Origin of the sequence: Myxococcus sp. AB036A, from assembly GCF_006547355.1 — a bacterium.
Classification (GTDB): Bacteria; Myxococcota; Myxococcia; order Myxococcales; family Myxococcaceae; genus Myxococcus; species Myxococcus virescens.
In genome coordinates, this window is record NZ_VHLC01000072.1 from 1 (window position 1) to 44,917 (window position 44,917).

At 69.9% G+C, this 44,917-nt stretch carries 37 protein-coding genes and 1 pseudogene; 24 read left to right on the plus strand and 14 right to left on the minus strand.

All coding sequences use genetic code 11. The features are described 5' to 3' along the window. Positions 1–200 precede the first annotated feature (200 nt). The 4 genes from FL344_RS25795 to FL344_RS25810 are packed head-to-tail and all read left to right on the plus strand — an operon-like array spanning position 201 to position 4,250. A complete protein-coding gene (locus FL344_RS25795; protein WP_141620394.1) occupies positions 201–2,039 on the plus strand; it encodes a patatin-like phospholipase family protein in 1,839 nt (612 codons plus the stop codon). A gap of 28 nt (positions 2,040–2,067) precedes the next feature. Beyond that, positions 2,068–2,721, plus strand: a complete 654-nt coding sequence (locus FL344_RS25800) for an AgmX/PglI C-terminal domain-containing protein (RefSeq protein ID WP_141620395.1) — start codon at positions 2,068–2,070, stop codon at positions 2,719–2,721. A 40-nt stretch (positions 2,722–2,761) separates the two neighbouring features. After that, positions 2,762–3,598, plus strand: a complete 837-nt coding sequence (locus FL344_RS25805; protein ID WP_194858485.1) for a GNAT family N-acetyltransferase — start codon at positions 2,762–2,764, stop codon at positions 3,596–3,598. A gap of 28 nt (positions 3,599–3,626) precedes the next feature. Next, positions 3,627–4,250 carry a tRNA-(ms[2]io[6]A)-hydroxylase gene (locus FL344_RS25810; protein WP_141620396.1) on the plus strand — a complete coding sequence of 208 codons (624 nt, stop codon included), beginning with the start codon at positions 3,627–3,629 and terminating at the stop codon, positions 4,248–4,250. A gap of 4 nt (positions 4,251–4,254) precedes the next feature. Here the strand turns inward: FL344_RS25810 and FL344_RS25815 are convergent, their stop codons facing one another. Further along, a complete protein-coding gene (locus FL344_RS25815) occupies positions 4,255–6,117 on the minus strand; it encodes an SLC13 family permease (protein ID WP_141620397.1) in 1,863 nt (620 codons plus the stop codon). 210 nt (positions 6,118–6,327) lie between these two features. On the opposite strand from FL344_RS25815, the gene FL344_RS25820 reads away from it, so the two are divergent. The 3 genes from FL344_RS25820 to FL344_RS25830 all read left to right on the plus strand — a co-directional run bounded on the left by FL344_RS25820 (position 6,328) and on the right by FL344_RS25830 (position 10,511). After that, the gene (locus tag FL344_RS25820; protein ID WP_090486929.1) at positions 6,328–8,121 is read left to right on the plus strand and encodes a phosphoenolpyruvate carboxykinase (GTP); all 1,794 of its coding nucleotides are present in this window, start codon (positions 6,328–6,330) and stop codon (positions 8,119–8,121) included. A 141-nt stretch (positions 8,122–8,262) separates the two neighbouring features. Further along, positions 8,263–9,081, plus strand: coding sequence for a hypothetical protein (locus tag FL344_RS25825; RefSeq protein ID WP_141620398.1), 819 nt, complete (start codon positions 8,263–8,265; stop codon positions 9,079–9,081). Then, positions 9,081–10,511 carry an ABC transporter substrate-binding protein gene (locus FL344_RS25830; protein WP_141591944.1) on the plus strand — a complete coding sequence of 477 codons (1,431 nt, stop codon included), beginning with the start codon at positions 9,081–9,083 and terminating at the stop codon, positions 10,509–10,511. Before FL344_RS25825 ends, FL344_RS25830 begins: the two co-directional genes overlap by 1 nt. A gap of 12 nt (positions 10,512–10,523) precedes the next feature. On the opposite strand, the gene FL344_RS25835 is transcribed toward FL344_RS25830, so the two are convergent. The 6 genes from FL344_RS25835 to FL344_RS25860 all read right to left on the minus strand — a co-directional run bounded on the left by FL344_RS25835 (position 10,524) and on the right by FL344_RS25860 (position 15,407). After that, positions 10,524–11,690 carry a pyridoxal phosphate-dependent aminotransferase gene (locus FL344_RS25835; protein WP_141620399.1) on the minus strand — a complete coding sequence of 389 codons (1,167 nt, stop codon included), beginning with the start codon at positions 11,688–11,690 and terminating at the stop codon, positions 10,524–10,526. Next, a complete protein-coding gene (locus tag FL344_RS25840; protein WP_141620400.1) occupies positions 11,687–11,965 on the minus strand; it encodes a hypothetical protein in 279 nt (92 codons plus the stop codon). The genes FL344_RS25835 and FL344_RS25840 overlap by 4 nt, the downstream gene beginning before the upstream one ends. Positions 11,966–12,097: 132 nt before the next feature. Then, a complete protein-coding gene (gene bioD, locus FL344_RS25845; protein ID WP_141620401.1) occupies positions 12,098–12,781 on the minus strand; it encodes a dethiobiotin synthase in 684 nt (227 codons plus the stop codon). Beyond that, entirely contained in the window at positions 12,774–13,949 is a 1,176-nt protein-coding gene (gene bioF, locus FL344_RS25850; RefSeq protein WP_141620402.1) for an 8-amino-7-oxononanoate synthase, read from the minus strand. The genes bioD and bioF overlap by 8 nt, the downstream gene beginning before the upstream one ends. A 7-nt stretch (positions 13,950–13,956) precedes the next feature. After that, a complete protein-coding gene (gene bioB / locus FL344_RS25855) occupies positions 13,957–14,997 on the minus strand; it encodes a biotin synthase BioB (protein ID WP_011551374.1) in 1,041 nt (346 codons plus the stop codon). A gap of 140 nt (positions 14,998–15,137) precedes the next feature. Then, positions 15,138–15,407 carry a GlsB/YeaQ/YmgE family stress response membrane protein gene (locus FL344_RS25860; protein ID WP_020478235.1) on the minus strand — a complete coding sequence of 90 codons (270 nt, stop codon included), beginning with the start codon at positions 15,405–15,407 and terminating at the stop codon, positions 15,138–15,140. A gap of 183 nt (positions 15,408–15,590) precedes the next feature. Here FL344_RS25860 and radA point away from each other — a divergent pair, with 183 nt between their 5' ends. The 4 genes from radA to FL344_RS25880 all read left to right on the plus strand — a co-directional run bounded on the left by radA (position 15,591) and on the right by FL344_RS25880 (position 21,519). Next, positions 15,591–16,958 (plus strand): DNA repair protein RadA, encoded by a 1,368-nt coding sequence (gene radA / locus FL344_RS25865; protein ID WP_141591938.1) that lies wholly within the window; start codon positions 15,591–15,593, stop codon positions 16,956–16,958. An 86-nt stretch (positions 16,959–17,044) separates the two neighbouring features. Beyond that, positions 17,045–18,385, plus strand: a complete 1,341-nt coding sequence (locus FL344_RS25870; RefSeq protein WP_194863254.1) for an AHH domain-containing protein — start codon at positions 17,045–17,047, stop codon at positions 18,383–18,385. Positions 18,386–18,400: 15 nt separating this feature from the next. After that, positions 18,401–18,970, plus strand: a complete 570-nt coding sequence (locus FL344_RS25875; protein ID WP_141620404.1) for a DUF1629 domain-containing protein — start codon at positions 18,401–18,403, stop codon at positions 18,968–18,970. Positions 18,971–19,341: 371 nt separating this feature from the next. After that, positions 19,342–21,519: a glycosyl hydrolase family 18 protein gene (locus tag FL344_RS25880; protein ID WP_141620405.1), complete on the plus strand. Its 2,178-nt coding sequence runs from the start codon at positions 19,342–19,344 to the stop codon at positions 21,517–21,519. A 60-nt stretch (positions 21,520–21,579) separates the two neighbouring features. On the opposite strand, the gene FL344_RS25885 is transcribed toward FL344_RS25880, so the two are convergent. Next, a complete protein-coding gene (locus tag FL344_RS25885; protein WP_141620406.1) occupies positions 21,580–22,131 on the minus strand; it encodes a dihydrofolate reductase family protein in 552 nt (183 codons plus the stop codon). 298 nt (positions 22,132–22,429) lie between these two features. On the opposite strand from FL344_RS25885, the gene FL344_RS25890 reads away from it, so the two are divergent. After that, positions 22,430–23,923: an ATP-binding protein gene (locus tag FL344_RS25890; RefSeq protein WP_141620407.1), complete on the plus strand. Its 1,494-nt coding sequence runs from the start codon at positions 22,430–22,432 to the stop codon at positions 23,921–23,923. Here FL344_RS25890 and FL344_RS25895 read toward each other — a convergent pair. The 3 genes from FL344_RS25895 to FL344_RS25905 form a co-directional block, all read right to left on the minus strand. Further along, positions 23,907–25,697 (minus strand): methyl-accepting chemotaxis protein, encoded by a 1,791-nt coding sequence (locus FL344_RS25895; protein ID WP_228565374.1) that lies wholly within the window; start codon positions 25,695–25,697, stop codon positions 23,907–23,909. The two genes, FL344_RS25890 and FL344_RS25895, sit on opposite strands and share 17 nt — an antisense overlap. A gap of 219 nt (positions 25,698–25,916) precedes the next feature. Beyond that, positions 25,917–26,660, minus strand: a complete 744-nt coding sequence (locus FL344_RS25900) for a TenA family transcriptional regulator (RefSeq protein ID WP_141620409.1) — start codon at positions 26,658–26,660, stop codon at positions 25,917–25,919. Between the two features lie 230 nt (positions 26,661–26,890). Continuing rightward, on the minus strand, positions 26,891–27,472 hold the full coding sequence (locus FL344_RS25905) for an NUDIX hydrolase (protein WP_141620410.1): 582 nt from the start codon (positions 27,470–27,472) through the stop codon (positions 26,891–26,893). A 162-nt stretch (positions 27,473–27,634) separates the two neighbouring features. On the opposite strand from FL344_RS25905, the gene FL344_RS25910 reads away from it, so the two are divergent. Next, positions 27,635–29,044, plus strand: coding sequence for a sigma-54 dependent transcriptional regulator (locus FL344_RS25910; protein ID WP_141591932.1), 1,410 nt, complete (start codon positions 27,635–27,637; stop codon positions 29,042–29,044). Positions 29,045–29,217: 173 nt separating this feature from the next. Next, the gene (locus tag FL344_RS25915) at positions 29,218–30,264 is read left to right on the plus strand and encodes a TetR family transcriptional regulator (RefSeq protein WP_228558152.1); all 1,047 of its coding nucleotides are present in this window, start codon (positions 29,218–29,220) and stop codon (positions 30,262–30,264) included. Positions 30,265–30,287: 23 nt separating this feature from the next. Here the strand turns inward: FL344_RS25915 and FL344_RS25920 are convergent, their stop codons facing one another. Next, positions 30,288–30,824 (minus strand): hypothetical protein, encoded by a 537-nt coding sequence (locus tag FL344_RS25920; RefSeq protein WP_171442959.1) that lies wholly within the window; start codon positions 30,822–30,824, stop codon positions 30,288–30,290. Positions 30,825–30,862: 38 nt separating this feature from the next. Between FL344_RS25920 and FL344_RS25925 the strand changes: the two genes are divergently transcribed. Beyond that, positions 30,863–31,984 (plus strand): hypothetical protein, encoded by a 1,122-nt coding sequence (locus FL344_RS25925; protein ID WP_141620412.1) that lies wholly within the window; start codon positions 30,863–30,865, stop codon positions 31,982–31,984. A 9-nt stretch (positions 31,985–31,993) separates the two neighbouring features. Here FL344_RS25925 and FL344_RS25930 read toward each other — a convergent pair whose 3' ends face one another. After that, positions 31,994–32,371: a tetratricopeptide repeat protein gene (locus FL344_RS25930; protein WP_228565375.1), complete on the minus strand. Its 378-nt coding sequence runs from the start codon at positions 32,369–32,371 to the stop codon at positions 31,994–31,996. Between FL344_RS25930 and rsfS the strand changes: the two genes are divergently transcribed. From rsfS to FL344_RS38655, 6 genes are all read left to right on the plus strand, one after another. Next, positions 32,370–32,939, plus strand: coding sequence for a ribosome silencing factor (gene rsfS / locus FL344_RS39355; protein WP_228558151.1), 570 nt, complete (start codon positions 32,370–32,372; stop codon positions 32,937–32,939). The two genes, FL344_RS25930 and rsfS, sit on opposite strands and share 2 nt — an antisense overlap. A gap of 1 nt (position 32,940) precedes the next feature. Next, positions 32,941–33,405, plus strand: coding sequence for a 23S rRNA (pseudouridine(1915)-N(3))-methyltransferase RlmH (locus tag FL344_RS25940; protein ID WP_090484809.1), 465 nt, complete (start codon positions 32,941–32,943; stop codon positions 33,403–33,405). 63 nt (positions 33,406–33,468) lie between these two features. Next, positions 33,469–34,626: an RNA ligase RtcB family protein gene (locus FL344_RS25945; RefSeq protein WP_141620413.1), complete on the plus strand. Its 1,158-nt coding sequence runs from the start codon at positions 33,469–33,471 to the stop codon at positions 34,624–34,626. A gap of 9 nt (positions 34,627–34,635) precedes the next feature. Beyond that, on the plus strand, positions 34,636–35,436 hold the full coding sequence (locus FL344_RS25950; RefSeq protein WP_141620414.1) for a GNAT family N-acetyltransferase: 801 nt from the start codon (positions 34,636–34,638) through the stop codon (positions 35,434–35,436). A gap of 56 nt (positions 35,437–35,492) precedes the next feature. Continuing rightward, a complete protein-coding gene (gene gpmI, locus FL344_RS25955) occupies positions 35,493–37,034 on the plus strand; it encodes a 2,3-bisphosphoglycerate-independent phosphoglycerate mutase (protein ID WP_141620415.1) in 1,542 nt (513 codons plus the stop codon). A gap of 19 nt (positions 37,035–37,053) precedes the next feature. Continuing rightward, on the plus strand, positions 37,054–37,755 hold the full coding sequence (locus FL344_RS38655; protein WP_194863255.1) for a ComF family protein: 702 nt from the start codon (positions 37,054–37,056) through the stop codon (positions 37,753–37,755). A gap of 18 nt (positions 37,756–37,773) precedes the next feature. On the opposite strand, the gene FL344_RS25970 is transcribed toward FL344_RS38655, so the two are convergent. Continuing rightward, on the minus strand, positions 37,774–38,589 hold the full coding sequence (locus FL344_RS25970) for a Uma2 family endonuclease (protein WP_141620416.1): 816 nt from the start codon (positions 38,587–38,589) through the stop codon (positions 37,774–37,776). Positions 38,590–38,858: 269 nt separating this feature from the next. Between FL344_RS25970 and FL344_RS25975 the strand changes: the two genes are divergently transcribed. The 3 genes and pseudogenes from FL344_RS25975 to FL344_RS25985 all read left to right on the plus strand — a co-directional run. Continuing rightward, positions 38,859–41,564, plus strand: coding sequence for a M1 family metallopeptidase (locus FL344_RS25975; protein WP_141620417.1), 2,706 nt, complete (start codon positions 38,859–38,861; stop codon positions 41,562–41,564). Between the two features lie 144 nt (positions 41,565–41,708). Then, a complete protein-coding gene (locus FL344_RS25980) occupies positions 41,709–42,326 on the plus strand; it encodes a peptidoglycan-binding protein (protein ID WP_228565376.1) in 618 nt (205 codons plus the stop codon). Beyond that, positions 42,319–44,917, plus strand: a pseudogene (locus FL344_RS25985) (flagellar hook-length control protein FliK); the annotation flags it as partial. The gene FL344_RS25980 and the pseudogene FL344_RS25985, both read left to right, overlap by 8 nt.

The window sequence follows — 44,917 nt, forward strand, 5'->3', positions numbered from 1 at the left end:
GAGCCCCCCCTGCCCCGCCGCGAGGTGTATCCGTAGGGGGAGGCTGGCGCGGCCGTGAGCGCCGTCCCCGAGCAGCTCACGGCCGTTGCCTTCCACACACTCCGCGCCGCGCCCGCACGCGCGCATGCGCTAACATCCTCCCCGACGAGGCGGCGGGCCCCGGCACGCGGCGGCGTCGCGCGCCTTTCGGGGGGACGCCCATGAACCGGAGCACCACGTACCTGCTGTGTCTCACCGCGCTGGCCACCATCTCCAGCGGCTGCTTCCTGCGCACGGGCTACATCCTCGACGCGCTGAACACGCCCGGGGACCCGCAGGCGGCGCCGCTGCCCGTGCCCATCCAGGAGCGCGCGGCGCGCCTCACCCGCACGCACCTGGTGGACGCCTACGCCGACCCCGCCGAAGCCGCGCGCTGGATGTCCGCGATGGGCAACGCGCCCCAGCCCATCCTCGAGCAGCTGGACTGCCTGAAGCAGAGCGCGGGCGGCAGCAACAGCGCGTGCTACGAGCGCTTCCTCAAGAGCGCCATGGAGTCGCCGCAGTGGGGCCTGCCGTCGCTGCCCACTACGGTGGACCCCGCCGCGCCCTCACCGCGCGAAGTGGACGCCGCGCGCTTCCTGGCCAACACGCTGGGCATCGCCGCGTCGCTGGTGGCCCTGCATGATGCCCAGGGGGACCGCGTGCCCCTCCAGGTGCTCAGCCGCGGCATCCGCGAAGGCGCCGAGTCCGCCGCGCAGTACGTCAGCGTCCGCAAGTGGAACCGCACGCTGGGACGCCCATCCAACGCCATTGTCCTGAGCGGCGGCGGCGCCAATGGCGCGTTCAGCGCGGGGGCCATCTGGCGGCTGCTCGGCGTGCTGGAGCAGTGCCGCGGCAAGCCCGCGCCGGAGGGTTGTGGAGACGCGCGCATCGACCTGGCGGCGGGCAGCAGCACCGGCGCGCTCATCAGCACGCTGGTGGACCTGTTCCACACGCCGGGCCACGAAGAGGCCGCGCGCCAGCTGCTCGTCAGCAACTACACCTGCTCGGTGGAGTCGGACCTGTACTGCGTCAACAACACCTGGATTTGGAAGATTGCCTCCAACCTGCGTGGCCTGGTCCAGTTCGACGGCATCTACGGCAAGCTCCGCGCGGCGGTGGTCCCCGAGCAGCTCACCAACGGCACGGAGCTGGTGGCCGTCTCCGTGGACTTCGACACCGGTGACGTCTTCGGCATCAGCGACCAGGACCCGGCGAACATCGACCCGAACGCCACCGAGCAGCAGCGCGTGGAGGGCATCATCAACGGCGTCGTCGCCTCCATCGTGGAGCCCGTGCTCGCTGACCCGGTGCCGTGGCTGCCATCACACACCGGGCGGATGAAGGGCTCCTTCTTCGACGGCGGCGTGCGCTCCGGACTGCCGCTGCTCCAAGCCGTTCAGCGCGGTGCCGAGCGCGTGCTGGTCATCTCCACCGGCGGCGCGGAGCCGTCACCGGAGAACCCGCCGGACAACGCCGTCAGCGTGCTGATGCGCACCATCGACCTGTTCGTCGCCCAGCCGCGCGTGGGTGAGGTGCAGCAGGGGGAGATGGCCGCCGTGGGCCGGCGCTTCGCGGAGTACAACGTCTGCGTGGAGCGCCTGGCGAACGTGGCCGACGCCGCCAGCGTCAACGCCTTCTGCCGCCGCACGGGCACGGGCTTCGTCCCGCGCGAGCCCGGGGCCCTCAAGGCGGCCACCAGCATGTGGCTGGGCTCCGCCCGCTTCGACCAGGTGGCCTCCAGTTGGCGTTCGTCGTGGATGTTCCGTCCGGACTCGCAGCTCCAGACGGCCAGCGGCTACGGCTTCTCGCCGGAGGTCATGCGGCCGCTGTTCAAGGAAGGCGTGAAGCACTTCCAGCAGCGTTGCCATGAAGTGCTGCGCCTCTTCGAGATTCAGGGCACGCTGGCCGCCTCGGAGTGCGACAAGCCGGTGGACGACGCGGTGTCGGAAGCCGAGGCGTGGTTCGCTCCACTGGCCCAGTGCATGAAGGGCAAGCCCGAGCAGCGCTCGTGCAAGTGAGCCCTGGAGGCATATCCTCCAGGCGTCCATGTCCGACCGGTCGTCCCTCATCCGTTGGCTCGTCATTCCCGGCGTGAGCCTGGGCGTGCTCATCCTGAGCGCCGCCCTCTCCTACTGGCTGACGCGCCCTGTCCACGACGAGCCGCTGCCCGTCGGACCGCCCCCCGCCGAAGAGCTGCCCGCCCCGCAACCGACCGGCACACGCATCGCCCCCACGCCCGGCCTGTCGCCGCCCAGCGCCACACCCCCACCGGTGCAGCCTCCGCCCGGCTTTCCGTCGTCACGGACCGACGTGCCCGCGCCGCCCGCGGCCTCGGGGGACCCGCGGCGCGTGGTGGAGGTGGAGCCGGTGGTCGAATCCACCACCGGCCGCATCCACGCCGAAGACATCCGCGCCGCCATCCAGGCGGTGACTCCGCTCGTGCAGCAATGTTTCGAGGACGCGGCACAACGCAACCGGGGTCCGCAGACAGTGAAGCTGCGCTTCACCGTGGAGGCGGGCAACGAGGGCGGGGTGATGAGCGCGGGCGAGCTGGTGTCCAGCACCATCCCCGACCCCTTCGTGCAGGCGTGCGCGCTGGACTCGCTGCTGGACGTCCGCTTCCCGGCGCCCTTTGGCGGAGGAAAGGCGACGGTCGTCTACCCCTTCGAGTTCCGTGTCCCTGGGGAGACTGGCCGGTAGGGCCCGGTTTTGCGTAAGGTGCCGGAGCCCCCGACCCTTCATGCCCGTTACCGTCGAACAGCTTGGTCCCCATGACGCGGAAGCCCTTCGGGGGCTCCTGTCGAAGGACCCGGTCCACAACCTCTACCTGCTGGGGTTGCTGGAGGAGTTCGGCATCGCCCCCCGTGGCAGGGTGCCCTTCGCCTTCTACGGCCGCTTCGACAGCCAGGTCCTCACCGCCGCCGTGTTCGTGGGCGGCGACGGCGGGCTGGTGGTGCCCAGCGCGAGCGAGGCGGGCGCCACCAGCGTCATCGCGGACGCGCTGTCCTCGCGCCTGACGCTGCGCTCCACCGTGGGCGACAAGTCGTCGGTGGACGCGCTGCTGCGCAGCCTGGCCCCAGGCAAGCCGCGCCTGTCGCGCACGCAGCGGCTGTTCAGCGTGTCGGCGGATGACCTGGGCCCCTTCACCAACCCGCTCTTGCGGCTGGCGAAGGAAGAGGACCTGCCCCGGCTACTGCCGTTGGCACAGGGCTACGTGCGCGAGGTGCACGAGCGAGACCCATTGGCCGAGGACCCGCGCGGCTACGAGGCCCGCGTCATCCAGCGCGTGCGCCAGCGCCGCACCTACGTGTTGGAGGAGAATGGCGCGCTGGTGTTCAAGGTGGATATCGGCAGCCGCTCCCAGTACGGCGCGGAGCTGGAGGGCCTCTACACGCTGCCCGCCGAGCGCAAGAAGGGCCACGCCCTGCTGTGCCTGGGCCAGATTTCCCGCCACCTGCTGTCCTCGCTGCCGCGGCTGACCCTGCGCATCGACGAGCGGGACGAGAGCACCGCTCGCATCGCCCGCAAGGTCGGCTACCTGGCCGGCCGGACGTGGCGGCTCGTCCTGGTGGAGTAGCGGCCGGCCGCGTACAGTCCGCGCCCGCATGAGCCGTCCCACGCCTTCCCGCCGTCCCCTCTCTGGAGAGGGCCCCGTCATTCTTCACGCCGCCACCGACCCGCGCTGGCTGCCCCTGGCGCTCGAGCGGTTCGACGAGGTGCTGGTGGACCATGCCCACTGCGAGAAGAAGGCCGCCGCCAACGCGCTGTCCATGCTCCAGGCCTACCCGGACCTGCCGGGGCTTCCCTCGCAGATGGCGCGGCTGGCGCGCGAGGAGAGCGCGCACCTGGCCCGCGTGCTGGACTTGATGGCGGCGCGGGGCCTCACGCTGACCAAGGACGCGGGAGACCCCTACGCCCAGGGCCTGCAGAAGCTGATTCGCACGCCCGCCGCCGAGCGCCGCATGGACCGGCTGCTGGTGGCCGCCGTCATCGAAGCCCGCTCCTGCGAGCGGCTGTCCCTGCTGGCCGAAGGCCTCACCGACCCGGCCCTGGCGCGCTTCTACGGCGAGCTGGCCCAGTCCGAGGACGGCCATCAGTCCCTCTTCTACCGGCTGGCCGTCACCGCCTCCGAAGGCGACGAAGCCAGCGTGAAGGCGCGGCTGGAGTGGATGCTGGAGCGCGAGGCGCAGGTCATCACCGACGTGGGACTGCGCGCCGCCATCCACTGAGCCGTCACGGCCCCGTGGGTGCCCGCAGGCCCTCGGCCGGGCGATGCGCCACCGGCGCCGGTGAGGCGCCCTTCTCCAGCGGCCACGCCCAGGGCACGGCCACCGTGAGCAGGACCACCAGCACCGCGGTGAGCGGCGTGCCCAGGCGGAAGAAGTCCGTGAAGCGGTAGTGCCCCGGCCCGTACACGAGCACGCAGCTGGGCTCCAGCGGGGTGATGAACGAACAACTGGCCGCCAGCGTCACCGCCATGGCGAAGGGCCGCGCGTCCACGCCGAGCTGCTGCGCGGCGTTGATGGCCACTGGCAGCACCACCAGCGCCGCGGCCTGGTTGCTCATGGGCGCGGACAGGACGATGGTCAGCACCATCAGCACCACCATCACCATGCGCGGGCCACCCAATGCGCCCAGCGCCGCCACCCTGTCTCCCACGAACGCGCCCGCGCCGCTCACCTCCATGGCCAGCCCCAGCGCCATCATGGAGCCGATGAGCAGCACCACGCGCCAGTCCACGCGGAACGCGGTGCGCGGGTCCACGCAGCCAGTGGCAATCATCAGCAACATGCCGGTGAGGCCCGCCACCGACAGCGGCACCACGTCCAGCGAGCCCGCCGCCAGCGCGCCCAGGAACAGCACCACCGCCAGCAGCGCCTTGCCGTAGCGCGGCGGCTGGTACTCGTGGCCGCTGAGCACCGTCAGGTTGCCGCCTCGCGCCAGCTCGTCCACCCGGTCGCGCGCGCCGCGCAGCAGCAGCACGTCTCCCACCGACAGCGGCAGCATGGACAGCGAGCGCTCCCCGAAGGTGCGGCCCAGGAGCTGGAGCTTGGTGACGCGCTGGATGGCGGGCTTGCGGTGCAGGGCCAGCGCCACCAGGCCGTAGCGCTCCACGAAGAGCGTCTCCTTCAAGCTGCGCCCCACCAACGGGCTGTCGGGCGGCACGCTGGCTTCGATGAGGATGGAGTCCTTGTCGTGCAGCTCCTCGTCGGACAGCCGCACGTCCGGGCGGATCTGGATGCCACGCAGGTCCTTCACCCGCAGAATCGCCTCGCGGTTGCCCTCGATGAGCAGCCGCTCGTCGCCGTGCAACCGGTACCCCGGCACCGCGGACAGGGCCTCGCCGTCGCGGATGATGCCGATGACGCGCAGCCCCAGCCCCTCCGAGATGTCCCCCAGCTCCTTGCCCACGTAGCGCGAGTCCGGGGGCAGCACCGCCTCCGTGAGGTAGTCGCGCAGCGTCCAGTCCTCCATGGCGCCGCGGCCCTCGCGCGCCGGCAGCAACCACGGCGCCAGCAGCACCACCCCGAGGATGCCGACAACCGCCAGCGGCAGCCCCACCGGCGCCAGCTCCGTCACGCCGATTCCCGGCATGCCCAGCCGCTGCATCGCCGCGGACATCACCAGGTTGGTGGAGGTGCCGTAGAGGAACACCATGCCGCCCAGCATGGAGGCGTACGCCAGCGGCAGCAGCACCTTGCTCTTGGGCACCTTGGCGCGCTGGGCCGCGCCGATGGCCACCGGCAGGAAGGCCGCCGTCGTCACCGTGTTGGAGATGACAGAGGAGAAGGCCGCCACCGCCACCATCATCGCCATGACGAACGTCTGATGGCCGAAACGGGCGAAGAAGGCCAACCGTTGCCCCACCAACTGAACCACGCCCGTCGATGCGAGCCCCTGCGTCATCGCGAGCAGCGTGAAGATGAAGATGACAGTGTCGTTGCTGAACCCCTCGAACGCCTGCACGGGCGTGAGCACGCCGGTGAGCGCCAGCAGGCACACCACCACGAGCGAGCTGACTTCGATGGGAAGCGTGTCGAACGAGAACAGCACCAGCGCGACGACGACAACACCCAGGACGATGGCGATGGTCATAAGGCCCGCCCCAACCTGTATTCGCTGCGCTGATATGGCGAGTGCCGTGGCGCAGTGCGCCGTTTACTTCTGGATGACCGGCCGCTGATAAGTGGAATTAGGAGCGGCCTGTTCGGTACCAAGGTGGGTGACCGGTCGCGGGTTGCATTTATGCCCCCCTTCCAGAACGTTTGGGGCCTGTCTCCAGACCTGAACCACGAGGACGAATCCATGGCTTCGACGCAAGTTGCGGCGGAGGGCCAGCAGGCCCCCACGAAAAACCCCACGCTCCTGGCCTGGGTGGCCAAGATGGCCGAGATGACCCAGCCGGACAGCATCGTCTGGTGTGACGGGTCCGAGGCGGAGAAGAAGCGGCTGACGGACCAGGCGGTGAAGGAGGGCATCCTCATCCCGCTGAACCCGGAGAAGCGCCCCAACAGCTACCTCCACCGCTCCAACCCGAACGACGTGGCGCGCGTGGAGCACCTCACGTTCATCTGCACGCCGAACAAGACGGACGCCGGCCCGACGAACAACTGGATGGAGCCCGAGGCGGCCTACACCAAGCTGGGCAACCTGTTCACCGGGTGCATGAAGGGCCGCACCATGTACGTGGTGCCCTACGCCATGGGCCCCATCGGCAGCCCCTTCACCAAGCTGGGCGTGGAGCTGACCGACAGCATCTACGTCGTGCTGAACATGCGCATCATGGCGCGCATGGGGAAGCAGGCGCTGGACATGCTGGGTGACAGCGACGACTTCAACCGCGGCCTGCACAGCACCGGCGACGTGGACCCCGACCGCCGCTACATCTGCCACTTCCCCCAGGACAACACCATCTGGAGCTTCGGCTCCGGCTACGGCGGCAACGTGCTGCTGGGCAAGAAGTGCCTCGCGCTGCGCATCGGCAGCTACCTGGGCCGCGAGGAAAGCTGGATGGCCGAGCACATGCTCATCCTGGGCGTCACCAGCCCCAAGGGTGAGACCACGTACGTGGCCGCCGCCTTCCCGTCCGCGTGTGGCAAGACGAACTTCGCGATGATGATTCCGCCCCCCGAGTACAAGGGCTGGAAGATTGAGACCGTCGGTGACGACATCGCGTGGATGCACCCCGGCAAGGATGGCCGCCTGTACGCCATCAACCCGGAGGCCGGCTACTTCGGCGTGGTGCCCGGCACCAACTACAAGACGAACCCCAACGCGATGGAGTCCATCGCCAAGGACACCATCTTCACCAACGTGGCGCTGACGGCGGACGGCGACGTGTGGTGGGAGGGCAAGGACGGCGAGGTCCCCGACGAGCTCACCGACTGGCAGGGCCGCCCCTGGAAGAAGGGCAGCACGGAGAAGGCGGCGCATCCCAACAGCCGCTTCACCGCGCCCATGTCCAACAACCCGGCGCTGAGCCCCAAGGCCAACGACCCGATGGGCGTGCCCATCTCCGCGCTCATCTTCGGCGGCCGCCGCTCCAACACCGTCCCGCTGGTGCTCCAGGCCTTCAACTGGACCCACGGCGTGTTCCTGGGCGCCACCATGGGCAGCGAGACGACGGCCGCGGCCACCGGCAAGGTCGGCGTCGTGCGCCGCGACCCCATGGCCATGCTGCCCTTCTGCGGCTACCACATGGGTGACTACCTCCAGCACTGGCTGGACATGCAGAAGCACATCGCCCAGCTGCCGAAGATCTTCCAGGTCAACTGGTTCCGCCAGGACAAGAACGGCAAGTTCATGTGGCCGGGCTTCGGCGAGAACATGCGCGTGCTGGAGTGGATTGTGAACCGCGTCCACGGCCGCGTCCCCACCCAGGAGACGCTGCTGGGCTGGGTGCCCCGCGCCGACCAGGGCCTCAACCTCAATGGCCTGGACCTGGCCTCCGACGTGGTGACGGAAGTCACGTCCATCAAGGAGGACGAATGGAAGGCCGAGCTGAAGAGCCAGGAGGTCTTCTTCGAGCAGCTCGGCACCAAGGCGCCGGACGCGCTGATGCTCCAGCGCAAGCTGCTGATGGCGCGCCTGGACCACTGAGTCCCCGCCGGCCTGTAGCAGCCTGACCCCCGGGGCCGCCTCCCGCTCGCACCGAGCGCGGTGGGCGGCCCCTCCGTTTTTCACAGGAAGTAAAAGTCAGCGCTTCGACCTTCCCGGAGCTCCGCGCTAGGCTCTCAGGTCATGAGACTGGCTTTCGTATTGTCGGTGATTCTCGCGCTGGCGCCACCGGTGGCGTTCGCACAGCGCGGGAAAAGTGCAGCGGCCCTCATCAAGGACGGCGAGCGGCTGTACCAGGGAGGCAAGTACCGCGAGGCGGCGGATGCGCTGAAGAAGGCGCATGAAGCCCAGCCCCATCCGCGGCTCATCTACAACATCGCCATCTCCCTGGAGAACGCGGGAGAGCTGCGCGAGGCGGTGACCTGGTACCAGCAGTACGTCGGCGCCACCGACGGCACGGACCCGACGCTGCTCAAGCGCAGCGCGCGCAGCATCGACCGGCTGCGGGTACTCATCGAGAAGGAAGACCAGGTGGCGGCCGCGTCCAACGCCGAGCGCCAGCGGCTCCAGGAGGAAGCGGACGCCGCGCGCCGGCAGGCGGAAGAAGAGCAGCTCGCGGCCCGCCGCGCCGAGGAGGAGAGCCGGCGCCAGCAGGAGGCGGAGTTGCAGCGCGCGCTGACGTCCTACAAGCGCCAGCGCATCGGCGCGTTCGCCGCGGCGGGCGTGGGCGCGGCGGGCGTGGTGGCGGGCGTGCTGTTCGGCATGCAGGCGCGCGACGCGCGTGAGCAGTTCGACGGCGCCACCCGGGTGGAGAGCAAGGAGGAGTTCGCCGACAAGACGCGCAGCCGGGCGCTGCTGGCGGACGTCGGCTTCGGCGTGGGACTGGCCGGTGTCATCACCGCCATCGTCCTCTACCCGAAGGATGGCCCCCCGGTTGCGGGTGAGGTGCGAGTCACGATGGCGCCCAAGGGCGCTGGAGCAGGAATGGCGGTGAGCTTCTGATGCGCGCGCTGCGATTGATGATGACGGGAAGCACCCTGCTGATGGCCGGGTGCAGCTTCACCACCGCCAGTGGACTGACCGAGTGCGAGACGTCCTCGGACTGTGAAACCGCGCAGGTGTGCACCGCGGGCTACTGCCTGCCGCAGCCAGAGGGCTGCGGAGTGGTCTACGGCCCGGCCTCCGCGGCCAACGCCATTCCCCTGGGCGCCACGGTGCCGCTGAGCACCTCTGACGGCCCGGACGAGTCCGAGGTGCAGGCGCTCAACGCCATCAAGCTGGCGCTCGACGAAATCAACCAGCGTGAGGGCGTCAACGGCCGGCCCTTCGTCCTCCACATCTGCGACACGCGCTCGGAGCCGAACCGCGCCGCCGAGCAGGCCCAGTGGCTGATGCGTGAGCGCCAGGTGCCGATGATTTTCACCTCCAGCAGCGCCCAGGCGCTCGCGGTGTCCTCGTTCACCGTGCCCAACGGCGTGCTGATGATCACGTACAGCGCCACCAGCCCGGACCTGGCCGCCATCAACGACCAGAACGGCACCACGGCAGGCCTCGTCTGGCGGACGGCCCCGTCCGACGTGCTGCAGGGCCGCATCATCGGAGACCTGCTCCAGGGCAACATCCTGGTGAACGGCGCCCCGCTCTACGACAGCATCTCCAAGGTCGGCATCAGCTACGTGAATGACGCCTACGGGCAAGGCCTCTTCGGCGTGACGCTGGGGCGCATCGACGCCACCCAGCGGACCGTGACGTCCGCCCAGTACACCCGCAACAGCGCCGACGTCTCCAGTGTGGTGCAGCACATCACCACCAGTCTGCCGGATGTCGAGGTCCTCATCGGCTTCTCCGAGGACAACGCGCGCATCATCAACCAGACGGCCGCCGCGGGCCGGAACACCCAGCGGTGGTTCTTCACCGACGCCGGCAAGGACCGGGGCCTCTTCACCGCGCTGGGCGCCAACGAGGCGCTCGTGGACGATGCCTACGGCACGTCTCCGGCGCAGGCCCGTCCAGACCTCGTCTATCAGCTGTTCGCCCAGCGCTTCCGCTCCGCCTTCAACCAGACGGACCCGGGGCAGTACTCCTTCACCGCGCACGCGTATGACGCCATGTACCTGGTGGCGCTCGGCGCCGCGTATGCCGCCGGTCCCGACGTCAACACCCCGCAGGCCATCACCGGCGCGCGCATTGCGGATGGACTGGCGCTCGTGACGCCGGGCGAGGCAGGCACGTCCCTGAACTACAACCTGGGCACGGAGGGCTTCGCGGGCGCTCGCGCGGCCATCCGCAATGGACAGGTCATCAACGTGACGGGCGCCAGCGGCAACCTCGACTTCGACGCCACGGGCGAGGCGCCGTCCGAGTACGAGCTGTTCCGCGTGAAGGACGGCGGGTTCCAGACGGTGCAGCTCATCGCGCCGCCCACGGAGTGACGTGACGGGGCCTCAGGGCCCCAACGTCCGCGCGAGCACCTCGACGGCGGCGGCGAAATCCTCGGGCTGGGGCAGCAGCGACAGCACGAGGAAGGCGCCGCCGCCGAAGTCGTAGAAGTAGCCCGGCTGCACCCGCACGCCCGCGTCCAGCAGGGCCAGGCAGGTGGCCTCCTCGCCGGGCGCCCTCGGAATCCGCACCACCGCGCTCCACCCGCCCTCCGCCGGCACCACGTCCCAACTGGCGTCGCGAGGCCGGGCCGCGAGCAGGCGCTGGCGGTTGCCCCTCACCCGCTCCAGCACCGCCGCCTGGAAGCGCGGCGCATGGGCCAGGAGCGCGGGCAGGGCCCGCTGCACGGGCGTGCCCACGGGCAGGTACGTGTCCCCCACCCAGTCCAGGCGGGCCAGCGCCTCGTCACGGAGCGCCGCGGGCCCGCCCACGTGCGTCCACGCCAGCTTGAGCCCGGGCAGCCCCACGGACTTGGAGAGGCCGGAGAGGGCGAAGGTGAGCATCGGCAGCGCGCGCCCCGCCACGGTGGCCACGCGCCCGGGCGCCGGCGCCCATGCGAAGGGCGAGAAGACTTCGTCGCAGACGAGCGCCAGCTGGCGGCGCACGCACACGTCCGCCAGCGCCGCCAGCTCACCGTCGTGCAGGAAGTGGCCGGTGGGGTTGCCGGGGTTCACCACCAGCACCGCGCGGGTGCGCGCGTCGCACGCCGCAGCCACCTGCCCCGCGTCCAGGCCGAAGCCATGCGCGCGCGGCAAGGCGTAGGAACGCGTCTGGACGCCCTCCAGGCGCGCGAGGTGCTCGAAGAGGGGGTAGCAGGGGGCCGGGACGAGAACGTTGTCCCCTGGCTCGCACAGGAGCTTGAAGAGCCAGCCGTAGGCTTCACTGGTGCTGGAGGTCAGCAGCAGGTGCGCTTCGGAGACCTGGGCGCCCCGCGCCGCGAAGTCCGCCACCAGCGCCTGTCGCGCGGAGGCAAGCCCCAGGGACTCGGGTTCGTAGGAGAAGGCGTCCTCGGGGGCCAGGAGCGCCGCGTCCGGCAGGGGCAACCCCACACGCGTGGGGTTGGATTCCGTCAGGTCCAGGAGGGGACGTCCGCTGGCGTGGAGCCTCTCGAGCGCCCGTGCCAGCGGGTTGGGTGTCCGTGCGAAGTCCGTCCGCGCGGAGAAGCGGCTCACAGGCCCGTTTGCAGCATGGCGTTCGCGACACGACGAATCAGGTCGCGGCGAACCTCCTTGCGGCAGTGCTCGATGGCCTTGTCGTGAGGCCGGGGAAGTTGAGGGTCGCGCGTGCGCAGAGCGGTCCGGAGCACGAGTTCCACCTTGGAGGGCTCGATGTGAAAGAGCCGAGGCCCTTCCTTTTGCAGGAAGTAGGAAAGCCCCCTCTTGTCGATGAGCTTCTTGTAGAACCGCCGGACGTCCGCGAGGAACGTGAGATCGATGATGTCCGCCATTCGTGAGGCGTTCTCGCGCGGAAAAAACGGCACGTCCATTTCACGGCCGCATGTCCCGAAAACTTGCGCAACCTGTAGCACTGGCCCTCGGAAGGAAACGCGCCGGAGGCCGATTTTCCGGCCTCCGCGCGTTCAGGGCAGCAACGGCCGCAGCGCGCGGCGAAACGCGGCATGGCGGCGCCGCGCGTCGGGAAGATAGGGCACCGGTCCCAGCACCGGGACGCCGTGCCGCGCCTCCAGGAGCCGCCGGTTGTCGCGCTCCGAAACATCCTTCGCGGACGTCCCGCGCGACAGCAGCACGGCCCGCACGGGAATGCGGCGCGCGGCCAGCGCCTGGAGCGACAGCGCGGTGTGGTTGAGCGTGCCCAGGCCCGCGCGCGCCACCAGCAGCACCGGCAGGCGCAAGGTGGCGATGAGGTCGATGACGTCGTGCTTCGAATCCAGCGGCACGAACAGGCCCCCTGCCCCCTCCACCACGGCGTTGCCCCCGCGCAGCCGACGCCACGCGGCCAGCGTGACGTCCCAGTCGGGCTCGCGTCCCAGGCGGCTGGCGGCCACGCCGGGCGCCACGGGCAGGCGGAAGCGGTGAGGACAGACTTCATTCACGCGCAGCGAGCTGCCCGCCGCCGCGCGCAGGGCCAGGGCGTCCGCGGGCGCACGCAGGGACGCGCAGCCGCTCTCGTAGGGCTTGAAGCCCTGGGGCCGCAGCCCCGCGTCCGCCAGCAGCGACAGGAGCGCGCACGACGCCTGCGTCTTCCCCACGCCGGTGTCCGTGCCCGTCACGAAAATCTGGAACGGCTTGCCACGCTCAGCCACGGCGGACTCCCACGGTGCGCAGCGCCTCCAGCGCCAGGTCCACGTGGCCCACGGTGTGGGAAGCGGACAGGCAGAAGCGCAGGCGGCTGGTGCCCTCGGGGACGGTGGGCGGGCGGATGGCCTTCACCAGCACGCCCGCCTCGCGCAGACGGCGCGCGGCATCCAGCGCCCGCTCGGGCTCGCCGAGGATGATGGGGAACACGGCGCTGCGAGGCTCGGCGCGCACGCCCAAGCCGCGCAGGCCCTCCGCGAAGCGACGGATGTTGCGCCACAGCCGCTCGCGCAGGTCCGGGTCGCCCTCCACGGCGTCCACGGCGGCCTCGGCGGCGGCGCACAGGTGCGCGGGCAGCGCGGTGGAGAAGACGAAGGGCCGCGCGCGGGAGACCAGCAGGTCCGCCACCTCGCGAGAGGTCGCCACGTACGCGCCCATGACGCCCAGCGCCTTGCTCAGCGTGCCCATGCGCAGGTCCACCTCGTTCTCCAATCCCAGCTCATCGCAGAGGCCCGCTCCGCGTGTGCCCAGCACGCCGGTGGCATGCGCTTCGTCCACCATCAGCGCGGCGCCGTGGGCCCGGCACGCGGCGACGATGTCGCGCAGCGGGGCCACGTCTCCGTCCATGGAGAAGACGGTGTCCGTCACCACCAGCTTGCGGCGCGCGGGCGTCTCCGCCAGGGCGCGCGAGAGCGCCTCCACGTCCGCGTGCGGATAGACGCAGACGCGGGAGCGAGACAGCCGGCAGCCATCCACGAGCGAGGCGTGGTTGAGGGCATCGGAGAAGACGGCGTCCTCGGGCCCCACCAGCGCGGGGATGATGCCGGTGTTGGCGGCGTAGCCGCTGTTGAACAGGCGCACGGCCTCCGCGCGCTCGAAGGCGGCCAGCCGCGTTTCCAACCGGTGATGCGCGGCGGTGTCACCCACCACCAACCGGCTGGCACCGGTGCCCACGCCGTAGCGCTCCACGGCGGCCAGCGCCGCGGCACGCACGGTGGGTGACGCGGCCAGCCCCAGGTAGTCATTGGACGAGAAGTTGACGAGCGCCTCGCCCCCCACGCGCACCACGGGCCCCTGGGGAGAATCCAGGGGCTCCAGGTAGCGGCGCAGGCCGCGCTCGGACAGGGCCTCCAGGTCCTCCCGGGCCCACGCCGCCGCGACGGCTTCATCACTCACGGTGGGCTCAGCCTTCCTGACGCGGCTCCAGGGGGCGGATGCCCGCCTTCTCCAGCAGGGCCATGTCCTGGGTGTACTCGGGGTTGCCGGTGGTGAGCAGCTTCTCGCCGAAGAAGAGCGAGTTGGCGCCCGCCATCATGCACAGCAGTTGCGCCTCTTCGTTCATCTGCTGCCGGCCCGCGGACAGGCGCACCATGGACTGGGGCATCAGGATGCGCGCGGTGGCGATGGTGCGCACCATGTCCACCGTCTCCACGCGCTGCTGCTCCTGCAGCGGCGTGCCCTCCACGGCCACCAGCGCGTTGATGGGCACCGACTCCGGGTGGTGCTCCTGGTTGGCCAGGGTGCGCAGCAGGTTGCAGCGGTCATCCACCGACTCGCCCATGCCAATGATGCCGCCGCAGCACACGGAGATGCCGGCGTCGCGCACGCGGTTGAGCGTGCGCAGGCGGTCTTCATAGGTGCGGGTGGAGATGATGTCGCCGTAGTGCTCGGGCGACGTGTCCAGGTTGTGGTTGTACGCGGACAGGCCGGCCTCGCGCAGGCGCTTCGCCTGGCTCTCGGAGAGCATGCCCAGGGTGGCGCACGCCTCCATGCCCAGCGCGCGCACGCCGCGCACCATCTCCAGCACGCTGTCGAACTGCGGACCGTCCTTCACCTCGCGCCACGCGGCGCCCATGCAGAAGCGGGTGGCTCCGGCGGCGCGGGCCTTGGACGCGGCATCCAGCACGTCCGGCACGGCCATCAGCTTCTCCGCCTTGACGCCCGTCTTGTAGCGGGCCGCCTGCGGGCAGTACGAGCAGTCCTCCGGGCAGCCGCCCGTCTTGATGGACAGCAGCGAACAGAGCTGGACCTTGTTGTCCACGAACACGGCCCGGTGGACCGTCTGGGCCTTGTGCACCAGGTCCAGCAGCGGGAGCTCGTAGAGGGCCCTCACCTCCGACAGCGACCAGTCATGGCGCACGTCCACACCCGCCGGTGGCGGCGCGGCGACGTGGGCGTGACCGGAGAACTCGCTCTCGCTGGAGACAGTGGCGGTATCGGGCATGGGCTCCTCTACGGACGGATGAGGGCCCGAACGTGCGTGGACCCCGGAAAGTTGTCAACGCCCGCGAGCAGGTGGGTTGACGACTCTCCAGGGTCCATCTCCCCTCAAGAGGGGCTCAGCGCGTCAGCTGACGCGCGGCACTAGACGTGGACGCGGCGGCCCCGGCCTGCCAGGCCCACCAGGAACAACACCAGGAGTGCGCCCAGGACGGAGAACAGGAGTCCTGTCGGGTGCAGGTCGAAGACGCGGCCATCACTGCGGAAGAGCGAGGCGACGAAACCGCCCACGAAGGAGCCGGCGATACCCAGCAGCGTGGTGGCGAGGAGCCCCATCGACTGGTTGCCCGGCATGAGCGCGCGGGCAATCAGACCCGCGAGAAGGCCAATGACCAGAAACGCGATAATCCCCATGACTACCTCCCTTGCTTGTTTAGCGACGCAGGGTGCGACGCCCACCTGGGAGCAAACCTGGGTTGCCCCACCCATTCGTACAACTTGGCACCGGGGGGCTTGACATGGCGCCTGCCTGCTCTGCGGGCATGCCTGCCTGCAAGGTCGCAAAAACGTCAGGGTTCCGCGCTATTCACCCAACCCATGGCGAAGGCGAAGACGCACTACACCTGTCAGGCATGTGGATACAAAACGGCGAAGTGGCTCGGGAAGTGTCCGGACTGTGGCGCGTGGAGCTCCCTGCTGGAGGAGACGGACCCGAAGGCGGATGAGCGACGTCCGGCCTGGGGGGCCTCAGGCGGTTCGGCGCGGCCCATGCTGCTCAAGGAAGTGAGCGGCGAGACGGAGACGCGCCGGCGCACGGGCATCGCCGAATTCGACCGCGTGCTGGGCGGCGGCGTGGTGAGCGGCTCCATCGTGCTGCTGGGTGGCGACCCGGGCATCGGCAAGTCCACGCTGCTGCTGGCGGCGTTGGACAGGCTGGCGCGTCACGGACCGGTGCTCTACGTCTCCGGCGAAGAGAGTCTGCGACAGACGAAGATGCGCGCCGAGCGGCTCCGGGTGGAGGGGGACTCCATCCACCTGTTCGCGGAGACGGACGCGGAGCGGGTGCTGACGGCGACGGAGGCGTTGAAGCCCCAGGCGCTGGTGGTGGACTCCATCCAGACCATGTACCTGCCGGAGCTGGGCAACGCGCCCGGCAGCATCACCCAGGTGCGCGAGGTGGCGGGCCGGCTGATGGCCTACGCGAAGCGCACGGGGGTGCCCACGTTCCTGGTGGGCCACGTGACGAAGGAAGGTTCCATCGCGGGCCCGCGCGTGCTGGAGCACATGGTGGACACGGTCCTCTACTTCGAGGGCGAGCGGGGCCACCCTTTCCGAATCCTGCGCGCGCACAAGAACCGCTTCGGCTCCACGAACGAGATTGGCGTCTTCGAGATGAAGGGCGCGGGGCTGGTGGAGGTGTCCGACCCCTCCGCCCTCTTCCTGTCGGAGCGGCCGGTGGGCAAGTCCGGCAGCGTGGTGACGAGCACGCTCAACGGCACGCGCCCGCTGCTGGTGGAGGTGCAAGCGCTGGTGGCGCCCACGGGCTACGGCACCGCGCGGCGCACGGCGATTGGCGTGGACGGCAACCGCGTGGCGCTGCTGGCGGCGGTGCTGGAGAAGAAGGAGGAGATTCCGCTGGTGGGCTGTGACTTGTTCGTCAACGTGGCGGGTGGCATGCAGCTCACCGAGCCCGCGTGTGACCTCGCGGTGTGCGCGGCGCTGGTGAGCAGCCTCCAGAATCGTCCGTTGGATCCGAAGACGCTGGTGCTCGGAGAAGTGGGCCTCGCCGGAGAGGTGCGCGCGGTGGGTCAGGTGGAGCCCCGGCTGGCGGAGGCCGCGAAGATGGGCTTCCAGCGCGTGGTGCTGCCCGCCGGCAGCGCGCGGCGGCTGGAGGACGCGGGCCCGAAGATGAAAATCGTCGGGGTAGAGACGCTCGGCGACGCGCTGGTCGCGATGTTCGACTGAGCGGACGCGGGCACAGCGTTGGCGGCAACAGATAACCTGGGAGCGGGCACCGCTGAATGACGAGATGCCCATCCCGGGGGACCTCCATGCTGCTTCGATGGGCGCTGCTGCCACTCCTGCTCCTCGCCGTGAGCTGTTCGGCCTCTCGCCGCGTGTGTCTCGACATCGGCGATGAGGCGCCCAACCTCGTCGCACCTCCGGACGCGGCAGAGGCCAATCTACGAGCTTCCCAAGTAGAGGCGGGTGCGTTTCAAGAAGCGCTGGCGAGACTCGCCTGGGACGTGCGGCCCGCTCGACAGCCACTGAATCACGCACGACTCCTGATGGGCGTACCTCGGCGGAGCGGCGTGTACTGGTACGAGGGCCGCAGCCAGCGGCTCATCCCCCAAGACGAGAGCGACCAAGGTCCTCGCCTACGGATGTCGTACGCGGACGACGAACTCACACGAGCGTACGGCCAGTGGTGTCACCGCAAGGGTCAGTCTCGCGATTGCCTGCGTCTCCTGGACGAAGGGCCGCTCATTGCGAGCGACGGCAAGTACGCGTTGGCCATGGCCATCGCCATGGACTCGGTCTGGGAGGAGACCACCGAAGCGTTGGAAGGCATGACGGACCCGCAAGCAGTGATGGCAACGGTGACAGCGTCGGTGAGCATGTATCTGCTCCTCTGGGCGCTGCCGGAACCCACGAGCAAGGGAGTCGCAGCGCTCATCACCGCGACCGCCATTGCCTATCTGGGAGTCGACATGGTGTGGCGGCTGCTTGACGGATGGGTGTCACTGGTCCGAACGGTGGACCACGCCACTACGTTCGAGCAACTCAGCGAAGCAGGCGAGTCCTACGGAGAAGTCCTTGGCGTGAATGCAGCCCGGGTCTTCGTCATGCTGGCCACTGCCGCCATTGGAAGCACCGCGGGGCTCGCGGCAAAGTCCTCGTCACTGCCCAACTCCGCGCAGGCAGCCCTCGCCATCGAATCCCAGGCCGGGCTTCGATTCACGTCCATTGGCAACGTGGGCTCGGTGGCAATGACCGCCGAGGGTTTTACCGTCGCCCTGGCCCCCACCGCCGTGGCCATGTCGACGCAGGACTCTTCAAAACACTGGACGCACCGGCACCATCTCGCCACGAACAAAAACAGCGTGTCCACGGCACGCGGTGGCCCCTGGACACCGAGGTTCGAGGAGTTCTTCAAAAAGGCGGGGATGGAGCTGAAGGACCCAGAGAACATCGTCCCCGTTCAGGGGCATCATGGACCGCACCCACAGGAGTATCATGCGTTGGTCTTCGCGAGACTCCGTGATGCAACCCGAGCATGCCGCACCGTGGAGTCTTGTCGGAAGGCGCTGACCTCGGCGCTCAACGAAATGGCGGAGGAAGTCATCACGCAGGGAACAGAGCTCAACAGGCTCGTGACCCGGGGCAAGTAACGGTAAGACTCCGCCATGGCACATCGCTACTTCGCGCTGTCCGAAGACGTCCAGCCAGGGCACTGGTATCTGGGAGAGCCTCGACGTGCCGTGACGAACGAAGAGGCGGACCCTTGCGAGTTCACCGCGGGAAGGCCCGTCTCCATCCAGGGCCACATGAAAGTCCCCGTTACCGCGACAGGCCGGCCATTGGACTTTTCGACCGCGGGAATCAGCGCCACCCCCATCGTCCACGTCAAGGTGGCAACCCGCCTCTCGGAGCTGGCGCCCGACGACGTGCAGTTCATCCCCGTGGACGTCGAAGGCCAGCCGGACCAGTACCTCATCCTCGTAGCGACGAAGCTCATTCGGTGCATTGACCCGAACGCGAGCAGGGAAGTCCGCTACTGGAAGCCGGAGCACGGCCAACCCGAGCGAGTGGGCGAATACCGCTCGGTCGCGGGCCTGCGCATCGACCCGGGTCTTGTGGGCAGCGCCAAGCTGTTCCGGACATGGGGCTGGGACATCGCCCTGATTGTCTCTGAAGACCTCAAGGTGGCCATCGAGCAGGAGCAGACCACGGGCGCACGCTTCACCGAGGTGTAGACCGGTCTCCCTGAAGGATTTCACCCAGGGGCCCAGCGCCCTAGCAACCCTGCGCTTGCTTACGGAAGCCTTCCCAAACCGTACTCCGGGAAACTGCCCTCTCGAGGTGCTGACAGGCCCAGCCTCCTCGTGAATCAGACGCATGGCTCACCGGCTGCTCCACGGCCTGAGCAACAGGCGAAGTGCTGAAGCGACACACCCCATGGCTTGAATGCCGACGCCTGCACGCGGTGTCTCTGCGCCCCGACAGCCAGGTTTCTGAGCGCCCGCCACTCCCGGTGGGCTCACGCGAGATGGCACCGGACGCTCCCGCCACGTGAGACGTGGCGACGGCCCCACGCCAACTCTCGCGCCCTGGCCACTGGAGCGACATGAAAAGGCAACTCACGTGGTTCATGTTGGCAGTGGGCGTACAGCTCAGCGCGTGTGGCATGGAGTCCATCGCGGACGGCCTTCCACCCGAGGCTTCCGCGCCAGATGACAGCGCGCGGCCCGTCCAAGCAGAAGCCGTGGATGATGGCTCGACCGCGAAGTACGAAGACGCGCTGGGCCCAGGCTGGGCGGATTGGTCCTGGGCAACACACAACCTCGCGGCGACCTCCCCCGTGGCCGCCGGCTCGCGCGCCGTCTCCGCGACGTTCGGTCCCTGGACGGGCCTCTACTTCCACCACCCCGGCGTCTCCACAAGCGGACTCGAGTTCTTGGAGTTCCAGGTCCACGGCGGCGCCACGTCCAACCCCGCGCTCACCGCCTACGCCACCGTCGGCAACCAGGCGCGGCCCACCATCTCCATCAACCGCTACTGTGACGGAGGAACCATCGAGGCCGGTGCCTGGACACGCTGCCGCGTGCCCCTCACGGCGCTCGATGTCGCCAACGTCACGATGGACGGCATCGCCATCCAGGAGGGCGCGGGCCGCAACCTGCCGGTGATGACCTTCGACAGCGTTCGCCTGGGTACGGCCACGCTGTCAGCTCCGAGCGGCCTCAAAGCGGTGGCCTCGGCGACGGACGTGTCCCTGACGTGGAACAGCGTCAGCGGCGCCACCGGCTATCACGTCTACCGCGCCACTTCCCAGACAGGCACGTACACGAAGCGCACCACGACGCCGCTGACGAACACCACGTACCGCGACACCACCGTCACCTCGGGCGCCACGTACTGGTACGCGGTGTCGGCGAACAGCGCGGACGGCGAAGGTCTCCGCTCCATGCCCGTCTCCGCCTCCGTGAATCCGCCACAGCAGCAGGTCGCCATCTCCGTGACGCCCACCAGCACGTCACTGGCCTCGGGAGCTTCGCGGACCTTCAGCGCCACGGTGACGGGCAGCGCCAACACCGCGGTGACGTGGTCCATCCAGCAGGGCAGCGCGGGAGGCATTATCACCCACAGCGGCCAGTACACCGCGCCACGGACAGCGGGCACCTACCACGTCATCGCCACCAGTCAGGCGGACACCACGAAGCAGGCGACGGCCACCGTCACCGTGGCGGCAACGCAGCCCGGGAGTGGCAAGTGGGTGTCCGGCTACTACACCGGCTGGAACGCGGACCTGTACCCGCCCGAGAAGGTGGACTTCAGCGCGCTGACGCACATCATCGTCGGCCGCGTGACGCCCAAGCCGGATGGCTCGCTGAACACGGCCTTCGACAACGACTACGGGCCGCAAATCGCGAAGACGCTCGCGCAGCGAGCCCACGCCGCCGGCCGCAAGGCCATCATCATGGTGGGCGGCGCGGGCGAGCACGCGGGCTGGGTGGCCGCGGCCTCCAACGCGAACCGGGCGAAGTTCGTACAGAGCCTGCTCAACGCCATGGACACCTTCGGCTACGACGGGCTCGACATCGATTGGGAGCCGGTGGAAGCAGCCGACAAGCCGAACCTGCTCGCGCTGGTGAAGGAGCTCCGCGCGGCGCGGCCGAACATGCTGCTCACCTTCCCCATCGGGTGGCTCAACAGCAACTTCGCCAGCGACGCGGACCCGTGGTTCGCCAACCTGGCGCCGTACCTGGACCAGATCAACATCATGTCCTACGAGATGATTGGCCCGTGGGACGGTTGGCAGTCCTGGTACACGTCCGCGCTCTACGGCGAGTCCGGCAACCGGCCGACGTCCGTGTCCTCCAGCCTCCAGGGCTGGGCCCGCACGGGCATCCCGAAGGCGAAGCTGGGCATGGGCATCCCCTTCTACGGCATGGCGTGGCGCAACATCACCGGCCCCTACCAGGACTTTACCCACTGGTCCGACTACGTCGGCAGCGACAACTCCTTCACGTACAAGAAGATTCAGCAACTCTCCGCGTCGGGCACGTACCGCTGGGACGCGGTGGCGGCGGCCAGCTACGTCACGTTCAACACGCCCGTGGAGGACGGCACCGTGCGGTGGATTTCCTATGACAGCCCTGAGGCCATCGCCGCCAAGGGCGCCTACGCCCGCGACAACGGCTTCGGCGGCACCATCATCTGGACCATCAACCAGGGCTGCACCAACCCCACCACCGGCGCCAACCCGCTGCTGGACGCGGTGAAGGGCGCCTTCCTCCAGTAACTCCACCGGAGGGAGCGCATCCAAGCCACACGGACACGCTCCCTCTCGAGGTACCGCGAGCTAGGCCTGCGGCCGAGGCATCACGGCGTAGCGCAGCAGTACGACGCCGTTGGCGTAGACCTTGGTGGACTTCAGGTCCAGGTCCACCACCTGCTTCAGCGAGGCCACCAGCGGGATGCCCGAGCCGAGTATCAGCGGGTTCATCTTGAGCAGGACCTCATCGACCAGCCCCTCGGCGAGCAGCAAGCCGGCGAACGCGCCACCACCGCTCAGGTAGATGTCACCGCCCTCCTGGGCCTTCAGACGCCGGACCTCGCCCACCGCGTCGTCCGACACCAGCTTCACGCGCGGATTCGGGCTCTCCTTCATCGTGCGGCTGAAGACGTAGGTGTCCATGTTCGGATAGGGGTCCGTCACGCCCACCTTGAGGCCGCCGTCATAGGTGCGCCGCCCCATGAGCACCGTCGCATAGGTCGCCAGCGACGCGACGTAGTCCGCGACGTGCTCGCTGTCCTTGATGAGGCGGTCCTGCATGAAGGCGCCGTACGTATCGTCCTCGTGGGCGATGAAACCGTCGACGCTGGTGGCAACGTGGTACTTGAGCTTTCGCATACGTGTTCTCCATGCCGCGCGCGCAAAGGCGCCGGTCATTCAGGTTCAGGAAGACGACTGGGAAACACAGCGGGGACCCACGCATCCGGACAGCAGCCCACGTCAACGCCACGGCACATCGGCCGGAGCGGCAAGGGCAATCACGGAAGCCTGGGTTAGCGAGCGAAGGTCATGGGACAGCGCCGTGAGGCGCCACATATAAAGTACGCACACGAAGGCCCCCTCGGCAACCCCCTTCCGAGCAGGCAGCCCCGCCCCCGCGAGGGAGACGAGGCTCGATTAAAGTCCCGCCCCGGACATGCCCCACGTTGCCCCACACACTTCGCGATGGCGTGACGCGCTGGGCTCGCTCTCCGCGCGGCTGCTGGTGGCATTCCTCGTGCCCACCCTGCTCTTCGTCGCGGTGGCGGGCACCGCCGTCTACCAGCTCGCGCGCGTCATCCTGGAAGAGGAGCTGGGCACCAGCCTCAGCGGCATCGCCGCCGCCACCGCCACCCAGGTCCACGGCGAGCGGCTGCTGACCATCGAACCCGGCGACGACGTGGCGAGCACCCGCACGTGGCGCAACTTCGTCCGCACCTTCGAGAACATCGCGGAGGCCAGCGGCGTGCGCCGCGTCTACGCCGTGGACACGCAGGGCCGGATGCGCGTGGACGTCGGGGGTGGGCTCCCGGTGGGCGCGGAGATGCCGGAGTTGGCGCGCGACAGGCTGGAGCTCACCCGTGTCTTCGCCGGGGAGCGCGCCGCCAGCCAGGTGCTCTTCACCGGCTCGGACGGACAGCGCTACAAGACGGGGTATGCGCCCATCCTGTACGAGGGCCGCGTGGTGGGCGCCGTGGGGGTGGAGGCCAGCGCCGCCTTCTTCGGACCCCTGCAGCGACTGTCACGCACCTACGCCATCATGGGCGCGGTGGCGCTGAGCGCGCTCGCCGTCATCGCGTTGGTGACGGCGCGCGGTCTGGCCCGGCCGCTGCGGCGGCTGATGGCGTCCGCGCTGCGAATCGGCCGGGGCGACCTGACGACCCCGGTGCCACCGGAGCCCACGCTGGAAATCGGCGTCCTCGCGCGCGAGCTGGAGGACATGCGCGGCGCCCTGGAGAGCCGGGACCGTCAGTTGAAGATGATGCTCGCGGGCGTGGCCCACGAGGTGCGCAACCCCATTGGCGGCATCGCGCTCTTCTCCGGAATCTTGAAGGAAGACCTCCAGGCCGGCGCCCACGCCGACGCGGGCGCGCACGTGGAGCGCATCCAACGCGAGGTCGCCTACCTCCAGCGCATCGTCGAGGACTTCCTCGCCTTCGCCCGCGAGCAGCCCCTGGCCCGCGCGCCCGTGGAGGCCCCCACCCTGCTCTCCGTCGTCTGCGAGCTGATGGCCGCCGAGGCCAGCGCCCGCGACGTCACAGTGGACATCGACGCCTCCCCCGCGGTGCTGGAAGCCGACGGCAGCCTGCTCACCGCGGCGCTGGTCAACCTGGTGAAGAACGCGGTGCAGGCCTCCCCCCCGGGCGGACGCGTGCAGGTGTCCGGCGCGTCCAACGACGGCCACTACACCATTCAGGTCCGCGACACGGGCCCCGGCGTGCCCGGCACGGCGCGCGAGCGCATCTTCGAGCCCTTCTTCACCACGCGCGAGAAGGGCACCGGCCTGGGCCTGCCACTGGCGCACAAGATTGCGCTCGCGCACGGCGGCGCGCTGCGGCTGGACTCCGCGCCGGGCGACACGCGCTTCATTCTCACGCTGCCGCTGGGTGGGAAGCCGGGCCACGGCGCTTCCGTCACCCCGTCGCGTTGAACTGCCGCGCCATCCGCGCCACATCGTCGGAGACGACCCTCAGCGTGTCGGTGGCCTCCTGTGTGGACTCCAGCCGCTTCAGCGTGGCGTCCATGAGCTGCGACAGGTCCGCGATGGCGTCGAAGATTTGCGTGAAGCCGGCATCCTGCTGCGTCACCGCGGCGGCAATCTGCCGGGCCGCGGTGGAGTTCTCTTGGGCGATGCGAGACAGCTCCCGCAGCGAGTCCCCTGACGCCCGCATCTGGTCCAGGCCCGTGCCAATGGTCTGCACGCCGGCCTCCCCCATCTTCGCCGCGTCGCGGATGCCCGTGCTGATGTCCTGGAGGATGCCGCGGATGCGCCGCGTGGCCTGGATGGACTGGTCCGACAGGCCGCGAATCTCGCGGGCCACCACGGCGAAGCCCCGCCCCTGCTCGCCCGAGCGCGCCGCCTCGATGGCCGCGTTGACCGCCAGGAGGTGGGACTGGTCCGCCAGGTCCTTCACCGTCTCGGTGATTTCGCCAATCTGCGTGGTGCTCTGGGCCAGCCGCGTCAGCCGCTCCTGGATGCCGTCCACCACGCGGCGGATGTCCGCCAGGCCGTTGAGACTCCGCTCCACGGCGGCCTCGCCCTGCTGTCCCAGTGCCTCCGAGCGGCGGGCCACCTGAAGCACCTCCTCCGCTCGCTCGACGGCCATCAGCGACGTGCGCCGAATCTCCTCCGACGTCATCTGCGCCTCGTGCAGCGCGGACGCCTGACGGACCAGGCTCTGCTGGTGCTCGTCGTGCGACTCCCGGAGGTGTCGCCCCGCGCCGCTCAGCCGCGTGGCGGAGGCATTGAGCGACAGGGGCAACTGCCGCAGGCGGACGAGCACCGCGTTCATGCCAGCCGACAAGTCCCCCATCTCATCCGTGGACACCCAGGCGGGCGAGACGACGCGCCCCGCGGACAGTGACTCGATGGCCACGCCCACCGCGCCCGCCGCGTGCGCCTGGCGGCGCGCCAGCATCCAGGTGGTGACGGCGGGAATCGCCAGCAATCCGCCCACCCAGGCCAGCCCGAATGCCAGCTCACCCGCCAGCATGCCGCCCATGCCCATCAGCGACTCCGCCGAGCCGTGCGCGCCCTCCGCCACCAGCGCATTGTGCAGTTCGTCCCGGACGCCTTGCAGCTTCACCAGCACCACGCACCCGCTCAGCACCAACGCGCAGAGGCTGGAGCCAATGAAGGTGACGGGCATGAACCAGGCCTGCCGCGGCCAGAAGAAGCCGCCGCCCTTGAGCGCCATCGTCGGGTCCTTGCGCTGCTCCTCCAGCGCCAGCGGCAACAGCAACCGCTCCAGCGTGACGCTGATGGGAAAGCCCAGCACCACGCCGAAGCAGATGCCGATGAGCGTGCCCACCACGACCAGGGACAGGTCCTTCTTCCACAGCAGGCACACGTGGAGGCTGAACCAGAGTCCTCCCAGCGTCCACGCGCCCCACGAGGATGCGACCGCGGCGCGCCACGGCAGGCGCAGGATTCGCTCCAGCCGCGCGCCGGGCGTGTCCTCCGGCCGCTCCCGCAGCGCGCCGTCCACCAGCATGTGCATCATGAACGCGGGATAGGCGATACCCAGGCCCACGATGATGGGCGGCAGCACCCACGCCACCGCAATCAGGCCCGACCAACCCGCCACGCCCATGGCCATGCCATTGAGATACGCGGCGATGGGCGCCACCGGCAGCACCCACAACATGAACACCTTGAGCGCACGTCCCCGGTACTCCTGGATGACCTTGTCTGCGGCATTCATGTGGCACATCCCCCCGAGGCCATGGGCTCACACCCCGAGGGCAGAGCCGGAAGTCCTCACCCGCAAGTACGGCACTCTCCGCGCGAAGCGGACAGGCGGGTCATCCGGAAGCTGCCGCCTTCCGGACAGAGCACATGAAACACGGGACCCGTGAGCCCACGCGGGGCCTCGAGGTGTGCGGGAGGCGCACCAGAGGGCTGTGCGCTGGTGTCGCGCGATTCAGTCGTTGCAGCACGCGTGGAGCGCGGAGGCATACATCTGCAGCGACTTCCTGGCCGCGGCCTGGACGCGGAAGGGCTCACCGGAGCCCGCGTCGGTGGACAGCTTGATGATTTCCAGCGCCTCCTCCGGGTGCTGGTCATCATAGCGCGCGTGAACCTTGAGCCACATCATCGAATACGCGTCGATGCGCGCGCCGTCCTCGGCATAGGCGCGGAAGGGCTCCACCACCTCCCGCGTCCACACGCCGGTGATGCCCTCCACCGCCCAGTTGGACGCGGCCACGCCTTCGGCCAGTGTCCCGTGCGCACAGGTGTCGAGCAGGAACTCATGCAGCGCCCGCACCTCCGGCAGGGGGCGCTGGGTGAAGACATCTTCCGGCGCCAGGCCGATGCCGCGCATCCAGTCGATGAACCACTCCGCATGCTTCGCCTCCACGCCCAGGTTCTGCAGCAGCCAGCGGCGGGCGCTCGCGTCGCCGGGACGCTGGCCGTAGGTCGTCTTCGCCAGCGACAGGCCCATGTATTTGGGGAAGGACTCGACGATGAGGAAGAAGTGGGACAGCACCCGCCGCCAGTGACGCAGCGGCGGACGCTGACCGTCAGCCGTCGCGCGGAACAACGGAGGCCAGCAGGCCGCGTTCCACTCGTCGCGCACGGACTCCAACATCGACTCCAGCCAGCGCGGGTGCGCGGTGAGTGTGAGCACAGGGGGGCTGTAACGGTGGGGCGCGGCGGACGACATGGGCACGGCTCCTGGCTTCCCGACAGGTGACAGGCCGGCATGGCCTCCCTCACCCGCCCAAGCAGGACGGCATGGTTGCAATCGCTTTCCAGCGGCACCATCGGCCCAAAGGCAACCAGGCCGTGTTTCCCATATTTTGTTTCAAATCCGGGTGCGGGCGCGCGCGCTCGGTCCGCGAAGCCACAGTGCCCCTGACCGCGAGGCCGTGCGCGCTTCCGCTTTCGAGCGCTTCAGGGCGCGGAGGCCACCACGCGCCGGGCCTTCGCCAGCATGCGGCGCAGAGGCGCTTCGTCCGCATGCGTCATGGCTTCGTCCCAGGTGAGCCACCGCACGCCGAAGGACTCCGCCGGGTCATGCGCCAGTGCGTCGGGGTTCTCCGCCACCACGAGGAAACGCACGTCCAGGTGGTGGTGCTCCGGCTCATCGCGGCGCGCGGGGATGGTGTGGATGTCCACGTCCAGCGGCCGGGGCGCGGCCGGGTGCAGGGACACGCGACATCCCGTCTCCTCACGGGCTTCACGCAGCGCCGTGGCCTCCATGTGGCCCGCGTCCGTGACATCCGCGTGTCCCCCGGGTTGCAGCCAGCGTTGGAGTTTGCGGTGATGCAACAGGACGACGCGCGCGCCCTCTGGGTCCACCACCACCGCGCTGCCCGTGAAGTGGGCCTCCAGTTGCTCCCGGGAGAAGGGGCGCGCCAGGGAACGGGCGAAGTGGCGCATGCGCTCCAGGTCCTCGCGCTCCTTCACGCCCTCGGGAACGTGGCGCTCGAGCAGGGACTGGAGGGACGCGGCGGAAGAAACTTCGGATTCCATGCCTCCCCGTACTGCTCCAGGACAGGCGGCGCCAGCACCTTCGCACGCCCGTGACATGTGGCAACCTCCTGAGCCGGTGGAGCAAGCCGGTCCGGATGTGCTCTCATCCGGCGGCCCCGGGATGCGGCCGGCCTCGGGTTGCAGGGAGAATCGACTCACGCCATGGCGCGAATCCTCGTCATCGACGACCACGACACGCTGCGTGAAGGGATGACTGTCACCCTCACGCGGGCGGGCCACACCGTGTCCGCGGTGCGCAGTGGCCAGGACGGACTGGCCGCCTACCGCAAGGCGCCGTTCGACCTGGTCGTCACCGACCTGAAGATGGACGGCATGGACGGCATCGAGGTGACGAAGTCGCTCAAGGCGCTGGATGCCGGCGCCGTCGTCATGGTGGTGACGGCCTTCGGCACCATCGAGACCGCGGTGCAGGCGATGCAGCAAGGCGCCTACGACTTCATCACCAAGCCCTTCCCGCCCGAGGTGCTGCGCGCCAAGGTGGACAAGGGGCTGGAGCTGGCCTCCACGCGCAAGCAGGTGGAGCGGCTGACGGCGCGCACCGCCGCGCACGACACGGACGCGGCCCTCACGCACGGCAGCCTGGTGGGCGACAGCGAGCCCATGCAGCGGCTGGTGTCCCAGGTGCTCAAGGTGGCGCAGAGCGACGCCACGGTGCTGGTGCGCGGAGAGAGCGGCACCGGCAAGGAACTGGTGGCCCGGATGCTCCACCAGCGCTCCCCGCGCCGAGACGGCCCCTTCATCGTCGTGCACTGCGCGGCGCTGGCGGAGACACTGCTGGAGAGCGAGCTGTTCGGGCACGAGCGCGGCGCCTTCACCGGCGCGGTGAAGCGCAAGCTGGGGCGCTTCGAGCTGGCGGACGGCGGCACGCTGTTCCTGGACGAGATAGGCGAGATTCCCGCCTCCGTGCAGACGAAGCTCTTGCGCGTGCTCCAGGAGAAGGAAATCCAGCGCGTCGGCGGAGAGGACACGTTCAAGGTGGACGTGCGCGTGGTGAGCGCCACCCACCGGGACCTCCAGGCCGAGGTGAAGGCCGGACGCTTCCGCGAGGACCTCTACTACCGCCTGCACATCGTTCCGGTGGTGTTGCCGCCCCTGCGCGAGCGGCCCGAGGACATCTCCCTGCTGGCCCGGCACTTCGTGGCCAAGCACGCCATGCGCGTGAACCGGCGTGTCATGGGCCTGGACGACAGCGCGCTGCGTGCCCTGGCCCGCCACGCGTGGCCCGGCAACGTGCGCGAGCTGGAGAACGTCATCGAACAGGCGCTCGTCTTCGCCGAAGGTGAGCAGCTCACCGACCTGGACCTGCCCTCACACCTCACTGCCAGTGGCACCCCGCGCGTCGAGGCGGGCCTGCCAGTGCTCCAGGGCGACCGCCCCCTGCCCGACATCCTGGAAGATTTGGAGCGTCAGCTCATCGCCCGGGCCTATGAGAAGGCCAGCGGCGTGAAGACGGAGACAGCCCGTCTGCTAGGTATCAAGACGTCCGCGCTGTACTACAAGCTGGAGAAGTACGGCTTCCTCCCCAAGGGGACGCCTCCCGAGGAGAGCTGAACCTCGAAAATCTGTCACCCGCCCCCGCCCCCCATGACTTTTCACCGGTATCCCACCTCCGCCCCTGTCCCCCTGGACGCTCCAGGTGTCCGGAATTGTTGGACGCCGAGGGGCCTCGAACCCCGGGGATGGGCTGGCAGGCTGGCACTCACCTTGCTCTGGGGCTGTCGCTGATGAATCTCCGCCCCCTCGCCCTCCTGCTGAGCCTGCTGCTGGCCATGCCCGGTCAGGCCGCGTCTGGGCTGGAGGCGGTGCGGGGACGGGCCCAGTCGGCTCGCGCGGAGACGCGCTCGCTGCGGGGTCAGCAGCAGGCCCTGCGCGACGAGCTCAACGGGCTGGCGGCACGCATCGAAACGCTGAAGGCGCAGCGCCAGGGCAAGCTGATGGCGGGGACGGAGCTGGAGGACGCGCTGCGGCGTTCGCAGGAGCTGAGCGGTCAGCTCACCGGGCTGGCGCAGGCCGTCGTCGCGGCGGAGGGCGAAGCGGAGCGCGCCCACCTGGCCCTGCACACGGCGCTGTCGGACGAGCTGACGCGGCTGCTCGCGGCGTGGGAAGGCACGGCGGACCGGGGCCAGCGGGAGAAGCTGTTGGAGGCGGTGCGCTCCGTTCGCGCCGAGCGGGAGGCCATCCGCGCCGCCCTGCCCGCGTCCCAGGTGCCCTCCCTGAACAAAGCCACCGCGGGCGGTGATGACCCCGAGGATTTGCTGGCCCAGGCGGACACGCTCCGCGATACCCGGGACAAGGTGCGCGAGCGGCTGAAGGCGCTGCGCGGCCGCATCACCGAGGTGCGCGAGGAGCGCGACCTGGACCGGCGCATGAACGACTTCCTCGGCGAGGAGTCGATGTTCGACGACCAGGACCGACGGCTGCGCCTGCGCATGGGGAGCGACCGGGCGCTGCAGGTGGAGCGCTCCGTGCCAGGCACCAGTGCGCCGAACTTCCAGGGTGACAGCCCCGACGATCCGCCCCCCAACGTGGGCGGACGCCCCGGTGAAGGTGTCGACCCGGGCCGGCCCCCCTATCCGGCGCAGTTGTCTGCCCGGGCCACGGACCGGCGGCCCCAGGTCGAAACGCAGCGCGCCCAGGCCCTGGCGGCGGGCGGCCCCGTGGACCTGGCGGCGATGGAGGCCGAGGCCGCGCGGCTGGAGACGCTGGCCAGGGAACTGGAAGGCCGCGCCACGAAGCTGGAGCGGCGCGCGCAGGAGATGGGCGTCCCCTGAGGGACGCGCCTCCCGACGCCGGACTACAAGAGCCCGGTTTCCACCTGGAGCTTCACCACCGCCTGCAGCCGCACCTCGCGCGCCGGCATGATGCCGCGGCCGCGGATGATGATGCTCATGGACGGCGCGGAGACGAAGGGCTGCAACTCCACGTTGTCCACGCGCAGCGACAGCACGGGGTTGGGTGGCCTCAGGTCCAGCGCGGACACATCCTGGCGCGCCGCGATGCGCGCCTCCCGGTCTCCCGCGCGGGCATAGAACTCCACGGAGTCCAGGAAACGGAGGTCCTGGTCATTGGGGCTGAGGACCTTGAGCGTGAGGGACTCCACCTTGACGGACGTCACCTCGCCCTTGTGAATCCCCTGGTTCTTGAAGTCCTGGTTCTTGTCGAAGTCCATCCCCGCGAAGCTGCTGATGGCGGGAAGGCCGTTGAGGGGCGTGTCGACGCCAGGCGGGCCCGCGGGCACGGTCGACTCCCCTTTCACCTCGGTGGTGAAGGAGGAGGAGGCGCAGGCGGACAGGCCCAGGCAGGCCACCGCGAGAAAGGACACAAGGCGCATTCGCCCAATGTAACGGGCCGCCGGGGGCGTCGTCACCGGTGGGAGCGACTGGACGGCCGCCCCTGCCCTCCAGCGACGGAGTATGGTCGCGCGCCGTGGTCCGCTCCTTCGCGCCGCTCCTGCTCGTCCTCGCCATGCTCGCCGCCGGCCGTGCGCCCGCGGCCGAGTGGGAAGGGGCACTGAGGGGAACCGGCCGCCTGCTGCTGGACACCAACGCGCCCCGGGACTTCTCCGACCAGCTCACCCCCAACCCGGAGCGGGACTTCGCCCTCAGCCTGCTGGGCTCCGCCGAGGGGCGCGGCTCCTTCGAGCAGGCCCAACTGGTGGGCCGCTACGAGCTGGGCACGCGCGCGTACCGCCTGTACCGGGACGAGAACACGCTGGTGCAGTCAGGCGCGGTGGAGGCGTCACACGCGCTGGGCACAGCGCTGGGAATCGGCCTGGAGGGCCATGCGAAGGACCGGCGGGGTGGCTCGCGCTCGTACTCGGACCTGGGGACCACCGCGTTCCTGGAATACGCCCCGGACGTGCGACTGGCGCTGCGAGTGCGGGCAGGCGCCCGGCGATTCGTGTACCGGCCAGACCCCACCGCCAACTTCGGCGGCCCCGAGGTGGGCGTGCTGGGCCGCTACCGCTTCGACCGGCGGCACAGCCTGTCCGTCTTCGGCGACTGGAACTCCCGGCGCTTCGGCACCCCACCTCGGGCACGCCCGTCGGGGACGGGGGGCGGCTCGGGATTCCTCGCCGGCCGGCGTCAGGATGCAGCTCTGACGGCGGGAGCGTCGTACACCTACCGGGGCCCGCTGGCCCTGGGGCTGACGTACGCCTTCCAGGAGAGCTCCTCCAACAGCTACGGCGAGACGATTCGCCGGCACCGGGTGTCAGCCAACGCCGGCGTCCGGCTGCCCTGGCGGGTGACCCTGCTGGCGCAGGGCTCGCTGGGCATCACCCAGTATCCGGACGGCATCTACCTCTCCCCGGAAATCATCCTGGTGGAAGAGGACGAAGGGCAGAACTCGCTGTCGGTGAAGCTGGCCCGGCCGCTGACGGAGTCGTTGGACCTGGAGGTGACCTGGGGCATCTGGAGCACCCGGCTGCCCCGCAACTCGCTCACCTACACGCGCCAGGTCATCAGCACCGGCTTCACCTGGCGCTACTGAGGGCGCGGCCTACGACAGGTCGGCGATGCGCTCGTCGATTTCCTCGGCGAGCCCCGGGTGCCCCTGGGCCAGGGCGTGCTCCTTGGCCCGGCCCAGCACCTCGCGCGCCTTGTCGGACTCCCCCGCCCCGGCCCAGGCATCCCCCAGGGCCACCATGGCGGCCGCATAGGTGGGGTCCAGCCGGACGGCCGACTCCAGGGCCTGGGCGGCCTCCGGGTACTGCCGCCGCTCCAGGTACAGCTTCCCGAGGGAGAAATGGCTCATGGGGGAGTCCGGGAAGTCCACCACCATCTTCTTGAACTGTTCCAGCCGGGCGTCGCTCATGGACACCAGCAGATAGAGGACCGCTTCCGTGTTGCCAAGGGTGCGGTAGGGTGCGCCGCACATGGCCACGAAGAAGAAGACGACCGCGAAAAAGACCACCACCCGGGCCCCGGCGGCCCGGAAGAAGACGGTATCGGGCAAGACGCCCGCGAAGAAGAAGGCCCCCGCAGCCAAGAAGTCGGCGGCGAAGGCCCCCGGCAAGGCGCCCAGCAAGGCCCCCGCGAAGAAGAAGAAGGCGAAGCTCCCAGTTGCCCCGCCCCAGAAGGTGGGCCCCGCGGAGAACCCGGCCGCCAAGGCGCTGGCGCACCGCATCGGCAACCTGCTGGTGGACAAGAAGGCGCAGGACGTCGTCATCCTCGACGTGCGCGGGATGACGTCCTACGCGGACTACTTCGTCATCGCCTCCGCGGAGACCGACCGCCAGGTGAGCGCCATGGCGGAGAACGTCCAGGTGCAGCTCAAGACGGGTGACGAGCCCCTGCGTCCCATCGGAACCGAGGGCTTCGAGACGGGTCAGTGGGTGCTGCTCGACTACGGCGAGGTGGTGGCGCACCTGTTCCTCACCGACCTGCGCGCGCACTACGACCTCGAGGGCCTCTGGGCCGACGCGTCTCGGGAGAAGCTGGCCTGAGGTGAAGGTCCGGCTCCTCTCCATCGGCAAGGACCGCTCGGGCCTGTATGAGCCCGCGGTCCAGGAGTACGCCAAGCGCCTGGGCCACTACACCCGCTTCGAGCTGGTGGAGCTGGCGGAGGCCAGCGGCAAGCGGCTCAAGCCCGGCGACGCGAAGGCCGCCGAAGCCGAGGCGATTCTCTCCAAGCGCAAGCCGCAGGACTGGCTGGTGGCCCTGGACGAGCGCGGCTCGCTGCTCGACTCCGTCGAGCTGAGCCGCTACGTCGGCAAGGCGCAGACGGGCGCCAAGGACCTGCTGTTCATCATTGGCGGGGACGAGGGGCTCGACGCGCGCGTGCGGGACGCGGCGAACCTCACGCTGTCCCTGTCGAAGATGACACTGCCTCACCGGCTGGCGCGCGTGGTGCTCATCGAACAGCTCTACCGCGCGTTCACCATCCTCAAGGGCGAGCCGTACCACAAGTAGGCAGCCGGGCACGGGGCCCGGCGCCACCGTCAGGCGTGGCGCGCGGGTGCCGTCAGCCCGGGCATGCGCACTGACGCCTCCTCTGAACATCTCCCCACTTCCGCGCCGCAGGCGCCCGTGCGTGTCATCGCCTCCGCCCAGTCCTGGGTGGAAGGCGAGGCGGTGCGGCAACTCGAAGCCATGGCCCGCTTGCCAGGAATGAAGCTGGCGGTGGGCCTCCCGGACCTGCATCCCGGCAAGGGTGCTCCGGTCGGCGCGGCCTTCACCTCCGAAGGCTTTCTCTATCCCTATCTCGTCGGCAGTGACATCGGCTGTGGCATGGGCCTGTGGAACGTGGACCTGCTGGCACGTAAAGCCAAGCCCGAGCGTTGGGCAGGCAAGTTGGACCTGGAAGGCCCGTGGACGGGTGACACGGAAGGTTTCCTCCAGGAGCACGGCGTGAAGTCCTCGGGCTACGAGGCCGCGCTGGGCACGGTGGGCGGCGGCAACCACTTCGCGGAGTTGCAGCGGGTGGACGCGGTCCATGACGCGAAGGTCTTCAGCGCCCTGGGCCTGGAGGCGGACCGGTTGCTGCTCCTGGTGCACTCCGGCTCGCGCGGCCTGGGCGAAGCGATTCTCCGGGCCCACGTGGACCGGCACGCGGCGGGCGGGCTCGCGGACGACTCACCCGAGGCGCAGACCTACCTCACGCGCCATGACCACGCGGTGGCCTGGGGCCGGGCCAATCGGGCCCTGGTGGCGCGGCGGATGCTGGACGGCATCGGCGCGATGGGCCAGCGAGTCCTCGACGTATGCCACAACAGTGTCACCCCTCGGCGTGACACGGGACGGACGCAGTGGCTGCACCGCAAGGGCGCGGCGCCGTCCGACGAAGGGCCGGTGGTGATTCCCGGCAGCCGCGGCGCACTGAGCTACCTGGTGATTCCCACCGGTGAGAGCCACGTCAGCGCGCACAGCCTGGCGCACGGCGCGGGCCGCAAGTGGACACGCACGGCGGCCCGGGAGCGGATGCGCGAACGCTTCACGGCGGAATCGCTCACCCGCACCGCCTTCAAGAGCCACGTGGTGTGTGAGAACAAGGACCTCCTCTTCGAGGAAGCGCCGCCCGCGTACAAGCCCATCGACCGCGTGGTGACGGACCTGGTGGAAGCGGGGCTGGTCCGGGTCGTGGCCACCCTGGCGCCCGTCCTCACATACAAGACGCGCGCCCGGCCGGAGTAGGGTCTCCCCATGCAGCCTTTCCTCGAGCCAGACTCCCCGCGAGTGCGCTCCGCCATGGAAGCCAATCAGGTGGAGCACATGACCTATCTGGCGCGGAGCCTCCCCGGCGCCATCGTGAAGGACACTCCCGGGCTGCTGCTCGTCGACTCCGGGTTGCCCTGCAACACCTTCAACGTGGTGTGCCGGGCCCGGCTCGAGCGCCACGAAGCGGACGCGCGCATCGCCGCCGCCGTCTCCCACTTCCGGGACAAGGCCTTTCCCTTCGCATGGTGGGTGGGACCGGACGCCGCGCCCGAGGACCTGGACGCCCGCCTGTCGGCGCACGGTCTGGTGAACGCCGAGCAGGAGCTGGGCATGTCCATGGACCTCTCCCGGCTGCCAGGACTCACGCGGCCCTCGGGGCTGAGCATCCGCCGCGCCGAGGACGAACACACCCTGGCGGACTTCGCCCGCGTCGTCGCGGCGAACTGGGAGCCCGCCGACCCCCACGTGCTGGACTTCTACGCGAGGACGGCGCACGTGGCGCTCGCACCCGACAGCCCCATCCGCTTCTTCGTGGGCTACCTGGACGGCGAGGCGGTCGCCGCCAGTGAGTGCCACCATGCGTGGGGTGTCGCGGGACTCTACTCGGTGGCCACCGTGCGGCACGCTCGGCGACGAGGCATTGGCGCGGCGCTCACGCTGGCCCCCCTGCTGGATGCCCGGGAGGCGGGCTACCGGACAGCCACCCTCCAGGCGTCCGCGCAGGGCCAGGGCGTTTATTCCCGGCTGGGTTTCGTACCCCAGGGGACCTTCCGCGAGTATCAATAGACGCGCTCGCTTTTTGTCCTCTCCCGTCTGGCGCCTGCATGGTTAGGGTTCGGAGCATGACGCCCGCGCACAAGGTCCTGCTCTGCATCCTGGATGGTTGGGGTATTCGCCAGGAGCGTGACAACAACGCCATCGTCCTGGCCGGCACGCCGCACCTCGACAAGCTGGCGAGCCCCTACCCCTTCACCGAGCTGCAGACGGCGGGTCTGGCCGTGGGCCTGCCCGAGGGGCAGATGGGCAACTCCGAGGTGGGCCACACCAACATCGGCGCCGGGCGAATCGTCTACCAGGACCTGGTGCGCATCAATCGCGCCGCGGAGTCCGGAGAGCTGGCGCAGAACCCCGTGCTTCGCGCGGCGCTCGACGGAGTGAAGGCGGACGGCAAGGCCCTGCACCTGCTGGGGCTGGTGTCGCCCGGCGGCGTCCATTCGTCCATGGACCACCTGTTCGCGCTGCTCAAGGCCGCGAAGGAACGCAACGTGGCCCATGTCTACGTGCACGCCTTCCTGGACGGGCGTGACACGCCGCCGCAGAGCGCGCTGGGCTACGTGGAGGAGCTGGAGCGCTTCCTCCACGAGACGCACACCGGCCGCATCGCCACCGTGACCGGACGCTTCTACGCCATGGACCGCGACAAGCGCTGGGACCGGGTGCACCAGGCCTACGAGGCGCTGGTGTTCGGCCGCGGGCCCAAGGCGCCGGACGCACTGAGCGCCATCCGCGCGGCCTACGCGGAGAAGGTCACCGACGAGTTCGTGAAGCCCACGGTGCTGGCCGCCGGTGACGGCACGCCGGTGGGCCGCATCCAGGATGGCGATGCGGTGCTCTTCTTCAACTTCCGCGCGGACCGGGCGCGGGAGCTGACGCAGGCCCTGGCGTTCCCGGAGTTCAAGGAGTTCGACCGGGGCGGGCTGCGGCTGGGGCGCTACGTCTGCATGACCCAGTACGACGAGACCTTCAAGCTGCCGGCGCTCTTCGAGCCGGACCAGCCGCAGGACATCTTCCCGGAGCTGCTGTCACGCCAGGGGCTGCGCCAGTTCCGCACGGCGGAGACGGAGAAGTACGCGCACGTCACGTTCTTCTTCAACGGCGGCCGCGAGGTCGTCTACGCGGGCGAGGACCGGCACCTGGTGCCCAGCCCGCGCGACGTGAAGACGTACGACTTGAAGCCGGAGATGTCCGCCTACGAAGTCACGGCCGAGCTGGTGAAGCGGCTCGACTCCGGGAAGTACGACTTCGCGCTGGTGAACTTCGCCAACCCGGACATGGTGGGCCACAGCGGGCGGCTGGACGCGGCGATGAAGGCGGTGAAGGCGGTAGATGAATGCCTGGGCGCGCTGGGCAAGGCGTGCGAGCGCAACGGCTGGGTGCTGGCCATCTCCGCCGACCACGGCAACTGCGAGCAGATGGTAGACCTGGAGACAGGCGAGCCCCACACCGCGCACACGCTCAACCCGGTGCCCTTCCACCTCATCCACCCAGACTTCCGAGGGCAGAAGCTGCGCCCGGGCATCCTCGCGGACATCGCGCCCACCCTCTGCAAGGTGATGGGATTGCCGCAGTCCAAGGAGATGAACCGTCAGGGCCTGCTGCCGTGATGCGCGCGGGGCACGGCCCGTGCTGAAGGCCCTGCTGGACGTGCTCTATCCCCCTTCGTGCCTCGCGTGCACGAAGGTGCTGCCGGGCCCCGAGGGCTTCTTCTGCGAGACGTGCGACACCGCGGTGGAGCGGCTTCCTCCCGCGTGCTGCCGCACCTGCGCGGAGCCCGGCGCGTTTCCCGGGGACACGTGTCCCCGATGCCGCGCCACCCCGCCGCCCTTCGCTCGCGCCTGGGCGCCCTTCGCGCACGAGGGGCCCCTGGCGCGCGCCATCCACCGGTTCAAGTACGAGGACCACCCCAACCTCGCGGGCCCCCTGGGGGCGCTGCTGGCGGACGAGGCACGAAGCTTCCTCGGCCGTGCACCCGAGCTGGTGGTCGCGTTGCCGCTGCACACGCGCCGCTATCACGCGCGCAAGTACGACCAGGCGCAGTTGCTGGCGGGCGCGCTGGCGAAGGCCACGGGGCGCAAGGCCCCCGTGGGATTGCTGACGCGGCACCGCGAGACACAGCGGCAGGTGGGGCTGAGCGAGGCGGAGCGGGCGAACAACGTCGCGGGGGCGTTCGCCGCGTCGTCCCGTGTCTCGGGTCAGCGAGTGCTGCTGGTGGATGATGTGTTCACCACCGGCGCCACCGCCAGGGCGGCGGCCTCGGCACTGCTCGAAGCGGGCGCCGCCCAGGTGGAGATGCTGACGCTGGCGCGGGCCTTCAGCCTGGAGTGAGTAAACGACGCCCGAAGGCTACTTCTGGGCGGCCCGGACCCGCTCCAACTCGGCCTGGAGTTCGGCCACGCGCCGCTCCGCGTCTTCTCGGCGCCGGGACTCTTCTTCTCGGCGCCGGATTTCATCTTCTCGCAGGTGGGCCTCTTCTTCCGAGCGCTGTTCAAGCCACGCGATGCGCTCCCGCATCCGGACGATGAGTTCGTCGGACTCCATCAAGAGCGCGTTGCCAGCCCAGAACCGGAGCCGGTCCCCCACCAACTCCAGCTCCAAACCCAGCACCCGCGAGACATAGCGTCCCTGCGTCGGCTCCATCCGCACGTAGACGCCTGCGCCGGGTGACGCCAGCGTGTACGCCTCCAGCCGCTCCCGGGAGCAGTCGTAGATGAAGTACTCGGGAATTCCGAGTCGGGCATAGCGCCGCACGTTGAACTCGGCGTCCTTCTTCCGGGCGCCCCCGACGTGGACCTCCATCACCCAGTCCAACCCACGGCCCTCATGGCTGACGAGCCACTTCTCCCGCGGGTGGGCGCCCACATCGAAGACGACCAGCAGGTCTGGCGCGAAGCGCCGCTCGTCCGGGTAGTACACCGGCAGCTCCGAGCCGACGTAGGCCGTGCGCCGCTGATGACCGAAATAGCCCCGAAGAACATCCAACGCCCGGAACTTCGCCCACTGGTGCCGGTCCCCTTCGGGCGGCGCCATCTCCGCATACGTCACTTCCGCCGGCAGCGACTCCACCACCCGCGCCCGCTCCTCCGGATTCATCCTGTCCCACGCATCCTGCGAGGGCGCCCGGGGGAAGGCAGCCCCTCCTTCGTCAGTAGGCCGTCCCATGATGCCTTCATCGTGTGGCGGCACTCCGTCGCGGTCAATCCGCCCCCATGTCCCGGCGTCAGCAAATGGCGAACCAACGAACGCCTCCGACGCGCGCGGTTCGAGTCACCGCACGGCCTCGTTCGCGTTCCGGAACACGGCATCTCATGACGCGGACGCTCAACGCACACGGCCCCACTCTCCGCCTCTCCGGAAAGAGCCGCGTTCATCCGCGAATGGCGACACTCCAGGACTTCGGCCCGAGGGCCGACTGGAGTTAGCGTCAGCCCATGCGCTCGCTCCTCCCACTTGTACTCGCGGTCGCCGTCCTCCGCTGCGCCCATGCGCCCGAGGCGCCCCCCGCCGCTCCCGTGGCCACCGCCCCTGAATGGCCCGAACCCCAGCCTCCCGCGCTGCGGCTGCCCGACTCGGTCCGCCCCACGCGTTACGCGCTCGACCTGAAGCTGCTGCCCGCCGAACCCACCTTCTCCGGCAGCGTCAGCATCGACGTGGACGTGAGCGAGCCGGTGCGCCAGGTCTGGCTGCACGGGCAGGACATGGAAATCTCGCAGGCCCGCATCGAAGCGGGAGGCCGCACCCTGGAGGCCCGTCCCGTCACCGCCAGCGAAGGGCGGCTCGGGCTGCTGCTCCCCGAAACGCTCGCGCCGGGCAAGGCCCGCATCCACATCGCCTTCACCGGCAAGGTCGACCGCGAGCGCAGCCAGGGTCTCTACGCCGTGGAAGAAGGCGGCGAGCCCTACCTCTATACCTTCTTCGAGCCCGTCGACGCGCGCCGCGCCTTCCCCTGCTTCGACGAGCCGGGCTTCAAGGTGCCCTGGACGCTGCGCATCACCGCCAAGGAGGACCACGTCGCGCTCGCCAACCACCCCATCGTCTCGCGCGAGAAGCTGCCGGACGGGCTGGCGCGCGTCACGTTCGCCGAGAGCAAGCCGATGCCCAGCTACCTCGTGGCGTTCGTGGTGGGCCCCTTCGACGTGGTGGACGCTGGCACCGCGGGCCGCAACGCCGCGCCGCTGCGCTTCATCGTGCCGCGCGGCCGTGGCGCCGAGACGGCCTACGCGGCCAGCGTCACGCCGCGCATCGTCACGCTGATTGAAGACTACTTCGACATGCCGTACCCGTACGAGAAGCTCGATGTCGCGGTGGTGCCGCGCTACTGGGGCACCATGGAGCACCCGGGCCTCGTCGCGCTCGGACAGCCGCTGACGCTCATCCGTCCCGGCGAGGAGACGCTCGCGCGCCGCAAGTGGTACGTGAACATCGCCAACCACGAACTGGGGCACTACTGGTTCGGCAACATCGTCACCTGTCAGTGGTGGGACGACATCTGGCTCAACGAGTCGCTCACCTCGTGGCTGGACCGAAAGACGGTGGACCCCTTCGACACGAGCTGGGGATTCGGGCTGGAGCAGAGCACCCAGTCCACGCTCTTCGCGTTGGACACGGACGCGCTCGCCGCCACCCCGCCGGTGCGCAAGCCCGCCAACACGCATGACGAGGTGCTGGGCTCGTTCGACAACGGCACCACGTACGCCAAGGGCTCGGCCATCATCGACATGTTCGAGGCGTGGCTCGGTGAGGAGCGCATGCGCGACCTGCTGCGCGGCCACATCAAGAAGCATGAATGGGGCGTGGCCACGTCGGAGGACTTCGCCGCCACGCTGTCGGCCGCCGCGGGGCCGGACGTCGCGCGTGCCTTCCGCAGCTTCATCGACCAGCCCGGCGCGCCCCGCATCGCCGCCGAGCTGCAATGCCAGCCGGGAGCCCCCGCGAAGCTGAAGTTCACGCAGGAGCGCTACGTCCCCGCGGGCTCCACCGCCAGCAAGGACCAGACGTGGTCCGTGCCGGTGTGTGTGCGCGCGGGCTCCGGCAAGACGTCCGAGCGCACGTGCACCATGCTCACCGGGGCCACGGGCGAGTTGGTGCTGCCCGGCAAGAGCTGCCCTTCCTGGTTCGTGCTCAACGCGGGCGGCACCGGCTACTACCGCTCCGGCTACACGCGCGAGCAGCTCAACCGCGTGCTGGCCGCGCCCACGGAAGCGTTGACGGTGCGCGAGCGGCTGACCCTGTTGGCCGACATGGAGGCCGGGGTGCGCCGGGGAGACCTGCCCCTGGGCGACGTTCTGCGCTACGTGCCCACCACGGCCAAGGCGGACCACCGCCTCATCATGCAGCGCGGCGCCCGGCTGCTGACCTTCGTGCACGTGGACCGGCTGTCCAACGACGAGAGCGCGCGCTACCGGAACTGGGTGGCCTCGATGTACGGCCCGCGGGCCCGCGCGCTGGGCTGGGAGCCCAAGCCCGGTGACGATGACGCGGTGAAGTCGCTGCGACCCAACCTGCTGGGGCTGGCGGCGCTGCGCGGCGAGGACCCGGCCCTGGTCCGGGACGCGAACCGGCTGGTGAAGGCGTGGCTGGCGGACCGAAAGTCCGTCCACCCGGAGGCCGTTCCCCTCGCGCTGATGGTGGCGGCTCGGAACGGAGACAAGGCCTTCTTCGACACGCTGGTCGCGCGCGCCCGCGCCACGGAGGACCGGACCGAGCGCAGCCGCGTCTTCACCACCCTGGGCGCCTTCCGGGACCCGGCGCTCGTGCGCGAGGCGCTCGCGCTGGTGGCCGGCAGCGAGTTCGACGTGCGCGACACCCAGTCCATCCTCACGGGGGCCTTCTCGATGCCGCAGACGCGGGCGCTCGCCTGGGCGTTCTACCAGGAGCACTTCGACGCGCTCGCCAGCCGGATGCGCTCGGACGAAGTCGCCGGGCTCATCGGACTTGCGGGCATGCTGTGCGACGAGAAGACCGCCGCCGAAGCGGAAGCCTTCCTCACCCCCCGCGCGGCGAAGCTGGAGAACGCGTCTCTCGCCCTCACCCGCGCCATGGAGTCCATCCACCTCTGCGCCGCGTCCAGCACGCTGAACGCGCAGAGCGTCAGGGACTTCCTGAAGGGCCAGCCGAGCCCCGCGAAGCTCCGCTGAGCGCACGACACGCCTCCCGTGCGCGTCATCGCGAAACGCATCTGCGTTCCGTCATGACGCGCACGGCCGCGGTGGTTACACCCCGTGGCAGGGGCCCACTCCAGCCACGTCCGGCACACGGGCTGCACTCAGCCCGCCGGACCCATGCCTCGAACGTACACAGCACAAGAGGGCGACTGCGTCTCCAGCATTGCCCACGCGCACAACCTCAGTCCTCAACGCGTCTGGGAAGCGCCCGAGAACGAGTCCCTGCGACGGGAGCGGACAAGCCCCCATGTGCTCAAGCCCGGCGACACGGTGACGCTCCCGGACAAGGAAATCCGGCAGGTCCCCTGCGCGACGGGAAGGACGCACACGTTCAGGCTCAAAGGCATCCCGGAGCGCTTCCGCCTGCGACTGCATGAGGACGGTGCGCCTCGGACGAAGGTGCCCTACCGGCTCGTCATCGGGAACGTCACCCACGAAGGAGAGACGAACGAGCAGGGCCTCATCGAGTGCGGGATTCCACCCGGTGCCCGAGAGGCGACGCTGGAGGTCGGCGGCGAGGCGTACACGCTGTCCCTGGGGACGCTCCGGCCCGTGTCCACGGAGGAGGGGCTGCGAGCGCGCCTGGTGAACCTGGGTTTCCTCGAGGATGAGGCCAGCGAGGAGGACGCGCTCTCTGAGGCAGTCGCCCGCTTCCAGGCCGAATACGGGCTGATGCCCTCCGGCACGGTGGATGAGCGGACCCGGAACAAGCTGCGGGAGGCGCACGGTGCCTGAGACCACGACACCTCCTCCAGCGCCCAGGAACCGCCGACTTGGCCACGTCGCGCGCGGCGGTGAAATCAACACGCTCAACATCCGGTTTCCCGGCCGCTACTACGCGTTCGTCACGGAGCGGGAAGGCGCGGACGACGACCCGCTCTACCTGCGGCTGGAGTGCGTCGAGCGCGACTGGATGGACCGGGTCTGGAACGAACTGGAGAAGCAGTTCGACCCGGGCGACTTCCTCCGCTTCTTCAATGCCGTCATCAACGGCCGGCGCTTCGAGGACTTCTACGATGCGCTGACGCTGGAGCAACTCAACCTCTTCTACGTCGTCTATTTCTGGTTCCTGCGGCGAGTCATCGACGATGGCAATGATTCCGCCCCGGTGTCCGTCTTCGAGTTCGAGCTCGCGCCCGGGGACCCGCTGCGTGATGACCTCTACGAGACGGACTGGTTCCACCTGGAGTTGCAAGCGGCGCCGGGCAGCACCCGCCCGGACGGGCTCTTCGTGCGGGCGGGCAGCGTGCGTCGCGCGGGGGTGCACACGGTGCGGGGCTTCACCCCGGACACGGACTCGCCGCCCGTGGAGCGCTGGCTGCGGAGCTTCCTGCGGGTGGAGGATCGCTCGGATGGCGGGCTGACGCAGGGCGCGCTCAAGGCGCTCCACTTCCCGCTGCCCGCGCCGCCACCACCGCCGCCTCCGTCTCGTCCAGGAGGCCCTGGCGGCTCCGGAGGCTCGGGCCCGATTCCCGAGCCGCCCGTGAAGGACCCCTTCGCCATTCCTTCCGCGCCCCTCCCCATCCCGGTGTCGGCCCGGGCCGCCACCTCGGCGCTGGCCCGGTGGATGCGCGCCGCGGCCCGCCAACTCTCCCAACAGGTGCGCGCCTTCACCGAGGAGGTCGCGGACTTCTTCGATGACTGGATGCCGCCTCCCGGAGGGCCCGTGCTCGCATTCGCCGGAGCAGCCGGCCCTACGTTGACGTCACGAGCGGTGCCCAGGGAACGGTCGCGGCCAGGTGCCCCACCGCCCACGGCCCACGCCTACGTAGGTGATGGCGCGCCCAATCCGATGGATGCGTCCGACCCGAACCGCTTGTTCGCCCCCTTCGTGGGGCTGTTCAACGTGGGCCAGGGCGCGTGCTCGGTGCTGTACGACAACCAGGGGCGCGCCATCGTCTATTACGACTTCGGCAGCCCGGCGAACGGCCAGCAGGGGACCTTCCCCATCATCCCAATGGGGCACTGTGTGGGCCCCTGCATGTGCAACGGCCCGCTCATCATCCTGTCCCACTGGGACATGGACCACTGTGATTTGGGGCGCTACTACCCGGAGTCCTTCCGCTGCCGGTGGCTCGCGCCGCAGCAGCACATGGGCACCGTCGTGTGCCGCGACACGGTCGCGCGCGTCGTCCACGACGGTGGCGAGTTCTACATCTGGGCAGCGTCGGGGCGGCCTGGAACCGCCGCGAGTCCGCGCGGCACGCCGAGCTCCTATAACCGCCCAGGTGGCAGTCACATGCGGTTTCCCTGGGGCTTCGTCGAACGCAACTACCGTGAAGGCGCGCAGAACCCGCTCGCCAGTGGCTCGGATCCGCGCAACAACTCCGGGCTGGCGCTGTATGTCTGCGTGCGCGACGCGGCCGGTGCGGCTGCGGTCGCCGCGGGCCCCGTGGCCACCGACGCCAACAACCTGGGGGGCAATGGGCGAGGTCTGGTCACCATCGGCGGAGGCGCCCCTCCGGGATGGGTGGCGGCCGCGTTCGCGGGGCCCAACCTTCCTGGCATTGGAGGCGGTCTGGCCGCATTCCTCGCGGCGATGGGTCCGGCGGGTGGCAACCCCAATCCCGCGGCGGTCCTCGCCCGGCGACAGTCGGCCGCGGCCACCGCGGCGGTGGGCCCGGGTGGTCCAGGCGCCGGTCTCACCGCGAGACAGCGGCTGGTCATCGCGACGCTGGCCGTGGCGTACCCCGCGCTCGCTGCCGCCACGGCGGTGGCGCTGGGCCGGGCCGCTGAAGTCGCCGCGGACGCCGTGGCGGTCGCGGGCGGAACCCTGCCCCAGATGGCGGCGGCGGCGGGCGCGGCCGTCATCGTGGCGAGCGGCGCGCCGGGCACGGCGGTCGCCACCTTCACGGCCATGGGGACAGCGGCGGCGGGCGGCGCGCCGCTGATGCCCGGGAGCGCCGGGGCCCTGGCGTTGGCCCATGTGCAAGGAGCCATCGTCGGTGCACCTGCCGCCTCCCCCGTCACGACGGCGGCGAATACGGCGGCCGGCGTCGTGCCACAGGGCGGCGAGGCGGTGCGGGCCGCGGTGGAGGCCGTGGTACGCACCCACGCCCCCGCGCCGCTCCCCGGCCTGTCGCTGGAAGGCGCGGTGGCCCGCGCCGCTGGCGTCAGCAACCCGGCCGCGGTCTGCAAGGCCCTCGCGCCCCCGCTGCCACCGACGCTCCAGGGAGAGGCGCCCTTCCACGCCAACGAGCGGTTCGTGCTCCTCACGGGCGACGTCAACTACCAATACATCCCCGCGCAGCGGCGCCCCTTCGCCGCACCCGGTGGTGGAGTTCCCGGAGGCGCGGTGCCGCTTCCCTACGCCCCCACGGCCCACC

Coding starts and splice junctions, on each gene's coding strand:
- FL344_RS25810 (WP_141620396.1), top strand. CDS start 3,627: ATGAGCCGTCCCACGCCTTCCCGCCGTCCCCTCTCTGGAGAGGGCCCC.
- FL344_RS25820 (WP_090486929.1), top strand. CDS start 6,328: ATGGCTTCGACGCAAGTTGCGGCGGAGGGCCAGCAGGCCCCCACGAAA.
- FL344_RS25945 (WP_141620413.1), top strand. CDS start 33,469: ATGCGCACTGACGCCTCCTCTGAACATCTCCCCACTTCCGCGCCGCAG.
- FL344_RS25900 (WP_141620409.1), bottom strand. CDS start 26,660: ATGTCGTCCGCCGCGCCCCACCGTTACAGCCCCCCTGTGCTCACACTC.
- FL344_RS25895 (WP_228565374.1), bottom strand. CDS start 25,697: ATGAATGCCGCAGACAAGGTCATCCAGGAGTACCGGGGACGTGCGCTC.
- FL344_RS25825 (WP_141620398.1), top strand. CDS start 8,263: ATGAGACTGGCTTTCGTATTGTCGGTGATTCTCGCGCTGGCGCCACCG.
- FL344_RS25880 (WP_141620405.1), top strand. CDS start 19,342: ATGAAAAGGCAACTCACGTGGTTCATGTTGGCAGTGGGCGTACAGCTC.
- FL344_RS25910 (WP_141591932.1), top strand. CDS start 27,635: ATGGCGCGAATCCTCGTCATCGACGACCACGACACGCTGCGTGAAGGG.
- FL344_RS25815 (WP_141620397.1), bottom strand. CDS start 6,117: ATGACCATCGCCATCGTCCTGGGTGTTGTCGTCGTCGCGCTGGTGCTG.
- gpmI (WP_141620415.1), top strand. CDS start 35,493: ATGACGCCCGCGCACAAGGTCCTGCTCTGCATCCTGGATGGTTGGGGT.
- bioB (WP_011551374.1), bottom strand. CDS start 14,997: ATGCCCGATACCGCCACTGTCTCCAGCGAGAGCGAGTTCTCCGGTCAC.
- radA (WP_141591938.1), top strand. CDS start 15,591: ATGGCGAAGGCGAAGACGCACTACACCTGTCAGGCATGTGGATACAAA.
- FL344_RS25875 (WP_141620404.1), top strand. CDS start 18,401: ATGGCACATCGCTACTTCGCGCTGTCCGAAGACGTCCAGCCAGGGCAC.
- FL344_RS25950 (WP_141620414.1), top strand. CDS start 34,636: ATGCAGCCTTTCCTCGAGCCAGACTCCCCGCGAGTGCGCTCCGCCATG.
- FL344_RS25975 (WP_141620417.1), top strand. CDS start 38,859: ATGCGCTCGCTCCTCCCACTTGTACTCGCGGTCGCCGTCCTCCGCTGC.
- FL344_RS25905 (WP_141620410.1), bottom strand. CDS start 27,472: ATGGAATCCGAAGTTTCTTCCGCCGCGTCCCTCCAGTCCCTGCTCGAG.
- FL344_RS25870 (WP_194863254.1), top strand. CDS start 17,045: ATGCTGCTTCGATGGGCGCTGCTGCCACTCCTGCTCCTCGCCGTGAGC.
- FL344_RS25915 (WP_228558152.1), top strand. CDS start 29,218: ATGAATCTCCGCCCCCTCGCCCTCCTGCTGAGCCTGCTGCTGGCCATG.
- FL344_RS25805 (WP_194858485.1), top strand. CDS start 2,762: ATGCCCGTTACCGTCGAACAGCTTGGTCCCCATGACGCGGAAGCCCTT.
- FL344_RS25890 (WP_141620407.1), top strand. CDS start 22,430: ATGCCCCACGTTGCCCCACACACTTCGCGATGGCGTGACGCGCTGGGC.
- FL344_RS25860 (WP_020478235.1), bottom strand. CDS start 15,407: ATGGGGATTATCGCGTTTCTGGTCATTGGCCTTCTCGCGGGTCTGATT.
- FL344_RS25930 (WP_228565375.1), bottom strand. CDS start 32,371: ATGTGCGGCGCACCCTACCGCACCCTTGGCAACACGGAAGCGGTCCTC.
- FL344_RS25830 (WP_141591944.1), top strand. CDS start 9,081: ATGCGCGCGCTGCGATTGATGATGACGGGAAGCACCCTGCTGATGGCC.
- FL344_RS25800 (WP_141620395.1), top strand. CDS start 2,068: ATGTCCGACCGGTCGTCCCTCATCCGTTGGCTCGTCATTCCCGGCGTG.
- FL344_RS25885 (WP_141620406.1), bottom strand. CDS start 22,131: ATGCGAAAGCTCAAGTACCACGTTGCCACCAGCGTCGACGGTTTCATC.
- FL344_RS25970 (WP_141620416.1), bottom strand. CDS start 38,589: ATGGGACGGCCTACTGACGAAGGAGGGGCTGCCTTCCCCCGGGCGCCC.
- FL344_RS25920 (WP_171442959.1), bottom strand. CDS start 30,824: ATGCGCCTTGTGTCCTTTCTCGCGGTGGCCTGCCTGGGCCTGTCCGCC.
- FL344_RS25795 (WP_141620394.1), top strand. CDS start 201: ATGAACCGGAGCACCACGTACCTGCTGTGTCTCACCGCGCTGGCCACC.
- FL344_RS25980 (WP_228565376.1), top strand. CDS start 41,709: ATGCCTCGAACGTACACAGCACAAGAGGGCGACTGCGTCTCCAGCATT.
- FL344_RS25840 (WP_141620400.1), bottom strand. CDS start 11,965: ATGGCGGACATCATCGATCTCACGTTCCTCGCGGACGTCCGGCGGTTC.
- rsfS (WP_228558151.1), top strand. CDS start 32,370: ATGGCCACGAAGAAGAAGACGACCGCGAAAAAGACCACCACCCGGGCC.